The organism is Niabella pedocola, assembly GCF_021044425.1.
In the GTDB taxonomy this organism is placed as follows: Bacteria; Bacteroidota; Bacteroidia; order Chitinophagales; family Chitinophagaceae; genus Niabella; species Niabella pedocola.
Map to the genome: position 1 here is coordinate 346,028 of NZ_JAJNEC010000005.1, position 57,671 is coordinate 403,698.

The 57,671-nt window shown below is 48.4% G+C and carries 51 protein-coding genes and 1 riboswitch (2 of these 52 running past the window's edge); of the genes, 29 read left to right on the plus strand and 22 right to left on the minus strand.

Features of this window, described 5'->3' with window-relative positions; translation table 11 throughout:
* A protein-coding gene (rpsT, locus tag LQ567_RS09170; protein ID WP_231004201.1) for a 30S ribosomal protein S20 crosses the window boundary here: on the plus strand, positions 1 to 4 show its 3' portion. It extends 257 nt beyond the left edge of the window; 4 of the gene's 261 nt are visible here — the last part of the coding sequence; its start codon lies off the left edge, out of view; the stop codon is at positions 2 to 4.
* A 233-nt stretch (positions 5 to 237) separates the two neighbouring features.
* Here the strand turns inward: rpsT and murQ are convergent, their stop codons facing one another.
* Together murQ and LQ567_RS09180 are read right to left on the minus strand one after the other, a co-directional pair.
* Complete coding sequence (gene murQ, locus LQ567_RS09175; protein ID WP_231004202.1) at positions 238 to 1,065, minus strand: N-acetylmuramic acid 6-phosphate etherase; 828 nt, start codon at positions 1,063 to 1,065, stop codon at positions 238 to 240.
* A 27-nt stretch (positions 1,066 to 1,092) separates the two neighbouring features.
* A complete protein-coding gene (locus LQ567_RS09180) occupies positions 1,093 to 1,935 on the minus strand; it encodes an N-acetylglucosamine kinase (RefSeq protein WP_231004203.1) in 843 nt (280 codons plus the stop codon).
* A 155-nt stretch (positions 1,936 to 2,090) separates the two neighbouring features.
* Here LQ567_RS09180 and LQ567_RS09185 point away from each other — a divergent pair, with 155 nt between their 5' ends.
* The 4 genes from LQ567_RS09185 (at position 2,091) to LQ567_RS09200 (ending at position 6,033) form a co-directional block, all read left to right on the plus strand.
* The gene (locus tag LQ567_RS09185; RefSeq protein ID WP_231004204.1) at positions 2,091 to 3,680 is read left to right on the plus strand and encodes a S41 family peptidase; all 1,590 of its coding nucleotides are present in this window, start codon (positions 2,091 to 2,093) and stop codon (positions 3,678 to 3,680) included.
* A 1-nt stretch (position 3,681) separates the two neighbouring features.
* Positions 3,682 to 5,040 (plus strand): pyridoxal-phosphate dependent enzyme, encoded by a 1,359-nt coding sequence (locus LQ567_RS09190; RefSeq protein WP_231004205.1) that lies wholly within the window; start codon positions 3,682 to 3,684, stop codon positions 5,038 to 5,040.
* Between the two features lie 18 nt (positions 5,041 to 5,058).
* Positions 5,059 to 5,598 (plus strand): Uma2 family endonuclease, encoded by a 540-nt coding sequence (locus tag LQ567_RS09195; RefSeq protein WP_231004206.1) that lies wholly within the window; start codon positions 5,059 to 5,061, stop codon positions 5,596 to 5,598.
* A 237-nt stretch (positions 5,599 to 5,835) separates the two neighbouring features.
* Positions 5,836 to 6,033, plus strand: a complete 198-nt coding sequence (locus LQ567_RS09200) for a hypothetical protein (RefSeq protein WP_231004207.1) — start codon at positions 5,836 to 5,838, stop codon at positions 6,031 to 6,033.
* A gap of 83 nt (positions 6,034 to 6,116) precedes the next feature.
* Here LQ567_RS09200 and LQ567_RS09205 read toward each other — a convergent pair whose 3' ends face one another.
* Both LQ567_RS09205 and LQ567_RS09210 read right to left on the minus strand, forming a co-directional pair.
* Positions 6,117 to 6,722: a DUF922 domain-containing protein gene (locus tag LQ567_RS09205; protein WP_231004208.1), complete on the minus strand. Its 606-nt coding sequence runs from the start codon at positions 6,720 to 6,722 to the stop codon at positions 6,117 to 6,119.
* Between the two features lie 3 nt (positions 6,723 to 6,725).
* Positions 6,726 to 8,438: a hypothetical protein gene (locus tag LQ567_RS09210; protein WP_231004209.1), complete on the minus strand. Its 1,713-nt coding sequence runs from the start codon at positions 8,436 to 8,438 to the stop codon at positions 6,726 to 6,728.
* A gap of 153 nt (positions 8,439 to 8,591) precedes the next feature.
* Between LQ567_RS09210 and LQ567_RS09215 the strand changes: the two genes are divergently transcribed.
* Entirely contained in the window at positions 8,592 to 9,953 is a 1,362-nt protein-coding gene (locus tag LQ567_RS09215) for a dihydroorotase (RefSeq protein ID WP_231004210.1), read from the plus strand.
* 112 nt (positions 9,954 to 10,065) lie between these two features.
* Positions 10,066 to 11,382: a MutS-related protein gene (locus LQ567_RS09220; RefSeq protein WP_231004211.1), complete on the plus strand. Its 1,317-nt coding sequence runs from the start codon at positions 10,066 to 10,068 to the stop codon at positions 11,380 to 11,382.
* A gap of 78 nt (positions 11,383 to 11,460) precedes the next feature.
* On the opposite strand, the gene LQ567_RS09225 is transcribed toward LQ567_RS09220, so the two are convergent.
* The 5 genes from LQ567_RS09225 to LQ567_RS09245 form a co-directional block, all read right to left on the minus strand.
* Complete coding sequence (locus tag LQ567_RS09225) at positions 11,461 to 12,093, minus strand: outer membrane beta-barrel protein (RefSeq protein ID WP_231004212.1); 633 nt, start codon at positions 12,091 to 12,093, stop codon at positions 11,461 to 11,463.
* Between the two features lie 152 nt (positions 12,094 to 12,245).
* Complete coding sequence (locus LQ567_RS09230) at positions 12,246 to 12,872, minus strand: hypothetical protein (protein WP_231004213.1); 627 nt, start codon at positions 12,870 to 12,872, stop codon at positions 12,246 to 12,248.
* A 24-nt stretch (positions 12,873 to 12,896) separates the two neighbouring features.
* Positions 12,897 to 15,023 carry a TonB-dependent receptor gene (locus tag LQ567_RS09235; protein ID WP_231004214.1) on the minus strand — a complete coding sequence of 709 codons (2,127 nt, stop codon included), beginning with the start codon at positions 15,021 to 15,023 and terminating at the stop codon, positions 12,897 to 12,899.
* Between the two features lie 271 nt (positions 15,024 to 15,294).
* A complete protein-coding gene (gene yihA, locus LQ567_RS09240) occupies positions 15,295 to 15,933 on the minus strand; it encodes a ribosome biogenesis GTP-binding protein YihA/YsxC (RefSeq protein ID WP_231004215.1) in 639 nt (212 codons plus the stop codon).
* A gap of 10 nt (positions 15,934 to 15,943) precedes the next feature.
* Complete coding sequence (locus tag LQ567_RS09245) at positions 15,944 to 16,966, minus strand: GntR family transcriptional regulator (protein WP_231004216.1); 1,023 nt, start codon at positions 16,964 to 16,966, stop codon at positions 15,944 to 15,946.
* A gap of 204 nt (positions 16,967 to 17,170) precedes the next feature.
* Between LQ567_RS09245 and ubiE the strand changes: the two genes are divergently transcribed.
* The 3 genes from ubiE to LQ567_RS09260 all read left to right on the plus strand — a co-directional run bounded on the left by ubiE (position 17,171) and on the right by LQ567_RS09260 (position 19,181).
* On the plus strand, positions 17,171 to 17,917 hold the full coding sequence (gene ubiE / locus LQ567_RS09250; RefSeq protein WP_231004217.1) for a bifunctional demethylmenaquinone methyltransferase/2-methoxy-6-polyprenyl-1,4-benzoquinol methylase UbiE: 747 nt from the start codon (positions 17,171 to 17,173) through the stop codon (positions 17,915 to 17,917).
* 144 nt (positions 17,918 to 18,061) lie between these two features.
* Positions 18,062 to 18,781: an ABC transporter substrate-binding protein gene (locus LQ567_RS09255; RefSeq protein ID WP_231004218.1), complete on the plus strand. Its 720-nt coding sequence runs from the start codon at positions 18,062 to 18,064 to the stop codon at positions 18,779 to 18,781.
* 91 nt (positions 18,782 to 18,872) lie between these two features.
* The gene (locus tag LQ567_RS09260; RefSeq protein WP_231004219.1) at positions 18,873 to 19,181 is read left to right on the plus strand and encodes a DMT family transporter; all 309 of its coding nucleotides are present in this window, start codon (positions 18,873 to 18,875) and stop codon (positions 19,179 to 19,181) included.
* Here LQ567_RS09260 and LQ567_RS09265 read toward each other — a convergent pair whose 3' ends face one another.
* Together LQ567_RS09265 and LQ567_RS09270 are read right to left on the minus strand one after the other, a co-directional pair.
* Positions 19,182 to 20,945: a RagB/SusD family nutrient uptake outer membrane protein gene (locus tag LQ567_RS09265; protein ID WP_231004220.1), complete on the minus strand. Its 1,764-nt coding sequence runs from the start codon at positions 20,943 to 20,945 to the stop codon at positions 19,182 to 19,184.
* 22 nt (positions 20,946 to 20,967) lie between these two features.
* Entirely contained in the window at positions 20,968 to 24,237 is a 3,270-nt protein-coding gene (locus LQ567_RS09270) for a SusC/RagA family TonB-linked outer membrane protein (protein WP_231004221.1), read from the minus strand.
* Positions 24,238 to 24,826: 589 nt separating this feature from the next.
* Positions 24,827 to 24,930, plus strand: a riboswitch (SAM riboswitch).
* Between the two features lie 146 nt (positions 24,931 to 25,076).
* On the opposite strand from LQ567_RS09270, the gene LQ567_RS09275 reads away from it, so the two are divergent.
* Positions 25,077 to 26,246, plus strand: a complete 1,170-nt coding sequence (locus tag LQ567_RS09275; RefSeq protein WP_231004222.1) for a trans-sulfuration enzyme family protein — start codon at positions 25,077 to 25,079, stop codon at positions 26,244 to 26,246.
* Positions 26,247 to 26,592: 346 nt separating this feature from the next.
* On the opposite strand, the gene LQ567_RS09280 is transcribed toward LQ567_RS09275, so the two are convergent.
* Positions 26,593 to 27,546 carry an aldo/keto reductase gene (locus tag LQ567_RS09280; RefSeq protein ID WP_231004223.1) on the minus strand — a complete coding sequence of 318 codons (954 nt, stop codon included), beginning with the start codon at positions 27,544 to 27,546 and terminating at the stop codon, positions 26,593 to 26,595.
* A gap of 172 nt (positions 27,547 to 27,718) precedes the next feature.
* On the opposite strand from LQ567_RS09280, the gene LQ567_RS09285 reads away from it, so the two are divergent.
* The 5 genes from LQ567_RS09285 to LQ567_RS09305 all read left to right on the plus strand — a co-directional run bounded on the left by LQ567_RS09285 (position 27,719) and on the right by LQ567_RS09305 (position 31,722).
* Positions 27,719 to 28,249, plus strand: a complete 531-nt coding sequence (locus LQ567_RS09285) for a DinB family protein (RefSeq protein WP_231004224.1) — start codon at positions 27,719 to 27,721, stop codon at positions 28,247 to 28,249.
* Positions 28,250 to 29,167, plus strand: coding sequence for a hypothetical protein (locus LQ567_RS09290; RefSeq protein ID WP_231004225.1), 918 nt, complete (start codon positions 28,250 to 28,252; stop codon positions 29,165 to 29,167).
* Positions 29,164 to 29,844 (plus strand): ABC transporter ATP-binding protein, encoded by a 681-nt coding sequence (locus LQ567_RS09295; protein ID WP_231004226.1) that lies wholly within the window; start codon positions 29,164 to 29,166, stop codon positions 29,842 to 29,844. The genes LQ567_RS09290 and LQ567_RS09295 overlap by 4 nt, the downstream gene beginning before the upstream one ends.
* 384 nt (positions 29,845 to 30,228) lie before the next feature.
* Complete coding sequence (locus LQ567_RS09300; protein ID WP_231004227.1) at positions 30,229 to 31,071, plus strand: methylated-DNA--[protein]-cysteine S-methyltransferase; 843 nt, start codon at positions 30,229 to 30,231, stop codon at positions 31,069 to 31,071.
* Between the two features lie 69 nt (positions 31,072 to 31,140).
* Positions 31,141 to 31,722, plus strand: a complete 582-nt coding sequence (locus LQ567_RS09305; RefSeq protein WP_231004228.1) for an alpha-ketoglutarate-dependent dioxygenase AlkB family protein — start codon at positions 31,141 to 31,143, stop codon at positions 31,720 to 31,722.
* Between the two features lie 258 nt (positions 31,723 to 31,980).
* On the opposite strand, the gene LQ567_RS09310 is transcribed toward LQ567_RS09305, so the two are convergent.
* Positions 31,981 to 34,038, minus strand: coding sequence for a M13 family metallopeptidase (locus tag LQ567_RS09310; protein WP_231004229.1), 2,058 nt, complete (start codon positions 34,036 to 34,038; stop codon positions 31,981 to 31,983).
* Between the two features lie 354 nt (positions 34,039 to 34,392).
* Between LQ567_RS09310 and LQ567_RS09315 the strand changes: the two genes are divergently transcribed.
* From LQ567_RS09315 to LQ567_RS09340, 6 genes are all read left to right on the plus strand, one after another.
* Entirely contained in the window at positions 34,393 to 36,237 is a 1,845-nt protein-coding gene (locus LQ567_RS09315) for a type VI secretion system Vgr family protein (RefSeq protein ID WP_231004230.1), read from the plus strand.
* Between the two features lie 10 nt (positions 36,238 to 36,247).
* Positions 36,248 to 37,132, plus strand: a complete 885-nt coding sequence (locus LQ567_RS09320; RefSeq protein WP_231004231.1) for a hypothetical protein — start codon at positions 36,248 to 36,250, stop codon at positions 37,130 to 37,132.
* Between the two features lie 23 nt (positions 37,133 to 37,155).
* Complete coding sequence (locus LQ567_RS09325) at positions 37,156 to 37,392, plus strand: hypothetical protein (protein WP_231004232.1); 237 nt, start codon at positions 37,156 to 37,158, stop codon at positions 37,390 to 37,392.
* Positions 37,382 to 38,923, plus strand: coding sequence for a hypothetical protein (locus tag LQ567_RS09330; RefSeq protein ID WP_231004233.1), 1,542 nt, complete (start codon positions 37,382 to 37,384; stop codon positions 38,921 to 38,923). Before LQ567_RS09325 ends, LQ567_RS09330 begins: the two co-directional genes overlap by 11 nt.
* Positions 38,924 to 38,925: 2 nt before the next feature.
* Entirely contained in the window at positions 38,926 to 40,023 is a 1,098-nt protein-coding gene (locus tag LQ567_RS09335; protein WP_231004234.1) for an Imm5 family immunity protein, read from the plus strand.
* Positions 40,024 to 40,245: 222 nt separating this feature from the next.
* Positions 40,246 to 40,905 carry an MgtC/SapB family protein gene (locus tag LQ567_RS09340; protein ID WP_231004235.1) on the plus strand — a complete coding sequence of 220 codons (660 nt, stop codon included), beginning with the start codon at positions 40,246 to 40,248 and terminating at the stop codon, positions 40,903 to 40,905.
* Positions 40,906 to 41,092: 187 nt separating this feature from the next.
* Here LQ567_RS09340 and LQ567_RS09345 read toward each other — a convergent pair whose 3' ends face one another.
* From LQ567_RS09345 to LQ567_RS09355, 3 genes are all read right to left on the minus strand, one after another.
* Entirely contained in the window at positions 41,093 to 41,563 is a 471-nt protein-coding gene (locus LQ567_RS09345; RefSeq protein ID WP_231004236.1) for an SRPBCC family protein, read from the minus strand.
* A 24-nt stretch (positions 41,564 to 41,587) separates the two neighbouring features.
* Positions 41,588 to 42,658 (minus strand): NAD(P)H-dependent flavin oxidoreductase, encoded by a 1,071-nt coding sequence (locus LQ567_RS09350; protein WP_231004237.1) that lies wholly within the window; start codon positions 42,656 to 42,658, stop codon positions 41,588 to 41,590.
* A gap of 151 nt (positions 42,659 to 42,809) precedes the next feature.
* The gene (locus LQ567_RS09355; RefSeq protein WP_231004238.1) at positions 42,810 to 44,921 is read right to left on the minus strand and encodes an endonuclease MutS2; all 2,112 of its coding nucleotides are present in this window, start codon (positions 44,919 to 44,921) and stop codon (positions 42,810 to 42,812) included.
* Between the two features lie 313 nt (positions 44,922 to 45,234).
* Between LQ567_RS09355 and msrA the strand changes: the two genes are divergently transcribed.
* The 4 genes from msrA to LQ567_RS09375 all read left to right on the plus strand — a co-directional run bounded on the left by msrA (position 45,235) and on the right by LQ567_RS09375 (position 49,064).
* Positions 45,235 to 45,777 carry a peptide-methionine (S)-S-oxide reductase MsrA gene (gene msrA / locus LQ567_RS09360; protein ID WP_231004239.1) on the plus strand — a complete coding sequence of 181 codons (543 nt, stop codon included), beginning with the start codon at positions 45,235 to 45,237 and terminating at the stop codon, positions 45,775 to 45,777.
* A gap of 166 nt (positions 45,778 to 45,943) precedes the next feature.
* Positions 45,944 to 46,987: an agmatinase family protein gene (locus tag LQ567_RS09365; protein ID WP_231004240.1), complete on the plus strand. Its 1,044-nt coding sequence runs from the start codon at positions 45,944 to 45,946 to the stop codon at positions 46,985 to 46,987.
* Positions 46,988 to 47,014: 27 nt separating this feature from the next.
* A complete protein-coding gene (locus LQ567_RS09370; protein WP_231004241.1) occupies positions 47,015 to 47,620 on the plus strand; it encodes a hypothetical protein in 606 nt (201 codons plus the stop codon).
* A gap of 142 nt (positions 47,621 to 47,762) precedes the next feature.
* Positions 47,763 to 49,064, plus strand: a complete 1,302-nt coding sequence (locus tag LQ567_RS09375; protein WP_231004242.1) for a radical SAM protein — start codon at positions 47,763 to 47,765, stop codon at positions 49,062 to 49,064.
* A gap of 513 nt (positions 49,065 to 49,577) precedes the next feature.
* On the opposite strand, the gene LQ567_RS09380 is transcribed toward LQ567_RS09375, so the two are convergent.
* Complete coding sequence (locus LQ567_RS09380) at positions 49,578 to 50,003, minus strand: hypothetical protein (RefSeq protein ID WP_231004243.1); 426 nt, start codon at positions 50,001 to 50,003, stop codon at positions 49,578 to 49,580.
* Positions 50,004 to 50,149: 146 nt separating this feature from the next.
* Positions 50,150 to 50,839, minus strand: a complete 690-nt coding sequence (locus LQ567_RS09385; RefSeq protein WP_231004244.1) for a Crp/Fnr family transcriptional regulator — start codon at positions 50,837 to 50,839, stop codon at positions 50,150 to 50,152.
* Between the two features lie 145 nt (positions 50,840 to 50,984).
* Between LQ567_RS09385 and LQ567_RS09390 the strand changes: the two genes are divergently transcribed.
* Positions 50,985 to 52,868 carry a chloride channel protein gene (locus LQ567_RS09390; RefSeq protein WP_231004245.1) on the plus strand — a complete coding sequence of 628 codons (1,884 nt, stop codon included), beginning with the start codon at positions 50,985 to 50,987 and terminating at the stop codon, positions 52,866 to 52,868.
* Between the two features lie 161 nt (positions 52,869 to 53,029).
* Positions 53,030 to 53,536, plus strand: coding sequence for a CAP domain-containing protein (locus tag LQ567_RS09395; RefSeq protein ID WP_231004246.1), 507 nt, complete (start codon positions 53,030 to 53,032; stop codon positions 53,534 to 53,536).
* A gap of 557 nt (positions 53,537 to 54,093) precedes the next feature.
* On the opposite strand, the gene LQ567_RS09400 is transcribed toward LQ567_RS09395, so the two are convergent.
* The 4 genes from LQ567_RS09400 to prmA all read right to left on the minus strand — a co-directional run bounded on the left by LQ567_RS09400 (position 54,094) and on the right by prmA (position 57,317).
* The gene (locus tag LQ567_RS09400; RefSeq protein WP_231004247.1) at positions 54,094 to 54,537 is read right to left on the minus strand and encodes a hypothetical protein; all 444 of its coding nucleotides are present in this window, start codon (positions 54,535 to 54,537) and stop codon (positions 54,094 to 54,096) included.
* Between the two features lie 171 nt (positions 54,538 to 54,708).
* Positions 54,709 to 55,521, minus strand: a complete 813-nt coding sequence (locus tag LQ567_RS09405; protein ID WP_231004248.1) for a M48 family metallopeptidase — start codon at positions 55,519 to 55,521, stop codon at positions 54,709 to 54,711.
* 244 nt (positions 55,522 to 55,765) lie between these two features.
* Positions 55,766 to 56,413 (minus strand): glycerol-3-phosphate 1-O-acyltransferase PlsY, encoded by a 648-nt coding sequence (gene plsY / locus LQ567_RS09410; RefSeq protein WP_231004249.1) that lies wholly within the window; start codon positions 56,411 to 56,413, stop codon positions 55,766 to 55,768.
* 82 nt (positions 56,414 to 56,495) lie between these two features.
* Positions 56,496 to 57,317, minus strand: coding sequence for a 50S ribosomal protein L11 methyltransferase (gene prmA / locus LQ567_RS09415; RefSeq protein ID WP_231004250.1), 822 nt, complete (start codon positions 57,315 to 57,317; stop codon positions 56,496 to 56,498).
* A 206-nt stretch (positions 57,318 to 57,523) separates the two neighbouring features.
* On the opposite strand from prmA, the gene eat reads away from it, so the two are divergent.
* Positions 57,524 to 57,671 carry the beginning of an ethanolamine permease gene (gene eat / locus LQ567_RS09420; RefSeq protein WP_231004251.1) on the plus strand. Its footprint extends 1,166 nt past the window's final position, so 148 of the gene's 1,314 nt are visible here — the first part of the coding sequence; the start codon lies at positions 57,524 to 57,526; the stop codon falls past the right edge of the window.

The following is a 57,671-nucleotide window of genomic DNA, read 5'->3' on the forward strand; positions in this document are numbered from 1 at the left end:
CTAGTACCGGTACTTCATCTTTTTAAGAAATAAAAAAGGAAGAGCTTCACTCTTCCTTTTGTTGTTATAATTATCTTTCAACCTATTTGTAAAGCCGTCCTTCTGCTAACACCTCTGCCTGCTTCCTTAGCCTCTGTACAGGCGGTTTTATCCTTCTTCATAGCCGGCTACCCAAGCCTTTTTGCGGCCGCATCACGAAGACAACGGCCAGGCCCGGTAAGATCTTTTCTTTGTTTTTTAGTGCGCCTGTGTTTCGCTATAGGCGATCACCGCATTTTTTACACTTTTATTTTCCAGCAACAGCCGTTTGGCCTGTTCATAGTCCTTTAGCCCTGTTTTTTCCATTACCATTTTGGTACCCCGGTCAACCAGCTTATCGTTGGTCAGCTGCATATTCACCATCCGGTTTCCTTCTACCCGGCCCAGCTGGATCATTACGGTGGTGGAAATCATATTCAGCACCAGCTTTTGGGCCGTGCCGCTTTTCATACGGGTGCTCCCGGTAACAAATTCCGGTCCTACAATCACTTCCACCGGAAAGTCGGCAACAGCGCTTACGGGAGCGTTGGGGTTGGAGCTGATACTTCCGGTAGCAATGCCTCTTTTCTGACATTCGCGCAAGGCGCCGATCACATAGGGAGTAGAACCGCTGGCTGCCACGCCTACCACCACGTCTTTTTCATTTACGCCGTGCGCTTCCAGGTCTTTCCAGCCCTGTATCTCATCATCTTCCGCATTTTCTACCGGGGTAGTGATGGCCTTCCATCCGCCAGCAATGATCCCGATTACCACACCTGTTGGCAAGCCATAAGTGGGGGGAATTTCGCTGGCATCCAGGATACCCAAACGCCCGCTGGTACCGGCTCCGATATAAAACAACCGTCCGCCTCCGATCATATTTTCAACAATCGCCTCGATCAGTTTTTCAATTTCAGGAATCACCCGCTGAACCGCCAGCGGCACTTCCTGGTCTTCCTTGTTCATGGATGTAAGCAACTCATGTACCGACATCTTTTCTAGGTGATCATATCTGCTAGACTGCTCCGTGATCTTTTCTCCTGCCATATAACCAATTAATTTCTTTTTAATAATTCAGGAATGATATTCCACCAGCCCTTTCATGGGCTTTTGAAGCACCTTTCCCAGCTCAAAACTGTAACTGCTGCAAAGTTCCTTTAATACATCTTTAAAACCAAAAGCGATACTTCCAACAAAGCTGATCGGGTACTTCCAGGCTTCCTGGAATTTGCAAAGGTGCGTAAAAAAGAAATCATTTAGTCCATCCTCAATAATATTCTCTACCATATAATGTCCCCGGTTATCTGCCAGGAACTTTGCAAACCCCGCAAGATAACGGTTTGGCAGCGGCTGCTTGTATACCCGCTCCAGGATTTCCGTAGCATTGGTTACATAGGCCGCATCAAAACGGGCGCGCAGGTCTTCATCGAAGGTATTGTATAAAAAATACTGGATCACTTTCCTGCCCAGGTAGGCCCCACTCCCCTCATCGCCCAGCACATACCCCAGCCCGGGACTGTTTTTCTGAATTTTCCGCCCGTCATAATAACAGGCGCTGGCCCCGGTACCCAGGATACACGCGACACCTTTGCTCTTGCCACAGAGGCCGCGGGCCGCCCCTTCCACATCATGCCAAACCTGCACCTTGGCCTCCCTGAACAAACCACGCAGGCTTTTTTGCACCATTTTGCGGTTGTCCGGGTTCAAACAGCCGGTACCATAATAAAACACCTCATCAACCACCACATTTTTCAGCTTTGGAAGCAACTCCTTTGTTAATAAGGCCGCGATCTGGTCCCCATTTAAAAAATAAGGGCTTACCCCGCTGGTAAGTACTGTTTTTGTTTTTCCATTATTCAGAAGACACCATTCTACTTTCGTAGATCCCGCATCTGCGATGAGTTGCACGTTTGACATTAAGACAGGAGTTTAGACCGATAGTTATCCGGGTGAATTTACACCGCAATATAAGTATCAAAAATAGCTTATTTATAAAATAAACAGAAAATGATTTGATTTCTAAAATAAACAGCAAAGTTTGTCTATTTTGCAGCCTCGCATAAATCATACGAATGAAAAAGAAATTTGAGGTCTGGCTGCCGCTGCTGTTCTCACTGGTGATGATCATCGGAATGTTCATCGGTTACAAGCTGCGCGGAGCACAACCCAACGGAGGATTTGCAAAATCCGGGCGTAGCACCGCACTGGAGGAAGCACTTGAAATCATCCGGCAGAAATATGTAGATTCTGTAAAACTGGATACCCTGGAAGCCAATGCGATCCGGGAAATGATGGATGAACTGGATCCACACTCCGTATACCTTCCTCCTGTAGACCTTAAAGAAACCAATGAGTCGCTTTCGGGTAAATTTGAAGGCATCGGTGTTGAGTACAACCAGATCCGGGATACCGTTAATATTACGTACGTATTAAAAGGAGGGCCCAGCGAAAAGGCCGGGCTAAAAATAGGCGACCAGATCATTAAAGTAAATGATTCGCTCCTCGCAGGCAAAAAAACAAGCGGCACCACCGTCCGCAACCTGATCCGGGGAGAAAAAGGAACCACGGTAAACCTCCAGATCCTGCGGAACAAAACCCTGCTGACCATCCCGGTAACCCGCAACAATATTCCAACACCTACCCTGGTGGCCGCGTATATGATCAACAAAAACGCGGGCTACATTAAACTGGATAAGTTTGGGTCAAACACCTACCGTGAGTTTATGGAAACCATGGAGCGCCTCAAAAAAGAGGGCCTTACAGAACTGGTACTGGACTTACGGGGAAACCCCGGAGGCTATATGGAACAAGCCATTGATATTGCCGACGAATTCCTGAGCGGCGATAAGCTGGTTGTATATACGCAGGGCACCAACAGTCCGAAAAAGGAATACCGGTGTAAACGGCCGGGTGTTTTTGAAACCGGAAAACTAACGGTGCTTGTGGATGAATTATCAGCGAGCGCCAGCGAGATCCTGAGCGGAGCCTTACAGGACTGGGACAGGGCTACCATTATCGGCCGCAGAACCTTTGGAAAAGGACTGGTACAGGAAATCTTTCCCCTAAGCGATGGCTCGGCCCTGAAGCTGACAGTTTCCCGCTATTATACCCCGCTGGGCAGAAGCATCCAACGTCCGTATAACAAAGGAAGGAAAGTATACATGGACGATATCTGGGAGCGGTATGCCAATGGCCAGGCTTATTTTGCGGACAGCAATAAAGTAAATAATGGTAAGGAATATAAAACGCCGGGGGGGCGCATCCTTTACGGAGGTGGAGGTATTATGCCCGATGTGTTTGTAGGCCTTGACACCTCCAAAACCTCGAAAGAGATCAACCGGCTGTTCTTCAACGGCGCGTTTACCGACTTTGTGTTCCATTATTATCTCGACAACCAGAAAGTGATGGAGCCCTATGCCTCACCGATTTCGTTTTCCCAGGCCTTTGATCCGGGAAAAGCGATGTGGCAGCAGTTTGTAAACCGGGCTCAAAAAGATACCGTAAATTTAACGCGTATTCCGGAAGCCGAAAAGCTGCGCGTATCCAACCGGATGGAAGCTTACCTGGCGCGGTTTAAATGGAGAGACAGCGGTTACTACCAGATCCTGAACCTTACGGATTCTGTAGTGTTAAAAGCGGTAGACCTTTTAAAAACAAAATAAGATGGATATTAAAAATAATATACTGGAAACCATCGGCAATACCCCGCTCATCCGTTTAAACCGGATCACCCGGGAGTTGCCCTGTACCGTGGCGGCCAAAGTAGATTATTTCAACCCCGGCAACAGCATCAAGGACCGTATGGCTATTAAGATGATTGAAGTAGCGGAAGCGGAAGGGCACCTGAAGGCGGGCGGCACCATCATCGAAGGTACCAGTGGCAATACAGGAATGGGGCTTGCCCTGGGTGCTATTGTAAAGGGTTACAAATGCATTTTTGTTACCACCGATAAGCAATCCAAAGAGAAGGCCGATGTACTGAAGGCCATGGGCGCCGAAGTGATCGTTTGTCCCACCAATGTAGAACCCGAAGACCCGCAGAGCTATTACAGTGTGGCGGCACGGCTGGCTAAGGAAACCCCCAATGCCTATCATATGAATCAATATGATAACCTCGCCAACCGCCTCGCCCATTATGAAACCACGGGCCCGGAAATCTGGAAACAAACGGAAGGCAGGATCACCCACCTGGTGTGCACTGCAGGTACCGGCGGCACCATTACCGGTACAGCCAAATACCTGAAAGAACAAAATCCCAACATCAAAGTATGGGCAGTAGATGCATACGGGTCACTGCTTACGAAGTATTTTAATACCGGCGAAGCGGATATGAATGAAGTATATCCTTATTTCAGCGAAGGTTTTGGGGAAGATTTTGTACCGAAGAACTACGACATGAGCGTGATCGATGCGTTTACGCAGGTTACCGATAAAGACGGTGCGATCATGGCCCGTAAACTGGCCAAGGAAGAAGGATTGTTTTGCGGGTACAGTGCGGGAAGCTGTATCAAAGGACTGCTGCAGCTTAAAGACAGCCTGACAAAGGACGACCTTGTTGTTTGCATTTTTCATGACCATGGCAGCCGTTATGTGGCAAAGATCTATAACGACCAGTGGATGATGGAGCGCGGATTCCTGGAAGTAAAAACATTTAAGGACATTATTAACAGCCGCAGCAACCGCCCACTGGTAACCATACAGCAAACGGCACCGGTATCGGAAGCGGTTGAATTGATGCGCAAATACGATATCGAGCACATACCGGTGATGGAAAACGGCACCGTGATCGGCGCTGTGAGTGAAGGCGGTCTGTTTCAAAAAATATTTTCCGACCCGAACATCAAGCACGAAAGCCTGCAGAACATCCTGGAACCTGCCTATCCTGTTGTGGCGTTTGATACACCGGTAGAACGCATCGGATCGCTGATCAGCAAGGCCAACGGAGCGGTGCTGGCGCAGGATGAGGCGGGGAATTATCATATTGTTACCAAGTACGATATCGTACAGAGCGTAGCCAAATAAAATTTGTACCTTTACAGTATGGCATATGCTCAAAAAATATTGCCCCATTACACATACGACGACTGGGTGCACTGGGAAGGCCGGTGGGAGCTGATCGACGGCATTCCCATTGCTATGAGTCCCATGCCGCAGCCGAGACATCAGCGGGTAGCTGCTGAAATCCGGTACGCCTTTATGAATACGTTGAAAGCTACTTCCTGTCAACGGTGCCATTCATATGACCCGCTCGATTATAAAATCGCGGAGGATACCATCCTGGTTCCGGATGTACTGATTGTATGCGGTGAGATTTTCAAACCCTACCTGGATTTTGCGCCGGCACTGGTGGTTGAAGTATTGTCGCCGGCTACTGCATTGCGCGATCGCCATACCAAATACGAATTGTATGAGCAGCAAAAAGTTCCGTTTTACCTGATCGCTGATCCCGAAAAAGAAACCCTCGAAATTTATCAGCTGATCAACGAGCTGTATGAGCTGCAACCGGCTACGGGAGCCTTTACTTTTAACCTGGAAAAAGATTGTAACATTGATGTTGACTTTACAAAAATCTGGAGCTAAAAGATCCCGTTTTATCAGCTCCATAAGACTTCAATAACTCCCCGGTCTGTTTAACCGGAACCTGTATTTTTAGCGCTCAAATCAGAAACCATTTTTGCATGAAATTTACCAATCCAATAGAGAAGAACATTAACAGAGATACAAAACAATTTATCCTTTCACTATCCGGATATTAAAATAAGAAAAGCGTTTTTTAATGCCTTTGGGCCCCAGCACCTTCTGGTACCTTCCGGAGCCATGAAGCATGTGATCCGCCCGGCCAAAAACAACACCGTTCTTGTTACTGATTTTATTCCACCCATATTGATCACCATTGTGGCCTTGCTGGCAAGCATCGTTGTGGTTTCAGTAAGTACCGGTATTTGGAGGCGCCGGTGGTTTGGGATTTGTGCTGTTATTCCTTTTGATAAAGGCCATTTACAAATCGGCGAATAAAGAAAAATTTGATAAGTTTCATACCGACCTAGAGCTGGCATTAACCCGTTCGAACCAGCCGGGTTCTATTTTCTAAGACCCTGTCAGCGCGGTAGCGACAATATATAATCCTTGGCGGCATAAGGCAATAATGCTTTTAACCGCTGGGCAATACGCAGATTCCACAGTTCCTGTTTTTGTTTGTTGCGCCCGTTTGCTGTTTCTGCGTCATATTTCTTCTGATACGCATCCAGTTCCTTAAACAACCGGTTCATTTCATTGGTCATACGCTCCATGGGCGCTTTACCCAGTGACTGCGTACGTAAAAAGCGCGACAATTCCCGGGCATAGATCTCCGAAATATCAAAATGTTTTTGCTCGTGATTCAGCAGGTACGCGCGGTCTTCCGGACTTCCTTTTGCAACTTCCGCAACGATATAGGAATGTGAAGGAGTCATTTGGGCATAAACCCGGATCATCGATTTTCCCTTATTGGTACCCGAGGTGATGCGGGCCATTGTATACACAAATCCGGTACGGGTTACGGCCATATTCCGCCCCAGCGCAGCAGGAGACTCCTGACCTGGTTTTATGATGATATAGTCTGACAGGCGTAACATGCGCGAAGCCGACCACCGGATCACCGGTGTTTGCGCTATGATCAGCTGCGCCCAAAACAAACCGGCTGCCGCCAACAGGAATCTTTTCATACGTTAAAACACAAAATCCCGCCGCGCCATATTCCAGCGCAATCCAACAGACAACCACTTGGTGGTTTGATCCGGAACACTTTCGATGCGGTATTTGCGGTACATACCGGTTACATCAAAGAACAGGTTCTGCAGGATCTCGTAAGAAACCGTCATTGACCCGATCATGCCCTTATTGCTGATACCGCTGCCGATATAATACCCTTCCTCCCGCTCGCGTCCGTCGTTGTAATTCCGGAACAGATCGCCTCCGTAGCTGGGCGAATACCAGGCGGTGTTATAATTTACAGTATCAAGCCCTTTGTTATACATCACCAGCATGGCCTTTAAATACAAACGCGGCAGGGGCTGGTAATGTGCAATACCTACAAATTCCTTGAAATTGGCGCCCAGCGGGTGCGCCAGCGGTTGATTATAATGCAGGAAATTATTCTGTGCCCATTTATCCGTATAGGTAAACGGTCGAACGAAATTGCCTTCCACCTGCAGGTCCAGGTTTTTAATGGTAAAGGCATCGGCATATTTAGCGCCCACCTGGTAACCAAATTTATTTACCCAGGGACCACCGGATTTAAATGCCTTGCTCACCACAAATTCGTTGATCAGCCATTGGCCGTAAGCCTGAAAATGCTTTGCAAAATTCGCTTTTACATCCAGCCCGATGCTGGATTTGGCGCTATTGCCGGTATACGATGAATAGGCCCGGTTAAACATAGAAGGATTTAGGTATCCCACCTGTAACCCGCCGTTCTTCTTGCTGTTATACATGGTGCTTTCAAAGAAGCCCAGCTTCAGCCAGTTAGTGGCCTGCCAGGTGAGGTAATGAAACATCATGTAGTTGCGCGGACGGGTTGAATCCATTCCAAAGTAAAAGTTTTCAAAAGGCGCGATGGTTTGCGCAGCCACCGATGTCAGCTGAAACTTACCCGCCTGTACACCCAGCTTTAAAAAGGGATACGGGGCACTGAAATCACTGATGAATAAGGTGCGGTAACCATCACCGATAAAGAATTTATCATGCGCGATCTGGAAATCGATATACTTCCCGGCATGAAAGGTTACTCCTCCGCGCACATCCCAGTAATCAAATCCATCCCCCTTAAACGCTTTATAATATCCCAGGCCCGGCACGCTCACATGCGCTTTATTATAATCCTGCACATACAGCGGATCCCGCTCCTGGTTCTCGGAGAAATAGAGGTAATAACCTACCCGCTGATCGATCTGTCCGCGTACCCGGATCCCCCGGGTATTTACAAAGGTTTTGGTACCGGTTGCCTTTCCCAGCTCAAAATTGATGACCGGATCAATGATCAGACTATACTGATCCCGTTTATCCACCGCATATAAATGCGCCGGGTTTTTAAAAAAAGCACCCAGGATCGGCTTCCGGTGAAAAGAATCCGCATAGTTGGTGGTCCAGTCGGAGTTATTCATCATCATGCTCCGGATATTATACCGGTCGATGCGGGTAAGTATGCCTTCCAGCGCCCCGGCCTTATCCAGCGAGTCGATCCGTTCTACCCGCTCCGTGGCTCGTTTACGCCCATACGGTTTTACGGTGGTAAACTGCAGTACAGAATCCCCCCTTAGCTTTATATCCAGGCGGTTGATCAGCCGGTTCTGTTTATCACTCAGCTCAATATTATCGGTTTGAGCCTGGCTGTAAAAAGGCAACAGGATCAGTGCAAGCTTCAGGAGTTGTTTGATTTGCATATACGTTAAGATAAGGTTTTCATTATTTTCGTCCACCGCCTTCTGATGGCAAAGATAAGATCATCAGGGTATTAGAACAGGATTCCCCTCAATTGATTAATTTCGGAGTTTTTTTGTACTTTACCGATATTGTTGCACTCAATAACAAAAATCATGCAAACATTTCTGATCAAGAACATAAACATTGTAAATGAAGGGCAAACAAGCACAGGCGATGTGCTGATCCGGAACGGAAAAATTGAAAAGATCGCCGGCAGCATCGATATACCATCCGAGTCAACCGAAATAAACGGGGAAGGTAAATACCTGTTACCGGGTGTGATCGATGACCAGGTACATTTCCGCGAACCGGGGCTTACGCATAAGGCTACCATTTATACCGAAAGCAAGGCGGCCGTAGCCGGGGGTGTTACCAGTTTTATGGAAATGCCCAATACGGTTCCCCCGGCCTTTACGTTGGAATTGCTCGAAAACAAATATGAGATCGGGCGCCAGACCTCACTGGCCAATTATTCCTTTTTTATCGGTACCAATAATCAGAACGCCGCCGACGCATTAACGGCCAATCAATATAAAGACCGCATCTGCGGCATCAAGGCCTTCATGGGTTCCAGCACCGGAAACCTGCTGGTAGATAACCCGCTCGTGCTGGAAAAATTGTTTGCCGAAAGCGAAATGCTGATCGCTACCCACTGTGAAGACGAACGGATCATTAAGGCCAATATGCAAAAAGCGCTGGAGTCCGGAAAGGAACTTATGGCCGCCGACCATCCCGTGATCCGTAATGCGGAAGCCTGCTTCGAATCGTCCTTTTATGCCATCCAGCTGGCCAAAAAACATGGCTCACGGCTGCATATCCTGCATATCAGCACGGAAAAAGAATTGCAGCTGTTTAGCAATATGCTGCCGCTTAAAGAAAAACGGATCACCGCCGAGGTATGCGTGCATCATCTCCATTTTACGGCAGATGATTATGCCATCCAGGGAAATCTTATCAAATGCAACCCTGCTATTAAGGCACCGCACAACCGGGAAGCCCTGTGGAATGCGCTGCTGGACGACCGGCTGGATGTTATTGCCACCGACCATGCCCCCCATACCTGGGAAGAAAAACAAGAACCCTATCCCAAAGCACATGCCGGGGTACCGCTGGTACAGCATTCACTGCCGCTGATGCTTTATTATGTACAGCAGGGAAAGATCGCTATTGAAAAGGTGGTGGAAAAAATGAGCCACGCCGTTGCCGATTGTTTCCAGATCAAAGACCGCGGGTATATCCGTGAGGGTTACCAGGCGGACCTGGTCATTGCAGACATGCATGCACCTGTTGCTGTGAAAAAGGAAAACATTTTATACAAATGCGGCTGGAGTCCCTTTGAAAACGTAGACGGTAATGGCACGCCTTTCGAATTTCCGGCAAGCATTACGCATACTTTTGTAAATGGAAATTTAGTTTATGGAAATGGACAGTGGAATGAGTCTGTAAAGGGAGAACGGCTACTATTTAACCGGTAATGCCTGGAGGTTTGATGCAGATTGGAAAATGTGGAAATGGGAAATTGAACACCAGGGCGCTATAGCGGATAGTACGGTCTCTAACGTTACGCCTGAACCTTAAACAAGAACCATGCAGATCGACGGTATCTCTTTTAATGACATTGCTATCTTTCATCCCGAAGAGGACTATTCCATCTTCCACAAACTGAATTTTACCCGCACGTTTGGAGGGCGGGAATGGTTGCGCCATTTTTTTTCCAATCCGTTTAACGATATTGAAAAGATCCGGGGCACACAACGCATCCTCAGCAAACTGATCCTGCATGTAGAGGAGTGGCCAGAAGATATCACCAATGGAACCATCCTGGTGATGGACCGGTTTCTGGATTACGCGCTGGACCGCGTCAGCAATAGCCCGAATGCACTGGATGCTGCTATTTACCGGGTGCTGCATCATGCCGACTATGCCATGGTGCGTTTTTCGATCAACCATTTTGCCGATTTCTTCCGGAGCATCCGGAAGATTTCTGCCCTGTTGAATGAAGTAGCCCTTCCCCCAAGTTTCAGTATTTATATTGAGCGCATCGATCAGTTGCTGAAGATAGAAGCCTTTGACCAGCTGTCGGTATCGGCAAAGGACCAGCCTTTTGCGATGAGCAAGAACCTGTACTATGCAGGCCAGCTCCGGGAAGTACATAAACACGCCATACAGGAGCTTATGGATATTTACAGCCGCCTGGATGCCTGGTACTCCATGGCAATGGCCGTAAAGCGGTATAACCTGGCCTTCCCTGAATTTACCGACCAGGTAACCCCCGTAATCGAGGCAACGGGACTTTACCATATCCTGCTGCAAAGCCCCGTTCCTTATGACCTGGACATTACGCAGAAAAACAATTTCCTGTTCCTGACTGGCGCTAATATGGCTGGTAAAAGCACCCTCATCAAATCCGTAGGTGCCGCTGTATTCCTGGCGCATATCGGCATGGGCGTACCGGCCCGCTCCATGCGGCTTACCCTGTTCGATGGTTTGATCAGTAACATTAATGTGGTGGATAATATTGTAAAAGGCGAAAGTTTTTTCTTTAATGAAGTGCAGCGGATCCGCAATACCGTAGAAAAAGTAAGTAACGGTCAAAAGTGGCTGGTGCTGATCGACGAGCTGTTCAAAGGCACCAACGTACAGGACGCCATGCGCTGTTCTCTTGCGGTGATCCGCGGGTTGCTGAAAGTAAAAAGCTCGCTGTTTATACTTTCCACGCATTTATATGAAATAGGAGAAGAACTGGAAACAACGCCATCCATCTCGTTTAAACATTTTGAAACCACGATACATGATGACACTCTTTCCTTCAGCTACCAGCTAAAAGAAGGTATCAGCAAAGACCGTCTCGGATATTTTATCCTGAAAAAAGAAAAGGTAGTGGAAATGCTCGACCGGCTGTAGCGTTAAGTCCGTTTACCCTTCCGCAACAACACCACTTATTACTGCTTCATAACAGGCCCTCTATAAGCGCCACGGCGGTTACAGCTTCCTGGCAAGCCCGATTCCAATGGCAATATTCCTGTTGGTAACATAGGGCGATTGACCACCTATTAAATGTGTTTTTTGCGAGAGCCCGTGGTAATAATTGCCAAACCCCGAAATAGTGAACCGGTCGTTCAGCCGGTGCACCACGCCCAGCCTTGTAAACAGTCCCAGGTCAATTTCATTATCAACTACGGTATTGTCCTTGAAGCTTTTTTTATCGCTTTGTATATACCGGCTTTGCCCGCCCGTAAAAAATCCGCCTTCCATACCGGCATCCGCGAATGGCTGTATTTTTCGCGTCCGGTTCAATAATAACCGGGCAAAAAGCGGAACTTTTATATAATACGCGTTTTCAATATGACGCGTACCAAGATTTAGGTATTTTTTGGAAACGCCTTCTCCGCTGAAAGCAATCCCGGCGCCGAAACCGGCAAGATGGCCGCCCATTCGTACCAGGTTGACCCCCGCTTTGTAATGCGGATGCCATTGCGTATTACCGCGGTAGTTGCTATACCAGCTATGGCCGCCTGAAGCCTGTGCCTCTGCATACCAGCTTTTTAAAACCTGGGTATTCCCTTTTACAAAGAGGCAGGCTAACACTAGCAGCAGCAGGTATGTTTTTCTCATAAAAAGTCTTTATATCCATAACGGATCCCGCAATAAAAAGGCAACAGCCCCTGCCACATTTAATACTGCGATGCATGGTGCAGCAAAAAGCCGGGGAGCTCCTGCCCACCCGGCCGTAAGACCCGCATTACGGGAACTTAACACTTTATACGTTAATCATGATCATGCTCTCCGGCCGCCACTGTTTTCAGCTGCAGCACGGTTTTAAAGTCCTCGCTGCCATATGTGTTATATTTCACATCATTCCATTCCCGCTGAACAGTTTTATTGATGCCATGCCGCAGGGAGGCCGTCAGCGACAGCTCTTTGCCGGTTTGCAATACACTGAAATCACCGGTAAAACCCACACGATCATCTTTATATACGTAGTTCAGTACACCACTTACAGAAGGCAGGAAGAAAAACTGGTGAATCGCTGCTTCTTCCAGGAACTCCCCATTCAGCAAATCGCCGTCCGATGCATAGAATTTTACCTGCAATTGATAGATATCACTACCCTGCTCCAGCGTAATTACCGGGGCTTTATCCAGCAAGGCATTTGTGTTGGGATCGATAAAGCGCCCGTCCATCCGCACGGCCACCGTGGCCGTATCGTGCGCATGCAGTTGAGTGCCATGATAATGCCCTTTAATAAAAAGCAGTGCCACTTTTGCAGGGTCATCATGATTGTGCTCTTCGTTGGGTGCTACCGGGTCTTTACTACAAGAAGTAACCAGCGCCGATAATAACATAAAAACAGCTAGGGCAGACAGGATACGTTTGGGAGTTCTTTTTTTCATTGTGTTTGTTTTTTATTGAATTGATTAAAATTGATAACTGATCCTTACCTGCAGGTTGCGCCCAACGCCATGACTGAAATAGCGGAAGCGGTCCAGGTAATCTTTATAGGAAGTATTCAGCAGATTGCTGACCGTGGTAAACAACCGGATGGAATGTTGTTTATAGCAGATGCAGGTACCTGCCTCCAGGTGTAGTAAATGGTACGCCGGCGGCGGATCCGCAAAATCGCTGCCCGGATCATAACGCCGCTGGCGAGCGGTGAAGGCGGAAACCAGCTGTATATAGCTGTTATTGATTCGTTGTCCTTCTTTAAACCGGTATTGCAATACATGGCTGATTCGGTCTGCCGGAATCAGGGGCAGGTAGTGTTGATGTTTGATATCGCGGGCTCTTATAAATGCCGTGCGCAATTCATACTGTAAGGCCGGCCATAACCGATATCGTGCCGTGAGATCCAGTCCGCTCAGCAATGCATCGGTTTGCCGGTAACGGAATACCGGGAAAGCACCGCGGATTGTTTGTTCATAAACACGCTGCGGTTGTAAAAAAATATACCCCCCTATATATTGTGTGTACAGGGATGCATCCAGCTGCAGCCGGCCGGATTGTTTCTGCAATGTGGTGATCCATTTATATCCCTGCTCCCCCTTGAGTGCTGAGTCACCGTATTCAATGCTGGCGGCTCCATGGTGCAATCCATAACTATACAGCTCGCTTACCTGCGGCGGACGCCAGGCCATACCAAAGTGGGTACTTAAATTCCAGGACGCTCTTGGTTTCCAACGCAGGCCCAACATCCCGGAAAGGTTGTGAAAGTGCCGCGGGCCTCCGTAATAGTACAGCTCCTTTACATAAACACCGGCCTCATTTAGTGGCACTTCTGCACCTGCATCATTTACATACCGGTAAAACGGGCGCGTGCCCCGGGCGTTCAGGAAATGATGATCATAACGCAGTCCGGCTTCCAGTTCATAGCGCCATCTTATCATCCGCTGTATCCCATATACGCCGGCTTCCATATATTTATAATTCGGAATCAGTGGTACCACCCCGGTTCCGGGCTGGTTATTGTTTGCCTTATAGCTGGCAGCTGCTCCCGTGGCTGTTTGCCATCCGGAGCGCCGCCTTTGTTCCCAGTGGAGGGCGGCGGACCGGGTTTGCAGCGTAAGGTTTAATGAAGGAATGGCTGAGCGGCCCGCCCTCCGGAGATCAAACTCCCGCCGCTGGTCTTCCTGGTAGGCATACCATAATTCCAGTTGACTGCTGTCGTTGAATTGATACCGGACGGTTGTTTTGTACAGCATGTGCACCACCTCTTGTCTTGGAGCATCGATATCATATGAAAAACTTCCCTTTTCAAAAGGCATTTCATGTTGAATACGGGCCTTCAGTTCTGCTGTATCCCCGATATGTGCACCGGAAAAAATACCCAGCTCGGTACTGAAATAACTGCCGTAGGCTGTCACCAGCCACCGCCCTTTCCGGAATCCCGCTTCGCCGGAAAAATTCATCTCCCTTACGCCGGTGTTATTCAGAAAATAATCAGCAGTTTTAAAATTGCCACTTTTTTTACCACTCCCCTGTATACGCCATGCCCATTCCGGATGGTTTGTCCATCCACTCCGCAGTACAAATCCACCTCCGAATGATTTTCCGTTTGTGGCAAATACGGTACCGGCTTCTCCGCCGATCCGTTTTCCGAAGGGAAGTTCCGGCACATCCAGCACAATCACACCACCCAGGGCTTCCGCGCCGTAACGCACACCGGCAGCACCTTTTATAACGCTGATCGTTCCCGCAATGGCCGGATCTATCTCCGGAGCATGTTCAACACCCCATTGCTGCCCTTCCTGCTTTACACCATTATTGAGCACCAGGATCCGGTTGCCATGCAAACCGTTGATCACCGGTTTGGAAATGGTGGTGCCTGTTTGTATCATGGATACACCCGGCACGTCCTGTAATACCTGCGCCAGGTTTTGTCCGCTCCGGCTCCTTAATGCATTTCCGGACAGTATATTCACCGGAACCAGGCCGCCCGGCGCGGGCTCTTTACGTCCCGATATCCTGATCTCCTTTAACAGCACCGTATCCTGAATGGAAGATGATGATTGCACCGCCTCATTTTGCGCCGCTATCGTTAGTGGCATCAGCAACAAGCTTATGAAACAAGAAGAATAAGTTTTAAAACAATGCAACATAGTTGCAAATATATACAAATGCATCATTGTTGCAAAAAAAACAAATCGCTTTTTTATAATGGCCATTCAAGCAGATGGTTATTGCTGCATGCCTCGCGCATTTAAAAGGTTATACCAACATGCATAAGTATGGGAAAATGGATGTAGCAGGAAGCAATACCAGCAGGCAATGCCGCAGTTCATACCATTAAAAAAAAGGTTTTAAAAAGAAAAGGGGTTGTTATACCGCTGCACCCGTATTCAGGGTAGCAATGTAATCCAGCAGTTCATCCCTGCCCAGTTTATCTACCGCCGACGTAACAAAATGAGGCGGCAATGTTTCCCAGCTTTCTTTCAGCATATTTAAAAATGCGGTCACCGTGCGGGTGGTGGCGCCCGGCTTATTTTTATCGGCCTTGGTAAATACCAACGCAAAGGGAATACCCCATTCACCCAGCTGGTTAATGAATTCCAGATCCATCTTTTGCGGCTCGTGCCGGCTGTCGATCAATACAAATAAACTCACCAGGTTTTCCCGCTTGAGGATATATTTCTCAATCATCATCGACCAGCTCTTACGTTGCTTTTGCGAAACTTTTGCATAGCCGTAACCGGGAAGATCCACCAGGTACCAGGGCAACCGCTGCATTTTTCCACTCCTATCCCGGTAGCCGGAAATGATATCAAAATGATTGATCAGCTGTGTTTTGCCTGGTGCTGCAGATGTTTTGGCCAGCGCCTTTTTATTACACAGCATATTGATAAGGGACGATTTGCCCACATTGCTTCTTCCGATAAAGGCATATTCCGGCCGGTCGGCCTTCGGGCATTGCGTATATTCCGCGCTGCTTTTGTTATAATCAGCAGATACAATTTCCATAGTTGCAAATTTACAGGGATGGACGCAATCGCAAATGAAAAGGCACGGCCACCTGCTGTTTCTCGCCACTGAGTATTAACCGGGCTGCTTCCTCCCCCATGGCCGCAAAATCGGTGGAAAAAGTGGTGATCCCCTGCAGGATCAGTCGTTTTAAGGGCGTTTCATTGTAGCTGATCACGCCTACATCCCGGCCGATCACCAGCTGCGCCGCCATGATTTTGTCCACGAGGGTCACCAGGTCATCTTCCATTAAACAAATGTATACTTCCTTGGGGGCGATGACTTCTTTCTGAATATAGTGCACCACTTCTCCATTAAATGCATATTGCTGGCAAAAACGCCGGAATCCTTTTGTAATCTCCTCGGGGAAATAAGAGTATTCCGGTACAATAATTTTCAGGGTTTCATATTGCCCGAGGCGACTCAACGCCTGTTCCAGCGACCGGTAAATATCTTCTTCAAAATTTTCATACACCGCACTCACCTCACCGCTTACCCCGGGCACCAGCTTATCCAGCAGGATCAGCTTGTCCTTCGGCAAGGCATTGATGATTTCTGAAACTCCGGATCCGCCTTCCAGGAAATGCGGGATGATTACAAAATGCGTATACGGCTTCTCTATTCCGGACAATAGCTTTTTAAATAAATTGAAATCGTTATTATAAATGTAAAAATCAATAAGTGCCGTGGGGCCCAGTGTTTTTACAAACGCATCATAGATGATCTTTTTATGGGTGCTGAGTTTATTAAACAGCAGGAAAATTTTGAGGGGGCTTTGAAGTTCTACAGTTTTTACAAAATACCCTTTCCCTGGTACGGATCCCAGCACACCCATCCGCTTCAGATGTTTGTATGCCTTTTCTGCTGTATCGCGGGAGATCTCAAACTCATAACTCAATTCATTGATCGATGGTAAAAGATCGTTTTGCTTAATGCTGCCATCCGCAATGGCATTCATAATGGATTGTGCCAATTGCTGGTACTTGGGCGTGGCAGATAATACATCCAGGTCAATATATTTAAAAATACTCATTTCTGTAATGGCATGCTGAACAAATAAAAATAGGAAAAATAATGAAGATGCCGGGAAGAAATACATAGCTGCTTCCGGAGCATGCCCCCGGGAACCATTACCGGAAAAATAAAAATCGTGACGCCTGCAAAAAAAACAGGCGTTCGCCATCTCCCTGGCGAAATCTCCTGCATCACTGTATAAATCTTGTTACCTTTGCGGTTTATGACAGAATTTTCGCACGATCATATCATCCCCTATAAAGGATCTGAAAAAACAAAGAAAGAACAGGTTGCTGAAATGTTTGACCGCATTGCACCCCGGTATGACCTTACCAACCGCGTGCTTTCCGGCCGCACAGATGTAGCCTGGCGTAAGAAAGCGATCGGCATGCTGAAGAAATACCGGCCGCAGCAGGTACTGGACATTGCCACCGGAACCGGCGACATGGCATTGCGGGCCTATAAGATGCTGGAGCCGCAACAGGTAACCGGTGTTGATATCTCTGCCCAGATGCTGGAGGTTGGCCGGCAAAAAATTGCCAAAGAAGGACTGAGCGACCGGATCACCCTTGAACTGGGTGACTCCGAAAACCTGCAATTTCCCAACAATCGCTTTGATGCAGCAATGGCAGCGTTCGGGGTCCGCAATTTTGAAAACCTGGAAAAAGGTTTATCGGAAATGTACCGGGTATTAAAACCCGGCGGGCAATTGCTCATCATCGAATTTTCGAGGCCCAAACCCGGGTTGTTCAAAGGGTTGTACCAGCTTTATATGAATGTGGTGGCACCGCAGATCGCCGGCCTTCTGAAACAGAATAAAGAAGCCTACCAGTACCTGAATAAATCGGCGCGGGCATTTCCGGAACGGAAGGACTTTACCGATATCCTGCAAAAAGTAGGCTTTTCCAATGCACGGTATAAAGCGCTTACGCTGGGCATCTGCTGCATTTATACGGCAGAGAAGCGATAATGGACGCCTGAGTTAGCAGCGATTAGGCTTGGGATAACAGATATCAGATTTGAGATTTGAGATTTGAGATTTCAGAATCGGGTATCCAGCTTCAATAATCCGGCACCGGGCATACCTTCCAATCTTAAACCCTGAACTTTAAAAGTGAAAATCGTATCCCTCGTTCCATCCATAACAGAACTTTTATACAGCCTGGGGCTGGAACGGGAAGTAACCGGCATCACTAAATTCTGTGTTCATCCGCAAACCTGGTTCCAAACCAAAACACGTGTGGGCGGTACCAAAACCCTGAACCTGGAAAAGATCAGCGCGCTTGAACCTGATCTGATCATCGCCAATAAGGAAGAAAATGTAAAGGAGCAGGTAGCCGCACTGGCCGGCCGGTTTCCTGTGCTTCTTACCGATGTAAACGATTACGCAGGTGCGTTGGAAATGATCCGCGAAGTGGGCGATTATACCAACCGGAAGGATAAGGCGCAGCAATTGATTGCGGCCATTGACGACGCTTTTGCCCATCTTGATACCGGGCCTGCGGTAACCGCTGTATATTTTATCTGGAAAGATCCCTGGATGACGGTTGGGGGTGATACGTTTATCAATGACATGATGCAACGGGCCGGTTTTCTAAATCTATATGCTGCATTAAAACGGTATCCTGCAGTAGACCTGAATGTCCTGCAGGCACCTGAATATATCCTTCTTGCTTCGGAGCCCTATCCCTTCAAAGAGCAGCATAAAGCAGCCTTGCGGGAACGTTATCCGGGCGTAAAAATACTGCTGACAGACGGAGAGCTCTTTAGTTGGTATGGCAGCCGGATGCTTAAAGCGCCGGCTTATTTCCGGCAATTGCGGATGCACCGGTAGGCACCGGTCACTGAAGCATCAAAAATTACAGCGGCCGCTCCATACCCGTTTTACCCTGTACACAAGCATAAAGGTTTTAAAGTGCCGGGTATTGTTATCCGCGACAACAGCCGACGGGCAGGTGCCTTTTTATGTGTACCTACCTGCGGTAACGATCATTGGCGGACAAGAAGCCAGCCTCCTGGCCTCCGCCGAGCCGCTCTCGGCAACGGTTATTGCCGTTCTATGGCTGCAGGTACCGTTTGGACTCACAGATTGGATCGGCAGTGGTTTAATTATTGCTACGGTATTTTTGCTGAGCCGCAAAGCACGCAGTGCCGGACCGGCGCCGGTTGCCGCTGATAAAAATGCTGCAGACAAAGGCGAGGTTCACACACCTGCGCCCTCGTCTGCAGCATGATTAATGCAGTGTAGGATCAAAAGAACCGCCCCAGTCTTTGTTCTGTTCCAGTTTAGTGGTTTTATTAATGATGCTTTGCGCGATCGGATAAAAGTAATACTTATCAGGCACGATGTTCTTTTGTACCCCAGTCTGCGGTACCTGTACTACCGAATATTTGAAATGCTCCTCCGACAGGCTGAAGGTACCAGCCTGTTGCTGCGCCTGCAGAATGGGCATTTCGGTACCATTGGCATTGATAGCAATGGCTTCCACCCCACTCTTTGTTTTCTGATCCAGCAAACTGAACAAACGCCAGCGACGCAGGTCGTTAAAGCGATGCCCCTCAAAGCACAGTTCAATGTTCCGTTCGTTCATAATGGCTTGCCGCACATCTGTCCTTGATACCGCCGTAATACCATACATGCTCCCCGCTCCTGGCTCAATACCGGCCCGCTTCCGTATTTCGCGCAGCAGTACCAGCGCATCGGCAGTATGGCCCGCCTCATTTGCTGTTTCCGCATAATTTAGCATTACTTCTGCAAAACGCATCAGCACAAAATCGATATCATATTGCTGCACATTCGGCTGTGTCAGGCTCAGGTTACAGTTCTTCAATATAAAGAAACCGGTATAAGTATTGTTATTAGTGGATTTGTCTGCAACATTGGGATTGATCCCGAAGTTATCATTAGCCGAAGCAATGCCCACGCTGGTATATTGCTTATAGCCCTTGGGCGTGCCGGCCACCGGGAAGGTTCTTGCATTCCAGAGAATGGATTTTTCAAAGCGGGGATCCCGGTTCTTCCAGTATGACTGAAGGAAAGCCGCATCCGTTTTATAATAGGTGCCCGTGGGATCATCGTACAGCTTGCCATCCTTCATCGGAAACGTTTTTACAAACTCCCAGGTAGGACATGCCGATGCATTTCCCCTGCTTAAAGAACCCGGCCGCGCACCAAAATCCCAACCGGCGGTTTTACCCGGAAACTTATTGATCACCGGAAACACGATCTCCGAGTTCTTTTCCGACAATGCAATTTTAGCGTAATCTTCAATCAGTCCGTAACCCTGGCTCCTCAGGCTTTCATATGCTTTCTTGTTCTCCGTATACGCATCTGCCCAGTACGCATTGCTCCAGGGATTACCGGGATTGAATAACGGGGAAGCTTTATACAGCAATACTTTTGCTTTGAAGGCCTGCGCAAAATTCCCGTCGATATGCCCCCAGTCTGTAGATGTTACATCGATCCTTGCCGGTAATAAGGCTATGGCTTTATCCAGGTCTTCCATGATAAAATCAAAGCATTCCCTGGTGGAATTGCGCGGCAGGTCCAGCTCATCATTGTAGCGGTCCAGCGGCGTTTTCACAATGGGCACTCCACCGTATTCTTTCACCATTGAAAAGTAGGTGTACGCCCGCATAAAATAAGCCTGTGCAAGGATACTTTCTTTTTCTGACTGACTCAGTTTCCCGGCCTGCACATCGCGGATCGCAAGGTTGGCCAGTCGCACGTTGGCATAATCCCAACTGGCGGTGGAAGCTCCGGTTACGGTGATGGCATTTTCGCCAAAGGCGATACCGGAAAGCTGTTCACTGTTGCGGTCGGCCGCCACATTCCAGTTCCCGAATTTATTATAGAGATTGGCCACAAAGGCATTGGCCTGCTGCAGATCGTTCCATACCTGCTCCGGCTGATAGTTGCTTACATCTTCTATATCCAGCTCTTTGGAACAACGTGTGCCGAAAATGATGATGCATAAAAACAAGCATATTTTTTTCATTTGAATATCTGTTTAAGGTCATTTAAAAAGTAAGGTTCAGTCCGGCCGTAAGTGTTTTCATTACCGGGTAAGAATCATAGTTTTTCTGTTCGGGATCCTGGAACTCTTTCAGTTTGGAAATAGCAAAAAGATTGGTTCCGTTTACAAATACCTGTGCATTCACCAGCTTCAGCCGGTTGATCCAGCGGGCGGGAAGGGTATACCCGATGTTCAGATTTTTTAAACGCGTATAGGCACCGTTCCGCATCCAGAACGTAGAGCCATCGCTGCCAGATTCCAGCCAGTTTTGCCCCACCACACGCGGGTACTTGGCATCGGGGGTTTCCGGGGTCCAAACATCACTGGCCCAGATGGGATAATACACCCTGAAATTACCGCCCCACTGGCGGATACCGGGCCCATCCTGGTTGCTTACCATTACGTCGTAAGAGGTTACCCCCTGAAAATGCGCATCCAGTGAAATGCCATTCCAGGATACATTAAAACCAAATCCATAATTAACCCTTGGCTTCCCGTTCTTGCTCAGCAGCTGTACATCATTGCCGTCGATCCTTCCGTCGGCGCCCGGCGTGTATCCGTCGCCGCGCACGTCTTCATAGATAATGGCACCCAGGTAGGGCTTGCGGCCATAATAGTTATAGCCCTTTGCCGTAAGCTCGTCCAGCTGCTGCTGGGTACGGATAATGCCCAGCGCCTTAAAACCATAGATCCGGTCTTCGGGCTGGCCGATACGGGTACGGAAATACTCTACGCCACCCGGCCCATAGGCCACCGGCTCATCCAGTACATCCCAGCGATCCCGGGCATAGCCCAGATTGCCATACACGGAATAAGAAAATTCCTTGCCGGCCCGGTCGCTCCACTGGATATCAAATTCAGCCCCCTTGAAGGAACGCACCGCATAGTTCTCCGGTGCCGGCGTGGTACCGTAAACATCCGGGATGGCTACCACACGCGACGCCAGAATGTCCTTCATCTTATTAGTGAACACATCCAGCCGCCCGGAAAGCCGGCTATTTAATGTAGCAAAATCCAAACCGATGTTCTTATTCTCTACAGTTGCCCATGTGAGGCCGGGTACCGGAACGGGACTGGGCTGGATGGTCTTATACAACCGGTCGCCGAATACATAGGGCGTGCTGTTTTGATACGTTTCCTTGTACAGGAACCCGGGAATGGTTTGCGGATCTGCGATATTGGTATAATTCAGATCATTTCCGGTGGTACCATAAGAAGCTCTCAGTTTCAGTTCATTCAAAAATGCTACATGATCCTTAAAGAAGGATCCCTGTGAAAGCCGCCATGCCAGCGACACAGAGGGATACGCGCCCCATTTGCGGCCACTGGCAAAGGCGCTGTTGCCATCATAGCGAAGCGATGCATCCACAATATACCGGTTGGCATAATTATAATTCAGCCGGCCGATCCAGGATTGTGCAGCCCCCAATCCTTCGAGTCCATCTGCAAAGCGGTCTGCGGGATCTGCCGAATAAGGAAAGAACTGATCGATATTTGCGATGGGATTGTACGCTGTAGCGATAGAGCGGTAAAAATGATCCTGGCGCTGTTCAAACACCGCAAGGGCATCCACCGTATGTTTACCAAAACTGCGGTTATAAGTCAGGAACGCATTGAACTGGTACTTCCAGCCATTGTCCTGTTGATAGCGCAAAAAAGGTGCCTGCTGGCTGAAGTTGAAGATATTGGTTTTGTTAGGATCCGGCGGACCCGGTACGAAGCGGTTTTGCGGATCCCCTTGTATAAACACATAGTTTTTCTGGAAGGTCATATACCATTTCCGCAAAAAATCATTGGCCTCATAGTTACCCACAATTTTGGCGGCCAACCCCCGGGTGATCTTATGCAGGTTAATGTCCAGTGTTGCGATGGTATTCAATTGCCGTTTCCTGGTTTTGATATAGCGGTCGCCCATCACCTGGTCAATCACACTCCAGGCCTGCCAGCTGCCCATGGGTGTTTGTACCGGGTAATCGGTAATATGATCGGCCGGCGTTCCGTCGGCATTGATATAAAACGGATATAGCTTCGGCCAGTTAAAGGTTACCCTGTAAAAATCCGACACATCGTAATCATCGTCGGGCGAAAAGGGCCAGTAAAATTTATCCGAATTCTGCTGTGCCGCTGCAATATTCATATTGAGCTTGATATCGTTGGTGATCTTTGCCGTAATATTGGAACGCAGGTTAAACTTTTTATACCCCAGGTTTTCATAAGAACCATTTTCCCCGGTATAACTCACCATGTTGTAATAATTCAGTTTATCACTCCCGCCGGAGATATCCAGGAGATACTTTTGTACTGTTGGATTGCGCCATACCCAATCGTTTACATTATAGTTCTTGTCTTTAAAATAATTGAACTCTATTTCACCGTTGGGCAACGGGTCATTTTTTTTGTTATACTCATTGTTGAATTGCACCACCCGGTTCTGATAGATCAGCTCATCGGTGGCTGTAGTAAGATCGCTCAGCAGGGTTCTTGTGGGTGTGGATCTTGAATACGAGGTTTGAAAGTGGAGGGTCGGCTTTTGAGCCGTTCCTTTTTTCGTGGTTACTACAATTACACCGTTCCCCGCTCTGGAACCGTAAATAGAAGCCGTTGCCGCATCTTTCAGTACGTTCAGCTGGTCGATCTCATTCGGATCCAATGCATCAAATTCAGCCTTACCCTTAATGACCCCATCAATCACGTATAAAGGCTCTCCGTTGGCACCGCGGATACGGATGCTGGAACTGGCACCCGAAAGACCAGAGGTATTGGTAACCGTTACGCCCGGGGCGCGGCCTGCAAGGGTATTGGACATATTTGCAGCCGGTATATCGGTTAGTTTTTTTGTGCTGATGCTGGTAACAGCTCCCGTAAGATTGGAGCGTTTCTGGGTGCCATAACCCACCACCACCACTTCATCGAGGGCAGCGGCAAGCGCAGAAAGCCGGATCTGCAAGGTAGCTTCACTCCCTACATTTACTTCCTGCGGCTGAAAGCCGATGGCAGATATTTCCAACACATCACCCACCGTTACACTGATCCGGAACGATCCGTCGGCAGCACTGGCAACAGCCGTTGTTTTATCTTTTATTTTGATGGTGGCACCGGCAACCGGATTGCCGGAAGAGTCGGTGATCTTTCCTTCTACAGGCGGGGCCTGGATCAGGTAAGGAATGGCGTTGCCGCCAGCAGGCTTTGCGGCGTACAGTGCGTGTGCTGTTAACAAAAAACAGCACAGCAACACCGGAAAGCGCATGGCATACTTCTGGAGTCTGATTTGCATAGTCTCGTAATTTTTTAGGTTTAAGAATGAGGCATAAATGAGCAGGCGATTGAAGGCAATAGAAGGGCTACACGTTCTGCTGTATACACAGCAACGCTTTACATGCTCAGGTACTTACTTTTTTTCAGGCGTTCCTTTCTTACATTGGAATGGATGCGGGATCAAGTCTGATTTTTCAGGGTCATAGAGGTTTCGAGGTTTGTTAAAGAATAGTAAATAGCAAGACAAATGTTATCGAAAAAAAATACATCAACAAATTTTTTTCTGCATTTCCGAAATAGCATCGGCAATAAATTATTCTTTAAACAATGCACAAAGATCTTTATTAAAAAAATGCACGAAGCTTTATTGAAAGAAAAACGCTTTAAATCGATACCGGAACAAAACAAGGCACCTGTATAATGGCATAGACGGAAAGCCGTACGGTGACTGCGTTATAGCCGGTTATAAAATAACAACCTAAACGATCCGGAATCGTTATATTGCCAATTTGGGGGCCATCCGTTGATGCACCACCTGTAAAAAAAACGAAAAAAAATTTGGAGGTCTCAAAAAATAGTCTATAAATTTGCCCTAGTTCTTGAAATTATTCTTATCCAGAAAGACCGAGGGACTTGACCCGATGACGTCTTGGCAACCTCCGCATTGCGCGGGAAGGTGCCACCTTCAACCACACTTGTGGAAAGATAAGTTAGAAAAAGCCTTTTCATTTATTTGCAAAATAGTTGAATGCGCTTCTGACTTGTCGGGAGCGTATTTTTTTTGCTCCCGGCATTCCTGTCGTTCGTTTTTCCGGATGGATGTTCATGAGTTATTCTTCACTATTAAAAAACAAAAAAATGAAAGCGCAAACAAAGATCCTGCACAGTATTCCTGCCGATGAGCTTACCGGAGCCATCTCCACTCCCATTTATCAAACCTCCACCTTTGTACAGGACGCACCCGGCGTAAACCGCGGCTATGACTATTCCCGTACCAATAATCCCACACGCGCCACCTTGGAAAAACTGGTTGCCGAACTGGAAGGCGGCAGCCATGGGTTTGCATTTGCCAGCGGCCTGGCCGCCATCGATGCAGTAGTAAAGCTGCTTGCGGCGGGCGATGAGATCCTGGCAGTGGATGATATTTACGGTGGTGCCTTTCGCCTGTTTACTCATGTATACCAGAAGTTGGGGATTGGTGTGCGTTATACAGACACTACAGATGTGGCAAAGGTAGCCGCCGCCATCACTCCTAGAACCAAACTGATCTGGATTGAAACACCCACCAACCCAACGTTAAAGATCTCCGACATCCGTGCGATTGCAGTGCTTGCAAAAGCGCATCATGTGCTGCTTTGTGTAGACAACACCTTTGCTTCTCCGGCCGCACAAACACCGCTGGCGCTGGGCGCCGATATTGTGGTGCACAGTGCCACCAAGTATCTTGCCGGACATAGCGACGTGATCGCCGGGGTTGTGGTAACAAAAACGGCTGCACTCGGCGACCAGATCAAATTTATTCAGAATGCTTCCGGTGCCATACTGGGACCTTTCGACAGCTGGCTCACCATCAGGGGCATTGAAACCCTTCCCCTGCGTATAGCGCAGCATTCGAAGAATGCACAGGCCGTTGCTGAATTCCTGCAGACTCAGGATCTGGTAAGAAACGTTTACTACCCGGGGCTCTCTACGCATCATAATCATGCCATTGCCCAACAGCAGCAACAATACTTTGGAGGCGTTGTCAGCTTCGACCTCCAGATTGATGAAGCGGATGTCGCAACGCAACTGGTAAAATCAACACGCTATTTTCAATTGGCGGAAAGTTTGGGCGGTGTCAAAAGCCTGATCTGTTTACCCAGTGAAATGACTCATAAATCCATCCCTGCGGAGATCCGCCGTCGGGCGGGTGTTACCGACAGCCTGATACGGCTTTCTGTAGGGTTGGAAGATGCGGAGGACCTGATCGATGATCTGAAAAAAGCGATACGTGTAGCAACGGGGCGTTTAGCAACAGCAGCGTTTTAAAGCAGCTCAACAGGAGTTGCATTGTCCCAAAATAATCTTTCTTATTTTGGGGCGAACGCAACGATAACGGGATTGTTTCAAAAGCGCTGCAACAGACATTGGCATGTTAGTTATCCATAGAAGATTGTATTATGCATGGCGGATCATCACAGAATAAACTGACGCCTATACGACCTATCGGGAAAATTTGATAAAAGTATATTGATCTTTAATATACAAAGTTGTCAAACGTACCAACCATTCAACCATTTGGGGTTGAATGGTTGATATCGACTGCAGTCTGCATTGCGACAGGTTTTTCATATTGTACTCTTACACGTACGCCATACCTATTTGATGTCAATGCTCAGTATGCGCTCGCTACATCCAGTGTTTCCAGGGCATCTTCCGAAAGCGACAGCCGGGCTGCGTCGGTCATACTCTGCATTTGTGTTACACTGGTAGCACTTACAATGGGTGCGGTAACAGAAGGACGAGACAACAGCCAGGCAAGCGCCACAGCGGCAGGAGTAGTATGGTAGGCTTCGGACACGCCATCCAAAGCCGCCAGGATCTTCTTTCCCCGTTCATCCAGCATCTTCTTCACACCCGCGCCTCGCGTACTTTTTGTCAGATCCGCTTCACTCCGGTACTTCCCGGTTAAAAATCCGCTGGCCAGTGCGTAGTACGTGATTACCCCCAGGCCGTGTGCTGCAACAATCGGCTCATATTGTGTTTCATATCGTTCCCGGTGATATAAATTATACTCCGGCTGTAAGGTTTGATATACCGGAAGCTGTCGCTCAGCAGATGCCTTTAGCGAAGCTTCCAGCCGCTGGGGCGACATATTGGATGCACCGATCCATCGCACTTTTCCTTCCCTGATCAATTGTGCATAAGCCTCCAGCGTTTCCTCCACAGGGATCCCTTCATCATCAAAATGAGTCTGGTAAAGATCGATAGTATCGGTTTGTAACCGCTTTAACGAAAGCTCCACCTGCTTAAGGATATATGCTTTTGATGTATCCGGCTGCGGCTGACCCGCCATGCTGCCGCCAACTTTTGTAGCGATCAATACGGCATTCCGTTTGCCGGTTTTCTTCAGCCAGTTGCCGATAATGGTTTCAGACTCTCCTCCCTGGTTGCCGGGCGCCCAGTAAGCATATTGATTGGCGGTGTCGATCATATTAAACCCTTCAGCTACAAAATGATCCAGCAATTCAAATGACCTGCGTTCATCAGCAGTCCATCCAAAAACATTTCCACCAAAAACAACGGGTGCAATCTGCAGGTCGGTATGCCCAAGTGTTCGCTTATTCATATTTTAGTTTTATGCATTAAAAACAACCCGGAGCAGATATTGTTCGGAGCGGTTATATCGGTGCCGGCAATCGCCCGTCATACGGCCGCTTTGTATGCCGGAGCTTTGACCATGCCGGGAACCAACTTATGGGTTATCTTTGTAACTACACTCAATTTAAACCAGTAATAATATGAACAAATCAGCCATCCATCCCATGCCGGCATATTTCGACCGCTATATCAACCAGGTACCGGACGAACTGGAAATTGTACCCGCCATTCAAAAAAGCATCCTGGATATTTACCAGCTGGATAAAGAGAAGATCGACAGCCTGGGCGACCAGGTATATGCCCCGGGGAAGTGGACGATCAGGCAGATCCTTTTACATATTGCCGATTCGGAGCGGGTGTTCATTTACCGGGCATTGCGCTTTGCAAGAAAAGACCGCACGCCTTTACAGTCGTTTGATGAGAACCTGTTTGCCGACCATTCAAATGCCGGTGAACGCAGCCTGGAATCCCTGCTGGATGAGCTGGTAGCCGTTCGCCAAAGCTCCCTTGCCTTTTATAAGAATCTTAATGATGAGCAACTGCTGGCCATTGGCCATACTTATAATACCGAAATGTCGGTACTGGCGATGGGCTTCACGATTGTAGGACACCAGGCGCATCACTTTAAGATCATCGAAGACCTTTATTTCCCGTTGCTGAATGCCCAATAAATGAATTTTTATTTCCGTTTGCAATTCCGGTTACTCAACCGGCAGATAAAGGACTTTGGCCTGCACCCCTTATGGGGATGGCTGCTGGGTGCCGCAGGCTTTGTGCTGCTCTCATGGTTGCTGTTTTCAAAAACCGGTATGGCCATCTACCTGTACCTGTTCGCCTGTATCTCCTGGCTGCTGCAACTCAGCAACCGGAGCAGGACCAATTTCCTGCGCATCACTTTTCCGCAGGGATCCCTGCGCCGGATAAGACTGGTTGAAAATGCGGTTGTAGCCGCCCCCTTTGTACTGTTTTTACTTTTTAAACAATCCTTTATTGAGGCGCTGCTGCTCATCCCTGCCGCCTTATTGTTAAGTTTTATCGACCATGCACCGCGCATCGGTACAACCATTCCAACCCCGTTTGGAAAAAGGCCTTTTGAGTTTCTCACGGGTTTCCGCCAGTTGCTGCTGCTGATTACCGCAACCTACCTGCTGGAGGGCATCGGTATTTTTGTAGACAATTTCAATCTCTGTCTGTTTGCGCAGGCGGCCCTGTTCCTGATGATCTGTTCCTTCTATACCAAACCGGAGCCCTTGTTTTATGTATGGAACTTCGCCTATAGTCCCGCCGGTTTTTTAAAAGAAAAAATAAAGACCGCTATATGGCATACCAGCATCTTAACGCTGCTGCCCCTGGCAGCACTGCTGATTGCTTATCCGGAAAAATGGTGGCTCGCCGGCGGTATTCAATTATTGGGCTATGCGTATATCATACAGATCATCTTAGTAAAATATGTGGCCTATCCCGGCGAGATCCAGTTGGTGCAGCTGCTCATCTTTGCCGCCAGTATTTTTTTTCCGCCTCTGCTGCTGGGGCTGATTCCATTTTTTTATTCCCGGTCTGTTAACCGGTTAGCAATTTACCTTTCATGATCCAGATAACATCCCTTTCCAAGAGCTTCGGCAATCAGGTTGTTTTAAAGAATATTTCCGCTACGTTTAATACCGGCGGTGTATATGGCATTGTTGGAGAAAATGGCGCGGGAAAAACCACCTTGTTTAATTGTATTGCAGGCATTGAGGCACACGAGGGACAGATTACGGCCCATCACACGCCGCTAAAGAACCACCTGGGCTTCCTGCAAACAGAACCGTTTTTCTTTTCAAAGATCACAGGGGCCGAATACCTGAAGCTGCTTTGCAGGGCAAGACATAAACCCGTTGTACAACCGGAACAAAAAAACATTTTTGAACTGCCGCTGAATCAATATGCAACCACTTATTCTACCGGCATGAAAAAGAAACTGGCTCTGATGGCAATCCTGATGCAGGAGAATGATTACTTTATTTTAGACGAACCCTTTAACGGAGTAGATATACAAAGCAACCTGCTGATCACCGCCATTATTCAAAAGCTGAAGGCATTGGGCAAAACGATTCTGATTTCTTCGCATATCTTTTCCACCCTTCATGAAACCTGCGACGAAATATACCTGCTCCAAAACGGTTCCTTTACAAAAAGAGTGCTGCGGGCCGATTTTGATTTGCTGGAGCAGGAAATGAAACAGGTATTCATCGGTAATAAGATCGAACAACTGGCGTTGAAATAAGCCGGAAACAGCTGCTTCTTGTTATTTCTTTAACACTTCCGCCGGCTAAATTACCCGCCTTCATTTATTAACCTAAGTCAAGGGTTTTCTGATAAAAAAACAGTTGCTTTGCACTACAATTTCAAACACACAACTGGCTGCTTTATAAAGGATTTAAATATACCATTATCCCTACATAAAAGATTGAGAATCTATCAAAGACAGCCGGGAGTGTTCATCAGAACACTCTTTTTTTATACGCCTTTCCATAAGATCCGGTTTATTTAATAGGCTTACAGCATTTTTTACCGGCTATATGATTGCCGGAGCTCCTGTTGCAATAACGCAAGATTCGGGTTTCCTTTTACATTGCAGGCCCTCAATTTTGTGTTATAAATTCGCATTATGAAAGTACAGGAAGAAATAAATTTCACTAAGGTAGCCACCGCTATTGAATACATCCGCAGCCATTTCAGGGAGCAGCCCGATCTGGAAGCCATCGCAAAGGCGACCCATACCAGTCCTTATCATTTTCAACGCATCTTTACCGACTGGGCCGGGATCAGTCCGAAGAAATTTTTGCAATACATCAGCCTGGAACATGCCAAGCAGGTTTTAAAAAACCACCAGGCATCAGTTGCAGATGCCGCCTTCGACACCGGGCTTTCCGGAACCGGGAGATTACACGACCTGTTTATCAATATTGAAGGGATGACACCCGCCGAGTACAAAAACGGCGGTAGTAACCTCCAGATCCATTACAGTTTTGCGGCAAGCCCTTTTGGCAACCTGCTGGTAGCCTCCACCTCCAGGGGCATTTGTTATATGGCTTTTTATGAAGATGCACAAGCGGCATTACAGGAATTAAAACAGCGGTTTCCGAATGCCGGCTTCCAGGAGCGGCTGGATCAGTTGCAGCAGAACGCGCTGTACATTTTTCAAAACAGTCCTGCGCCGCTGCCGGAGATCAAATTACACCTGAAAGGCACCGACTTTCAGCTAAAGGTTTGGGAAAGCCTGCTGAAGATCCCCATGGGGCAGCTGACCACCTATGGCTCGCTGGCCGCACAGATCGGAAGCCCGAAAGCATCCCGTGCCGTGGGTACCGCTATCGGAAGCAATCCCGTAGCTTATCTTATCCCCTGCCACCGCGTCATCCAGTCTACCGGGCACACCGGAGGTTATATGTGGGGCCCTTCACGCAAGATGGCCATCATTGGCTGGGAGCAGGCCAGGACTAAAGATTAAGTTCTAAAATTCTAAATTCTAAATACTAAAAAGGCTGCGGTTGCAGGCTCTTAAAATGCGATTTCATATATGCAGAATCTACTGCCGTTCGACGGCATTGTAAACTATTATGGCCGGATCTTTACACCGGAAACAGCAGATGCTTATTTTAACCGGTTGATGGAAACCATCCAATGGAGGAATGATGAAGCCGTGATCTTTGGAAAGCGGATCATTACCAAAAGAAAGGTGGCCTGGTATGGCAATAAAGAATTTGCATATACGTATTCCAACGCTACCAAAACAGCATTAGCCTGGACAAAGGAACTGCTGGAGTTAAAACAGCTGAGTGAAGAAAAAACCGGCGAGCAGTATAATTCCTGTTTGCTCAATCTTTACCATACCGGTACGGAAGGCATGGCCTGGCATTGCGATGAAGAACGGGAGCTAAAGAAAAACGGGGCCATTGCCTCACTAAGCTTTGGCGCAGAACGGAAATTTGCCTTCAAGCATAAAACCAGCGGAGAGCGGGTAGATTGTTTTTTAGAACATGGAAGCCTGCTGGTGATGAAGGGTACTACCCAAACCCTCTGGCTGCACCGGCTGCCGCCTACAAAAAAAGTGCTGATACCCCGGATCAATCTTACTTTCCGGACGATCAGGGAGCATTGAGTGTTGAGAATCGAGAATTCAGAATCGAGAATTCAGAATTGAGATACCAGTCTTCACTAGCCGTCAACTTGCAGCCATCCGCCGTCAGCTACCGGCTATCTGTTAATAATCGCATGTGTGAAAAATTTGTTTTTGTTTTTTGGTTCTTAGTGCTTAGGATTTAGTATTTATAACTTTAGCATTTGCCTTCTCCCCAAAAAAAGAAGCCATCCTGACCAGATCAGGACGGCTTTTTCTAACAAAATAAACAAAAACAAATCACCAGATTTTTGCCCGTTCGTTTTCAGGCTTATACATTTTATCACCCGGCTTTACATTAAAAGCTTTATACCAGGGGTCAAAATTTGTTAACGGCCCGTTGCCTCTCCATTCAGCGGGTGCATGCGGATCAATCTTGATCAGCTGTTTTGCACGCTCAGGGGTCGACTTACTTCTCCATATCTGGCCCCAGCTCATAAAGAAGCGCTGATCCGGTGTAAAGCCGTCGATCAGTTCATTTCCCTGCCCTTGTTTGGTTTTCTTAAAGGCATCATAGGCAATGGCGATCCCGCCCAGGTCGGCGATGTTTTCACCCAGGGTAAGTGCCCCGTTCACATGTACAGAATCCAGCACTGTATAACGGTTGAACTGTTCTTCCACCATCTTTGTCTTCTCGCGGAACTTTTTTTCATCCTCAGGTGTCCACCAGTTTTTAAGATTACCGTCTGCCGCATACTGTGCGCCCTGGTCGTCGAAGCCATGCGTCATTTCATGCCCGATCACCGCACCGATACCTCCATAATTCACCGCATCATCCGCGCCAAAATCAAAGAAGGGGAATTGCAGGATGGCCGCCGGAAAAACGATTTCATTAAACGCGGGGTTATAATAGGCATTTACGGTATTGGGCGTCATACCCCATTCGGTACGGTCTACCGGTTTCCCCAGTTTGGCCAGGTTCCGTTTATATTCAAAAGCCGCGGCGTTCAATACATTCTGTGCATAGCGATCCGGAGCGATCTCCAAACCGGAATAATCCTTCCAGCGGTCGGGATAACCGATCTTTTTCATAAAGGCGCCCAGTTTGGCTTCGGCCTTCTGTTTGGTGGCATCACTCATCCAGTCGAGATTCTTGATCCGGTTGCTGAAGGCATCCTGTAGGTTCTGCACCAGTTCCATCATCTTCTGCTTAGCCTCCGGTTTAAAATACCGGTCTACGTACAGCTTTCCCAGTTGTTCCCCAATCGCATTGTTGATCACCTGCATCACCCGTTCCCATCGCGGTTTTTGCTCTTTTTGTCCGCTCAGGGTCTTATCATAAAAATCAAAATGCGCTTCATCAAAACTCCGGCCGAGGTAGGGTGCCATACTGGAAAGCAGGTTGTAGGTGAGGTAGGCTTTCCAGGTATCCAGCGGTGCGGAAGTCAGTAATCCCGAAAGCGCCTTATAGTACTGGGGTACGGTAACCAGCAAGCTGTCCTGCCCGCTAATGTCCATTTTGGCAAAAACATCTTTCCAGGCGATACCCGGTGTTTGCCGGGAAAGCGCATCCAGGCTGAATTTATTATACATTTTTTGCGGATCCCGCATTTCCTTCGGATACAGGGAGGCCGCCGCCAGTTTCTGCTCCAGGTCAAAGATGGACCGGGCACTTTTTTCTGCGTTTACCGAATCGGTTCCGCCCAGCTGCAGGATCTTTTTGATATAGGCCTTATAGGCCTCGCGGTTCTTTTCCGCGCCGGCATCCTTGTCGGTATAATAGTCTTTCGACGGCAATCCCAGTCCGCCCTGTGTAAACTGGATGATGTTTTGGGAAACATTTTTGTCATCCGGCCCGATAAAATTAGGAAACACCGTTTGCAGCCCCGTTTTACCGTTTGCTATGATCACATCCAGCAGCTGCTGGGGGCTGCTGATGGCGTTGATGGCATCCAGTTGCTGCTGAAGTACACTACTGCCGGCCTTATCGATAGTTGCCGTGTCCATACCGCTTTTATAAAATGCCGCAACATTGGACGGAGCCGTTCCTGCTGTTGCCTTTTCTTTTGCAACGTCCTCCAGCAGGGTATGTACGGATTTATTGGTTTTATCCCGCAGCTCATCAAAGCTTCCCCAGCGGGTTTTATCACCGGGTATCGGCGTATTCCGCACCCAGGTACCATTAACATACAGGAAAAAATCATCCCCGGGTTTTACAGTCGTATCCATATTCGCCCTGCTCAGATAGGCAGTGGCCGGTTCCGCAGCCGTTGGCTCCGCAGGCTTGCCGGTATTAACACCGCAGCCCGCTGCTCCGGCCACGAGGGCCCCCGCTACAAATATTTTTTTGTATTGCATATGCTATCAAATTATCCGTCAAAGTTAACTAACAGGTATTGTATCAGGTATATATTTACACAAACGGTAAGCCGGCCGGGGGAAACACCACCAGCGCCTCCGCTCCTCCATCAATGGTTCAACATCAACTTAATCCGGGTTAAGTTATTTTTAAACCATTGTCACCTGTGGGGTTCCGGTTCATATTGGTATAAACTTTGTGCCTTTATCCATGTCTTCCTTTTTTATAAGAAATACCCTTTTTGTGAAACAGGAAACCATCCGCCGGAGGCACCGCAGCCCTTCGCCTTCCGCCGGAAAGTTCTTTCAACATTCCTGCGCCCATGCATTCCATAACCGACAAAAAACTTATTTATGGCTCAGCTTACCCAACCCGTGTTCAGCATCAACGGCAAACCCATTGCTCAATTCACGGCGTTTTCTTTAAACCAATCGATCTTTGACCATCATCGTTTTACGCTTACCTGTCCGGCACAAACCATCGACGGAAAGGCCGGAATTTTCAACACTTCCAAAAATATGATCGGCGCCTCTTTTGGCGCACGGATCGCGGGCCCGGGAACCGCCGGCGCCTTATTATTCAATGGCATTGTAACCGGAGTGGAAACAGCGCGGTTTACCGGCCATCACGGCGACGTAATCATCACCGGGTACAGCCCTACCATTATCCTGGACAGTGGCCCGCATTGCAAAAGCTGGGAAAAAAAAGCGGTTAAAAACATCGCGCAGGATGTGCTTAAATTTTTTCCCCAGAACCTGCTGGAGCCAAAGATCCAGGTAACATATGGAGAAACCCTGGCCTATATGGTGCAATACAAAGAAACCGCCTGGCAGTTCCTGAAACGGCTGAGCAGCACCTTTGGAGAATGGCTATACTGGAATGGGCGGAACCTGGTAATGGGGCAGCCCTCCGGCGACCAGACCGCCGCCCTCGTATACGGCAGCCATCTCAGCAGTTTTAATATATCGCTGCAGGCGCGGCCCACGCACATGCAGATGATGGGTTGGGATTATATGAACAGCCAGGTATATACGAGCGCACCCAATGGCATTGAACAGAAGGCGGGGCTTAACCCCTGGGGAGAACAGGTCTTTAAAGCCGGACAGGCGGTTTATGGCACCCAGCCCAAACTCTGGAACAACCAGTTCCTGACCAATAAGAAACAACAGGATGAACTGCTCAATATCCGCAGCGCCATGGAAAGCAGCCGTTTGGTACGGTTTAACGGACAAAGCGGGCACCCGGGTGTTGCTGTGGGCGGAACCATTGAGGTAAGAGGTAATAATGTTTTCAGCAGCCAATCGGAAGGATATGGTGATTACCTGGTTACAGCGGTGAATCACTATGTGGATGCACAGGGAAATTATGAAAATGATTTTTCTGCCGTTCCGGCCAGCATAAAAATGCCACCGGTTGAAATGCAGCAGGATCCCGTTTGTGAAACGCAGAGCGCTATTGTTACGGATAATAATGACTACAATGGCCTGGGACGGATCCGGGTAAAATTCCATTGGATGAACGGATCGGAGCGCACCCCCTGGATCCGCGTAACCACACCGCATGCAGGAGGAGGTAAAGGTATGTTCCTGCTGCCCGAAATCGGTGAAGAGGTAATTGTAGGATTTGAAGGCGACAGTGCCACCAAGCCCTATGTGATCGGTGCCGTATATCATGGAAAAGCCAATAACAGTTTCGGCAATGCCGGCAATGATGTAAAAGCCCTTCAAAGCCGCAGCGGGAACAAACTGGTGCTGAACGATAATGAAGGCAGTGTGCACCTGACGGATAAAGGCGGTGCCGACATGAAATTTGACGGTGCGGGCAATGCCGTTACCAATACCAACAGCGATTATACCGTAAATGCCGGCGCCAATCATACCAGCAAAGTGGGAACCAATCAAACCAATAAAGTAGGCTCCGTTCAAACCAACAACGTGGGTGAAAAACATACTACAGATGTAGGCAACGGCAGCAGCGTGCTTACCATGGACAATGCCGGCAATGTAACCATCAACGGGAAGACCAGCGTAAAAATTGCCGTGGGCGCCCACCAGCTCATCATCGACAATTCCGGAAAAGTAACGCTCGACGGCGCCAACCTGCATGCCACCATGACCGGCCAGGTAAATATGAGTGCCCCCAACAATCATATAAAAGGAATTACCAAACTGGATGGCGGCGATGTATTTGTAAACTAACAACCAACCTATGAGTGGAATCATTAATATCAATGAACCGTTTTCAGAAAAGTATACACTGATCATTGAAACCGATATGCGGGCGGTAAATATTGCTGCCTATTCCCGTGCCCGGATCCGCTGGGACTTCCGGGTACTGCGGGTGGCCCCGGAGGAGCTGGAAGTGGAGCTGATCCGGCTGGACAACGTACTGCTGGAAGCAACCAACCCGCTTACAAAAGAAGTACAGCAGGTGAGTGATGTATTTGGAAGAATGTACAATGAACTGCACCTCGTCCTCGATCGCCATGGCCAGGTACTGCGGATATTGAACCTGGATATTATTCTCGATAAATGGGCCACAGTTAAGGAGGAAATGCAGCAGCACATCGAACATACGCCGGAGATCAAAGACGTGATTCTTTTAAACGACGAGCTGTTTCAAAGCCAGGAGAAAGTGATTACCGCCATACAGCATAACGAATTTTTTATGCTCTATTTCAACCATCTCTATGGCAATTATTTTCCGTTTCGCGCAAAGCGGGAGCAGCAGTATAATTTCTTCAACACCGCGATGCTGCAAATGCAATTTGGCGGGCACCTGGTTTCCGAAGGCAGCCACACCGTTCAACTGGAGATCAGTGGCACACCGCTTTTTGGTCTTGGAGGATTTACCCGGAAGGCATATGCCCAGTTTGCCGATCAGCTTCCACTGCACAAACTGGCACCGGAAATTGCAGACAACAGTAATTACCTGCTGGATAAAAAAACCGGCAAGGTACTGGAAGCAGCCCGTCAGAAATATGAAATCGCCGATGAAAAGAACCTTTACCTCAAACTGGATTACCATTTTCTTTCAGAAGAAAAATACCGGGAGCGTTTAAAGATGCAACCGGCATTTTATGCGCCTGTTTAACCAACATTCAACATCTAAACACTATGCAGGAAAAAACACAACAATTGAAAACATTGCAGATCGGTCGCTACTGCCTGCAGTGGCATCATTCCGGCCGTTGCTATACCCTTGCCCTGCTTACGCAAAAAGCCACCGGCAGCAACATGTTAAAACGAAAGATCCGGATATACCGGCTTCTGGTGACACCCGGAGGCCGTATCCGGCTGGAACGGCATCAACGCACGCAAACCCTTCAAAAAATAGCTGGTTATGGGCAATAAGATCATCACAGAAAAAGACTTCTGGATCTGCAGCGAGGGAAACATGCCCGCTCCCTTTCAGGGCACAAGAATGGGACTTAAAAAAAAGAGCGGCGACATCTATATTACTACAGAAGATAAATCTACCAGCAGCTGTGTCGATTTCAGTTGCAAAAAATACATGCTCCTGATGGCCATTGCCGCGGCTGTACTGGTGGTTGGCGCCATTTTGCTGGGCGTACTTACGGTAGCTACAGGAGGTGCAGCGCTGATCGCTATTGGTGCACTGGCCGGCCTTGCGGGGGCTGCCATTGGAGCCGTTGTGGGCGCCCTGCTTTGCGGACAAAAAATGGCAGGCAAACGCACCTGGGTCGGCGGGAAGCAAAATTTTGTTTCCCAGGGCACCCGGACGGTTACCGGCGACCACGTAATGACCTGTCCCATCGGAGGCGTAATCACCTTTGCCCCCCAGATCAAGAACTGGAGCCAGGCGCTTTCCATGGGAGCAGCCAATTACATTGGCGGGCTGATGGAAGGTATGATGGCCGGAGCGGCAGTAGGTATGGGTGGTGCGGCGCTCAGCGGCGGTGCAGCAGCCATGGGTGGCGGCGCCGGGTTACGCGGACTGGGTCAGGCAGCGTTGCAGTTTGCCAAAAGTATGCCCAAGAATTTTCTGGTGAATGCTGTTCAAAGCTTTGGTAAATTTGGCCTGGCCCTGCGGGGAATGATGGGAGCGCAAAGCACGGCAGCCGCATATGGCAATACCGGCACGGCAGGTGCAGGCGATTTTACCTCCGGCTTTTTTTCCATGGAAACCGGGGCCGCACAATCGGTAAAAAATGTGTTCACCGGCGGCGGCTCCTGGCAGGATTTTGCAGGCATCGCGCTGATGTTCAGCCCGGTGGGTAAAGGCGTTCAGGAGCTGGAAGGAAAAGGCAAACCCGGGGCTGAAGAGCCGGGCGGTTCCAAACCCGGAGAAGGCGAAACCGCAAAACCCGAGGAGGAAGGCGTTGCCCCAAAAGCGGATGCCCAGGAAACCGCTCCACCAAAAAAGGAAGGTGATGGGGAGGCTTATGAAAGTCCTGCCCCCACCGTGGAAAGCCTGGTACAAAAAGCCAACGAGGCTTATGAACGGGCAAAAGCCGAGTACGAAGCGCTGGGGAAGCAGTATACGAAAAAGACCGTTGCCTCCGATGATATTAAAACATTGAGCGGCTGGGGCGAAAAACCGGAAGGGTACGCAGATATCGCTCCTGAAAGTGTAAAAGACCAGGCGGATGCCATCGGCCATGAGCCCAGGAAAGCCGGGGCCATGGATCAGAAGCATAACGGCGGTTTTGACGGGAAGTATAACTGCTCGCATAGTGAGAAACAGATCTGGACACAAAAGCCGAATGAGCCGATCGGTTCTTCAAGGGAAGTATGTCCGGACTGCCAGGGGTTTGGTTCCAAACAGGCCGTTGCAACGGGAAAGCCCAATGTAGTGGCAGGACCGGAAGGCACCCATATTTATTATCCGGATGGCACATATGAATTTATTCCAAGAGATTAAACATGAACAACAACTTAACAACTTTAAAAGACCAGGCGCTCGCTGCGATCAGTAAGGATCCGAAAGGTGCGTTACCTGTAGATATAAGAAACCGGATATTCGGCGAACTGGATGAACGCAGCGCCGCACTGCTGCTGCTGCGTACCCTGTTGTTCGTACGTCCGCTCTGGAACCGGACATGGCCGCATGACCCCTATTGGGACGACCTGTTTACCCATATAGAAGCCTTTACCGGCGGTGAATATGATGCCACAAAACTGGCGGCCCGTATCCGGCAGGCCCATACATATATGGAGCGACGGATGGAAGAAGAAAAACTGGACGCAGCCTATGCCGGCCTGGCCCTGGTTTATGCCGGGTATGAGATCACTTCACATAATGTACAGGCCACCGCGGCAGAAGATGAGGCCGACTCCGATCCGGAAAACTGGAGCGCTTTATTTGTGGCTTCGCTCGCCTGTAACGGAGGCTGCGCCGATCTTACGCAAATCGATCCCGTCAGGAACCGGGCTTTCTGGAACTATTTTATCACAGGTATCGACGCGGCAGTTCAGCAGCTTCCGCTGCCGCCCATTGCCGCCGCTGAACCTACCGCCACTTCTGAAGAACGGCCTAGGAAACAATTCACGCTTTTTTTAAATGGTGATGAACGCAGCACCGGGGAACTGCTGCAGCTTTATACCCAACTCATGACGGATAACGGCTGGAAAGCGCTTAAATTGGAATCCTATTATGTGAACAATAAACATTCCATGACGGTATTTTATCAGCCCGACCAGTCGGAAGCCGCATGGACCAAAATGGATAACATGAAGCTGTTCAGCTTTAATAATAAAAATGAGATCCGGTTAAAGATCGGGGCACTTCGTGATGCAATGTACCGGTGCCGCCCGGCTGAAGGGGCCTGGTATAAAATGGAACTCCTTATCGAAGCCGGCGACGCGCATGCCTTTTCATTTTTCTACGATACACAATTTCCCTTTTTTAACAGCTGGGCCGATCAGCTCGATTTTATAAAAGATTTTGAAACCTACAGCAGGGATGAAGCGTTTATCCCGGAATGGCTGAAAGAGATCCTGGTGTTTAACCAGCCCCGCTAGCAGACTTATACAGACAGCGTTCAGGTTTGAACAATAACATCGTTTCGCTTAATCCGTCGGGTTCGGGGCAATCCCCCGTGCGCGTCAGATCATTCATTTGGTTTTCACCGATTCGCCGGCAGCCCTTATAAACAGGCGATTCCATGGGCATCTTGAAATATGATCGTATCGCTGTTTAACCGGTTTGCTTTCTGAAAATGATAAAATGTGTAATTTCAGTACATGATTGAAAATGTTATCAGCAGCTTCGACCCAGGCACCATCACCACCCAGCTGGTCATGATCTGCGTTTCCATATTGATCGGAACGGTCATCGGCGCTGAAAGGGAATACAAAAATAAATCCGCAGGTTTAAGAACCTTTATCCTGGTATCCTTTGGCTCCTGTATTTTTACGATCCTGTCCATCCGGATAGGGATTAACAATCCCGACCGGCTTGCTGCAAATATCATTACCGGCATCGGCTTCCTGGGTGCCGGAGTCATCTTTAAGGACAATACCAAAATAGAAGGTATTACCACCGCTACTACGATCTGGGCCACAGCCTCCCTGGGAATGAGTGCAGGTGCCGGCCATATTTACCTGGCCCTCCTGGGCACTGCCGTTGTGATCATCATTCTGAAATTGCTGATGCCCATTCAAAAATTCATTGACAACCGGCACAAGATCAGGGAATATAAAATTGCAACGGCGGCCATCACCGACTTTGAAACCTGTTTGGCCTTATTTCATGAATATCATTTAAAGTTCCTGCTGGTGAGCGAGCAAAAAGACCCCGGGGGCTTCTCCCGCACCTGGCAGGTAAGAGGGGCTCTTAAGAACCACGATCGGCTGGTTTTCCGGCTGGTGCAGGATCCCAGGATCCTCTCCTATCATTTTTAACAGCTAAAACATCGTATAAAAAGGCGTCCGCTTTTCTGTTGCTGAACCTGTGGATGGCCGGCAGCAAACCAACAAGATCCCATAGTCACAAAATGCAGAAGGGAATACGGCCGCCTTAGAAATCTGCGCGTTTCTTAGAGCCCTGGTGTCTTCGTGGCATACACAATGTGGAACAGTTTCATCCGGCTTACCCGTGGCCGGCGATCAGGATATTTTTCCAGTTACGGAATACATACCGGTGGATACTTTTCAGCCCTACCCACATGGGCAGGGAAACCCATAAGCGGGCTCCGGGCTTCAGCGTAAATTCAGTAGTGCGTGTAATGGTTGTTTCTTTTTTGTGCACGGGATTCAATACAAAGGTTTCAACAATAGCATCCACACAGGGGCCAAAATAAATGCTGGTTTCGCGCATTTCAAACCGGAGCTTTTCTTCCGGCACCCATTCCAGGATGGTTTGCCGGATGAGGCCTTTGTCGGAAATACATTCCCGGGTAGCACCCACGCCTCCCTTGCCCTCCGCCAGCCGGCATTCAACCGGCTTGGGAAGCCCTAAAAGAAAATAGCAGGGCTTTTGTTCGTCCATTTTTGAATAAAATAACAACGGCCAGAGCTGAGCCGGGGTCGCTTCAAATTTCCAGGTAGTATGAAGTTTCATCGGTATTTTTATTAAGGCAGTTTTCTAGTTACCAATGGCACTTGCCAGCAACGCCCTTCCAAACCGTTCCACGATTGCTGCCGAAGTAACTGTAGCGGCTGCTAACGGCATTTCCGTTCCGGACCAAAGGCTGGTGAACTCCGCATCATTCTGTGCCTGGGCCCTTTTACGAAGCACCGCTGTTAAGGCATTCTGATAAGGGTATGGAGGCACCGGGATACCCGAGGTTTCAATCGCAGTTATAAAGGCATTGGACAGGCCCCGCGCCCATCGCCCCGAAAAGGCAGTGGTCAGTACGGAGTGCTTTTCCTGTTCCCTGCTCAGCAGTTGTTTATAAGCAGGAATCGCCTGGCTTTCAACCGAAGGAATAAAAAGCGTTCCCAGCTGCACTGCAGCCGCGCCAAGGGCAACCATCTGTTTAGCATCCGCCGTATCCCGTATGCCACCGGCGGCGATCACGGGAATATGGATCGCCGTTCTCAAAGCCTCAAGCAAGGCTTGCAGCGAAGATTGTCCTGCTACGTTTTCATGTAAAAAATGCCCCCGGTGTCCGCCGGCTTCTATGCCCTGCGCCACCACCATATCTATACCTTTCTCCTGCAGATAGACCGCTTCTTCCAAACTGGTAGCCGTACCAATCAGTAATACCTTATGGTTCTTCAGCAACCGGATACTTTCATCATCCGGACATCCGAATGTAAAACTCACCAACCGCACACCTTCCCGGATCAACACCTCCAGCTGGTCTTTATAGGTATACAGGCGCGGTATCTGAAGATCAGCTTCGGTTAATTCATATCCGCGTTCGGCGGCCAAACGGTGTATCAGTTGCCGCATGGGCTCCAGAGAAGCCATGTCCACCTCCGGGATATTGTGTACAAAAAGATTTACCCCAAAAGGCCGGGCGGTTAATGCACGTGTGTTGTGCAGCAATGTTGCAATTGCATCCGGCGAAAGCCCTCCAACCGGAAGCGATCCAAGTCCGCCGGCATTGGAAGCGGCAGCCGTCATTTCCGGAGTAGATACACCCAGCATGGGTGCCTGTATCACCGGGTAAGTGATCTGTAACGCCTCACATAGTGTTTGGGTATGCATGTTTTCCTGTTTATGTTGATTTTTGCCGGTGCCGGTCACCATCGATCGGTTAAGCATCGTAGCGCCCCCTTATAAAAGCGCTGCCCATTGTTGTTTGAATCAGGATCAACCGTATATGAAGCACCTGCTATGGCGTTCACAAACGCCCGGTTTACTGTTTTTCCGCAGCTGCTTTTTCCTTCACCACTACCAGGTCGCTCAGCTCCACCTGCATAGGCAATAAGCCGATCTTTACTACAGCCCGTTTACTTTTAATCTCCAGTACTTCGCCCACCTGGTGATTCCGTTTCATTTTAACCTGGTCGCCTACTTTGATCTCCCCTCCTATTTCCTGGTATTTGGATTCGATCTTTTTCTGGATCTTCCCGGCAGTTTTCTTTTCATTCTTATTGAAAAGAAGGTTATTGATCTGTTTGATCAGCTTTTGTTTATCCTCTTCCTTCTTCCACTCAATGGTGATCTGTTTGAGCTTCCGCTCCATATCTTTAAGATAGGTGATCCGGTCTTCGGATATCTTATTCTGCTCCCGCAGCACATTCATTTGCTGACGGTGTTTTTCCTTATCCATCACCCGCTCCATTTCCTTTTTCAGCCGTTCATTCTCCCTGATCAGCCGCTCCAGCTCCTGGTCTTTTTTTGTAAGGTCGCGCAGGTTTTGTTCTGTTTTGTTCAACAATTTATCCAGCCGGTACTGGTCATCATCCACCATTTGCCGCGCCTGGTTGATCAGCCGCTTTTCCAGTCCGATCCGTTCTGCGATCGAAAAGGTATAGGAACTGCCCGGGCGCCCTACCACCAGCTGAAACATGGGCAGCAGGTTCTTTTCATCAAAGGCCATGGCACCATTTACGATCCCATGTGTTTTTCCCGCCATTACCTTCAGGTTGAGATAATGGGTGGTTACGATGCCATAAGAATGCTTCTTCAGCAACTCCAGCAGGATCACTTCAGCAAAAGCGCCACCCAGGTTCGGATCACTACCGCTCCCCAGTTCATCAATAAAGAACAGGGTTTTACCGTTGGCATGTTCCATAAAATGCTTCATATGGATCAGGTGACTGCTATAGGTACTAAGCTCAAATTCCAGGCTCTGGGTATCTCCGATATGGATCATGAGCTGTTTGAATACCCCAAACTCACTGTTCGGATGCACCGGCACCAGTAACCCGCTTTGCACCATCAGCTGCAGCAGTCCTACCGTTTTCATGGTAACGGTTTTTCCACCCGCGTTCGGACCGCTCACCACCAGTATCCGCTGGCTTTCATCCAGGTTAATCGACACCGGGAAGGTTTGTTTGCCGGAGCGTTTATTATACAAATACAATAAAGGATGATACGCATTTACCAGGCGCACCTGTGCCTTGTCTGCCACCACAGGAAACTCCCCGTTGATATCCCCTGCAAATTTGGCCTTGGCACGTATAAAATCAAATTCTCCAATTACCGTATGCCAGGTATTCAGTAAGGGGGCATGGGTAGACAGATGAGCGGTAAGCTGGCGCAGGATGCGGTCTACCTCTTTGCGTTCTTCATGCTCCAGGTCGGCCACTTCATTATTCAGGTGCATGGTTTCTTCAGGCTCGATAAACGCCGTTTTACGGCTGTCGCTCTCCCCGTGCAGGATCCCTTTGATCGCTTTTTTTTGCTCGGCAAATACCGCAATCACCCGGCGACCGTTCATAAAACTTTCTTCGATCTCCGCCAGGTAGCCCTGCTTATTAAGTTTGGCAACGATCTTATCGAAGATGCGGCGCAGTTCGGTGCGTTTGCGATACAGGCTCAGCCGGATATCCTTCAGGGCCGGCGATGCACTGTCCTTTACCTGTCCGATCTCATCCACCACTTCATCAATCATGCTGATAATGGCCTTTTCATAATAGGTTTCTTTTATGACCCGGTACAGGCTTTCATAAGCCAATTTCCGTTCTGCATCAAACCAGCGGAAGATCTTCTCGATACTCTCGGCCAGTTTCCGGATCTGCAGCAACTGCTCGCCGGTAAGCAAGGCGCCGGGAATCGAAAGCAGCTTTAGCTCCCGCGACAGGTTTAAAATATAATCGTTGGGAAAATAAACTGCATTTTGCAGCAACTGTTTAAATTCATGCGACTGCTTCAGCTCCTCATCAATAAACCGTTTATGGGTATGGATGCGCAGCTGCTCTGCCTTTCGTTGTGCATAGTCCGTTTCACAATGCTTTGCTACAAGTTCCCGGATTTTGTCAAACTCTAATTGTATATATGCCGATTCGGGGTATAATTTCATAAACGCCTTCTGTCATTTTCAAGCCTGCAAAGATACGAAGAGGAACCGCTAAATGTTAAATACTAAATTCCAAACACAAAATCCTCACTGTCTCCCCCCCCGCTGTGTACGACTATTTGAACTTTCCCCCGCCTTTCCGCGTTATTAAATTGTAAATTACGGCACGAATATGTAATTTACAGGCAGTAATCGATCCTGCAAATTGAAAACTATTATTCCCATATTGCTATTGACTGCCCTGGCAGTAACAGCCTGCGCACAGAAAAAAAAGGCGCCCGTGGTTTTTACAGGGCCGGCAGCAAAATCTTCTACAATGAGTCAACAAACAGATACAGCCACCTTTGCCAACGGGTGCTTCTGGTGTACAGAAGCCATTTTCCAGGACGTAAAAGGTGTTTCCTCCGTTACCAGCGGCTATACAGACGGACAAACAAAGAACCCCACCTATAAAGAAGTATGCACCGGCAACACCGGTCATGCCGAAGCCTTACAGATCGTTTACGATCCTTCCGTTATTTCTTTTGACGAATTGCTGGAGATCTTCTGGAAAACCCACGATCCTACCACGCTGAACCGGCAGGGAGGTGATGTGGGCACCCAGTACCGCAGCGGCGTCTATTATCATAACACCGCCCAAAAGGAAAAAGCGGAGTATTACAAGCAGGAACTGGATAAGAGCGGCGCTTTTGATAACCCGATCGTAACAGAAATAAAGCCCTTCACCGTTTTTTATCCGGCAGAAGCGTATCATCAGTCCTACTTTAACAATAATGAAAACCAAAATCCTTATTGCACCATGGTGATCCGCCCAAAAGTGGATAAATTTCGTAAAGTATTCAAAGACAAGCTGAAATAGCTGTTAGGAACGAGATATGAGATTTCAGATATGAGATTTAGAAATTGACGCATGTACAAAAGTCTCACTTCTCGAATCTCAATTCTCACTACAAAACAAACGTTAATTGTTGCCGGATGCGATAAAAAGCGCATAACTTTGCGCCTTCCAAAAAAAGGAGACAATAATGTTGGACATAACAAATTTTGATCAGAACTGTGTAGCCAACCCGAACAACAACATTTTTGGGTTGCCCAGCACCGAAGAAAACGCCGACCTGATCATCATCAACGTTCCCTGGGAAGTAACCGTAAGCTATGGTGCCGGAACGGCCAGGGCACCGGAATCCATCCTGAAGGCCAGCATGCAGGTTGACCTGTATGACCCCGACTATCCCGACGCCTGGAAAAGAGGTTATTACCTCAAACCAACCGACCGGACGGTACTCCTGAAAAGTGATTTTCTGCGCAAAGAAGCCGAACTCTACATCGATTATATATCCAAGGGTGAAGAACTGGGCAAAAACCAGTTCATGTGCCGTACCATCAAAGAAGTAAATGAAGGCGGCGTATACCTCAATAACTGGGTGTATGATCAGGCCAAAGTGCTGCTGGACGACAATAAACTGGTAGGTTTGCTGGGCGGTGATCATAGCACACCCTTGGGATTGTTTAAAGCACTGGCCGAAAAACACGGGGAGTTCGGGATCCTGCAGATCGATGCGCACTGCGACCTCCGGAAAGCCTACGAAGGGTTTGTATACTCTCATGCCAGCATCATGTACAATGCACTGAATGAAGTGCCCCAGATCAAGAATATTGTACAGGTGGGCGTTCGCGACCTGGGACAGGACGAGTGGGAATACATCAAAAACAGTGAATACCGCGTCATCACCTATTTTGACCAGGAAATAAAGGAACGCCAGTTTGATGGCGACACATTCAAGAACATCGCTGAAGAAATCATAGGCAAACTTCCGCAAAAAGTACATATCAGTTTTGATATCGACGGGCTCGACCCCAAACTCTGCCCCGATACCGGTACTCCGGTTCCCGGTGGGTTTGAACTGGACCGTGTGTTCTTCCTGTTTAAAAAGATCATTGAAAGCGGCCGCCAGCTGATCGGCTTCGATCTGGTGGAAGTAGGTACCGGTGAAACAGACTGGAATGCAAACGTAGGCGCAAGAGCCCTTTACAAATTGTGTAACCTGCTCGCGGGTAGCAATCAATAACCCGTTCCGGGACTAAAATCTTCAGTATTGAGTGATCCTACACAAAATAACAGCCCCGCCGCCATCGCTACCGAAGCCGGCCCGGGGTATCGTTTTGTGATCCCGAATGCCCGCGTACTCATCTACCAGGTTTTTGCCTATGGCATTATTTTTTTAAACATGCTGGGGCAGCTGCTGATGGACTATCAGCGCAACAGTCCCAACCTGAAGATCAGCGTGCTGGTATGTGTGCTGCTTTTTGTAATGTTTATCTTCCGGGATGTATACCTGTTACGTAAAAAAAACGCCCTGCAATCGCTGGGCATTGTCATCCTTATACTGGGTTTCCGCTGGTACCAGTATGCACTGGGCTGGGGATTTGCCATCAACGTGCTCTTATGGTTTCTTTACCTGGTAGCGCGCCGGCAGCTGGTGATAAACATAACGGTTGAAGAGATCCGTTACCCTTCCTTTCCGGTTAAAAAGATCGCCTGGAACGAAATCAGTAACCTGGTATTAAAGGCCGATATCCTTACCATCGACCTGAAGAACAATAAAATATACCAGCATTTTATAAAAGATGCGGATCAGATCGTTTCAGAAACAATATTTAACGAATTTTGCAGGAAGCAGCTGGCTGCGCATAGCCGTTAGTTAACAGCATCAGGTATCTTTGGTTAGCAGTCAGCTTTTAGCTTTCAGAAGATCTGTTTGTATTTCGATTTTTGTTTTTTAGACTTTTTGAATATAGCGCTTAGTATTTGATATTTAGGACTTAGAATTTAGCATTTAAACAATGGCATTAACATCCTCCCCATACCTTTTGTACTCCGACGGCAACGGGAATATTTTTGAAGATACCAGCCTTTACGCAGTAGGCCGTAGCGGATGGGACGCCCTGCCCGTGCCCGTGGAAGACTGGATCGAATTGCCGGATGGCGGATCGCTTTATGAGCTGCCCGGACGCGTGGGAATTGGTATTGATGTAAAGACCGGTGATCTGCGGCTTTGCGATAAAGGCTGGGCAGTTGCCGCTTTTATTCCGCCGGCGCATACAGGCTTTTATATTGCCGCGTATGAAACCCAGCCGGAGGCGCCTACCCTGCCATTGTTTTGTTATACCGCGGTGGCCTGGCAAAACGATAAATTTTATGTTCCGGCTATGCGTATTGAACAGGATATCCGGCAGGAATGTGCCGGTTTTGATGCAGACAAAGTAAAACTGGGTGTAGCACACCTTACAAAGGCTTACCCGCATAATCGCCTGGTTAATCACCTCGCCAATAATTGTGCACTCACCTATCACTGCCCGGCTGCAAGAAATTATTTTATCGGCCGCTGGGAATGCCCGGTACCCGCTTCGCCGGCCTGCAATGCCAATTGTGTAGGCTGTATCTCCCTGCAACCCGACGAGGAAACCATCGTATCTACCCAGGATCGCCTGCAGTTTAAACCCACGGTGGAAGAGATCGTGGAGTTTACGGTACCGCATCTCGAAACGGCGCCTTATCCGCTGATCAGTTTTGGACAGGGCTGCGAGGGAGAACCCCTGCTAATGTGGGAAACACTGGAAAAAGCCATCATCGAGATCCGCAAGCATACTTCAAAAGGCAGTATCAATATCAACACCAACGGATCAAGACCCGATGCGGTGAAGCGTCTTTGTGAAGCGGGATTGAACTCCATCCGGGTAAGCACCAACAGTGCCCGCAGCGAAATCTATATGCCGTATTACCGTCCCAACAATTACCAGTTTGAAGATATTGTGGAAAGCCTGAAAATAGTCAATGGCTTCGGCGGCTGGACCTCTATTAACTATTTTGTGTTCCCGGGAATGACCGACAGCGTTGCGGAATACGAGGCCCTGCGGAAGCTGATCCGGGAAACAGGATTGAAGATGATCCAGTGGCGTAATTTTAACATCGACCCCGACTGGTACCTGGGGAAGATCGGGGTTAGTGAAACCGGTGAATTCATGGGTGTAAAGCAACTCATGGACCTCATCCGGGAAGAATTCCCGCATCTGAAATACGGGTATTACAATCCCCCCATGGAGCGGATCAAAGGAACCTACGAAGTAGATTTCGCCCATTATTAATCCATTTCTTTTTCACGCAACAACGCGAAGGAGCTAAGGTTGGCCACAAAGGTACCAAGGCACGAAGAAGCACTAAGCGTCTCCCTTTGTGTTTCTTTGAGTCTTCGTGTCTTCGTGGTTCTATTCCCCACGCAGCATAACGACGTTAACGTTAGCCACCAAAGCCCAAAAGCACGAAGAAGCACTAAGCGTAAACCCTCCTTTGTGTTTCTTTGAGTCTTCGTGTCTTCGTGGTTCTATTCCCCACGCAGCATAACGGCGTTAAGGTTGGCCACAAAGGCACCAAGGCACGAGGATGCACTAAGCTAAACCCTCCTTTGTGTTTCTTTGAGTTTTCGTGTCTTCGTGGCTCCTCTTCACGCAATAAACGCAAAGGAGCAGCGAACGCAACGAATCAAACCTTTGCCGGCATCAAATAGAAAAAGCAGCATTAAGAACTTCGCGTTTCCTTATGCTTTTGTGGGTCTTTGCGGTTCCATTAATGCCCGAAAGCAGATAGCTGATCATCGCCCCCTACATATAAATCTCCTGATGCTTTACCAGCCAGGGTACCGCAACCGTTGCAAATACACCTGAAATAACCACGATGCCCAGCAGGAGGTGCTGGAACTGCACGGTCAATACCGGATCTGGGGAACGGTGCACCTGCAACGTGCCATAAATACAGAGGCCTGTAAACAAGGCCGACAATACGATATAGATCCTGTCGCCTTTCGGAAAAAGCCGGTCGATCAGCGCAAATGCAACCCCGGCCAGCGGCAACGCAAAGAGCGTAGCAAAAATAATGGTGGATACATTTACCAGGTCGTGCAATGGAAAAGTGGTAGACTCCCGGAAAAGCACATCATATACCAGATTTAAAACGGTGGCAATATAACCTGCAAATAAACCGGCCATCAGCGGTTTATAAATATGACTGTTGTAGTTTTTTGTTTCCATACAGCAAAAGTATGATTTATATCACATTTTTAAAACCGCTCATCATTTTTTAACCATCTGTATACACAGCAAATACCTGTTTTGCAGACTGCAACGGAGCTACCCGGACGCCTGCAAGGTTGCTGTTCAAACAGTACTAAAATGGGCTATTTAACGTTTGATTCAGCCAGCTTCGCCAGCTGCTTCTCCTTCAAAAGGGCAAAGCGCTTATCGCTGGTCCGGATCAGCTTTTCGGCTTCCAGTTCGCCGATTGTCCGCGAAATCGTTTCGTAAGTAGTTCCTACAAAAGAGGCCATGTCCTGCCGGGTAAGCCGGATATCAATATATCCCTCGTCATTTACCCCAAAATTGTCTTTCAGCATCAGGATGGCCTCAGCAATCCGCCCCTTCACTTCCATATGTGCCATATTGCGCACCCGCTTTTCCGTGGCTTCCAGCTCGTTGGCATAGAAGTCCATCAACGCGTACGTTAGACGGGGATTTACCTGCAGGGTGGCTTCAAAGAACGGAATATCCAGGTACATCAGCCCCGTGTCTTCAAGTGCGGTGGCCGACACCGGATATACCTTCCCCTTTCCCAGGCCCCGGTACCCGATCATATCCCCGTTTTTTGCAAACCGGATAATGAGTTCTTTTTCATTGCCCCAGCGTTGGTGGATCTTGACCTTTCCCCAACGGATAAAGAACACGCCTTTTACCACGTCTTGTTCCGAAAAAACGGGCTGGCCTTTTTTTACAACGAGCAGTTGCCGGTTGGCATCCACCGTGGCCCGCCATTCGGGCATACAGTGCCGGTATAGAATATTATTATCGGGAGCGTCCTGTTTTTCTTTCATTGCTGTTTTCAAAAATAAAAAAATACCGTTAAGAATCGCTTCCCTGTTCCCCACCCATTACAGGTCACCCGATTTTTTACACTTTTTTCATCAAAATTATGATATAAATCATACTTTTGCAGCTTCTTTTTAGATCCCATACAATATGAGTATTCCGATTTCAACCGCCCTTCAGTCTACATTAGCCTCCGAACACATGGAGCAACGGCCCGCTTCCAAAAAGATCCGGCTGGTATTTATCTCCCTGCTGGCCATTGGCATTGGTGCATTGGTAAGCCTGATAGCAAAGCTCCTGATCAGCCTGATCAACCTGGTAACCAATATAGCTTTCTTTGGTAGCTTTTCTCTGGCTGAAGCCTCTCCCGGCCATCATCATCTGGGCATGTGGGTAATCATCGTGCCCGTGATCGGCGGCATCATTGTGGGCTTTATGGCGTTGTATGGCTCCCGGGCCATCCGGGGTCATGGGATCCCGGAGGCGATGGAGCAGATCCTTACCAACAATAGTAAGATCAAACCTACGATCACCTACTTAAAGCCGCTTTCTTCTGCTATTGCCATTGGTACCGGAGGGCCCTTTGGTGCAGAAGGTCCAATCATCGCTACCGGTGGCGCACTGGGATCCACGCTCGGGCAGCTGCTCAAAATATCGCACCAGGAACGGAAGGTATTGCTGGCAGCCGGCGCCACTGCAGGTATGTCAGCCATCTTCGGAAGCCCCATTGCCGCTATTTTTCTGGCGATCGAGCTCCTGCTGTTTGAATTTTCTGCTGCTTCTATTTTGCCGGTGGCCCTGGCCTGCATTACCGGAGCAGCCGGACATCATTTCCTGTTTAGCAGCGGTCCCGTATTTGCCATTGCGCAAACCATCGCCACGCCTTCAAACCCGGCGCTATTCCTGTATAGTATCGAAGGTATCCTGATTGGCCTGCTTTCTGTAGCGGTAACAAAAGCGGTATACTGGCTCGAAGAACTTTTTGAACACTTGCCGGTTCACTGGATGTGGTGGCCGGCCATCGGCGGATTGGCGGTGGGTATTATCGGTTATTTTCATCCCAATACCCTGGGCGTGGGTTATAACAATATTACGGATGTATTATCCGGCAGCCCCACGCTTAAGGTTATTGCACTTTTGTTCCTTTTCAAATTCCTTTCCTGGGCCATTGCCTTATCCAGTGGAACATCGGGTGGCACCCTGGCCCCCCTGCTCACCATCGGGGGAGCCGCCGGCGCCCTTACAGGCATGGCCTTTCAATATTTTTTTCCACAGCTGGACGTTTCTGTTTCGCTTGCAGCGCTTATCGGCATGTCGGCCATGTTTGCCGGAGCCTCAAGGGCGCTGCTGACCTCGATCCTTTTTGCACTGGAAACCACCGGGCAGGTGCATGCGCTGCTGGCATTGCTGGCAGCCTGCGCGCTGGCCTATTTTATTTCTTTTTACCTGATGGAACATACCATCATGACTGAAAAAATTGCACGCCGCGGTGTGCGCACCCCGGTGAACTATACCCCGGATGTGCTGGAACAATACCAGGTAAAGGATGTAATGAGCAACGACGCCCTGCTCATTAGCAGTGATAGCCGGATCGCCGATGTAAAGCAGTGGCTGGATCAGCACCCGGATACCCGCGCCAGTTACTTTATTATCACCGGCAGCGATAATAAACTCAGCGGTGTGGTAAGCTCTTCCAGTTTGCTAAGTGATCACCAGGATCCTGCCGCCCGTGTAGACTCGCTGATCAAACGCAAATCGGCCTGGGTACAGGAAAATGGCTCCCTCAAAATGGCAGTAGAAACCATGCTTCGCTTTGATGTGGATCTGCTGCCCGTAACGGACAAGAACCAGGTAGTGGTTGGCAGCATCAATTACAAAAATATCATGACCGCGTACCAGCATGTGCGGAATGCCAGCGAGCAGAAGCAGGTGCATATTTCATTGAAGCGGCAAACCCTGAAGCTGCTGATAAAAGGCAACCGGCTGGTGCACCGCAATCCCGGCAAACCGCAACGGAGCGAGGGAAAAGCATAACCTTCCTGCTGCGTGCGAAGGATCTTCACATCCCTGTTCCTCAGCGGCGGAATGAAACAACGGGCATCCGATCTTTCCTGGCGTCTCCCGCGGATACAGGGCTTTCAGCAGGTATGATTCTGTGGCATAAAGTTTGACCCTGGTAAAGAAACCGTATCGTTATGATGGACCGTGTCTTCTCCTTCTTCCTGCCCGCGTTTCTCTTGCTGACGGTTGTGGCCTGTTCTTCTTCAAAGCGGCCGCAGTCGGCCATGAATGACGACGGCTTCAGCAGCCGGAACTTTTTACAGCAGATCAATACCATTCGTGCAAGGGGATGCAATTGCGGCGGGCGAAACTATCCACCGGCACCGGCGGTAGGCTGGAACAATAAACTGGAAAACGCCGCAGCAGCTCACAGTAATTATATGCAGCGCAGCGGCCGGCTAACGCATAGCGGACGCAACGGTATGATGCCCGAAAAAAGGGTTTCCGCCTCCGGCTACCAGTGGAGTGCGGTTGCGGAAAATATTGCCATGGGACAGCGAAGCACTTCAGAAGTCATTCAAAGCTGGCTACAAAGTCCCCAACATTGTCGCAACATTATGAGCCGGAATATAACCGAGATCGGCGCCGCCCGTTCCGGTGCTTACTGGACCCTGGTACTGGCCGCGCCTGCCTATAAATAAAAAGAGGCAGCAAAGAATTACCGCCCCGGCCATAGGTAGCCCTTTAGTATGTTGATACCTTTGACTGCAGCCTACACTTAAGAACATTCAGCTCTTTGCGCAACCTGCATCGCAAGCTTATTGTACATCATTTTATTTAAGAGTATAGGATTTACTTTTGTTTGGATTTACCGGCAGTACAGTATACCTGTTTTCGTTACTCCGAAGCTTCTTATTATAAAAAGCAGCAACGAACGGATACAGGGCTTTTTTATTTCATCCTACGGTCTTCCAAAAACGAACAACGACGATGGAGTTTCCAGGTCTCAAACAATGTGCTTCCGGCCGCAATATACCGTGCATAGCCACCGGAACGCCTGACCGCTATCAGGCCAAAAGCTGTATTTGGTCAGGTGTTCTATATTCAAAAACCGTATGCATAACCGGCCTTTTAAGCCAGCCGGTGCTTTATGTTTTTATCCCCCCGCTCACCGAAGCAGGCGGGCTCCCAAAAAGACAAGACCTCATTCTGTTCTTCCAGAATGAGGTCTTACCCATTTTTTAAGTACCATTAAAACTTAAACCAATTCTGCCCTTCTTTTACCTTTTGCACGGGCACTGCTGTCGCGCTCCGTTTCACAACATTTTTCAAATCGGGTGGCGGTCCACACATGATCCAGTTCCACGCTGTCCATCCCTGCATAACCCTTGTCGGTAAGTTGGCACCAGCTACGATCCCTGTTCAAATCGGTAACGATCTTGGAAGTCGATTTCGGGTGTGCTACCCAAAACTTTGTATTCTCTTTCAGACAAGGCATCACTTCATTCAAAATTCCATTCAGCTGGTTTTCGTTTACCGCAAATACCAGCGCAAAATCAAGTTTTCTTGATTTCAACAAAGGAGTCATGTTCTTGGCAAAGGATAATTTACTGAATTGTTTTTCGATGGATGAGGGGAGTCCTTGAATTAAGAGATTTTTTTCTTCCGCGTACTGTAATTTTTCGAACACTGTTTGAGTCATAAGAACTTGAAGGGGTTTATTAAAAAATCTGACTTAAATACTCAATTAGCAAACAAGATTCATCTAATTAAAGTGCAAAAGTACGAAAAATTAAAGTTTTAGACAAGCTTTTAGAACAAAACCCCTACTTTATTAAAAGCAAGGGTTTTAAATATATAATATATATGGCATCTACTTACCTACCGGCCGGTAGTACTTCATGGCTTCCGGCATAAACTTCTGCAGTTGCTCAATTCTTCTTTCCGGTCCGGGGTGCGTGCTTAAAAATTCCGGTGGGCGGCTGCCTTGTGCCTGAGCCTGCATCCGTTGCCAGAGGCCGATGGCCTCCTGCGGGTTATATCCCGCCATAGCGGCCCAGATCATGCCGTAATGATCGGCTTCCAGCTCCTGCTTGCGGGAAAAAGCCAAGATACCTACCTGCGAGCCCAGGCCCACTGCGGTGCCAAATAACTGGCGCATTCCGCTGGAAGTTTTATTGGCCATAAATGCATCCAGGATATTGGTGCCATATTGGGCGGCAACCGTCTGGCTCATCCGTTCATTGGTATGCCCGAACAATGCGTGGCTTACTTCATGTCCCATTACGTTGGCCAGTGCCGCCTCATTTTGAGTAATGGGCAATAACCCGGTATATACTACAATTTTTCCACCCGGCATACACCAGGCATTGGCCTCATTGCTTTGTACCAGCTTGGTTTCCCATTGATACCCGTTGAGGTCTGCCGTTAAATTGTTTTGCTTGTAAAACGTATTCACCGCATTGATGATCCGCTGCCCCACCCGGTTCACCATTTCGGCGTCCCGGTTGCTGCTAGTGGTTACTACTTTATTAGACGAAAGAAACGTTTGGTATTCGGCTACGGCCATTTGCTGCAACTCCGATTCCGGCAGCAATTTCATCTGGCTACGGCCGGTAATGGCATTCGTGGAACACCCCGCTCCTACGGCTGCCGCAGCGATAAAGATGAACAAGTTCTTGATCATAGTGAAGGATTTTAATTTGCAAATAAACAATCTTTGTACCAAAGTCAGGTGGGAGACTTCAGATATTCGGTTTTTGGCCATTCGTTTTGTGATCAGCTAACTCATTATTCGCCCCTCAGCATCCTTTCGCGCAATCCGGAGCCTTGAAATTAGCCCGGTACTTTAGCATTCTGGTTAAATCAGCGTTAGCTTTTGGTTGTAAACCCAACCGCTGATAATGACAGCCGGGCGGGTATGTGAACGCTTACTGATTCCGTTGTTTACGACGATCCCTGTTTTTAAAGATCGGCACCTTATTCTCAGCACCCTTTAGGATTCTGCCAATGTTTTTCTGATGTGTAAGGATCACCAGCAATGCCACCGCAACCGCAAACACCCTGTAAAAATGATTATCTACATTAAAGATCACCAGTATAAAAACCGGGAAGGCCAGGCTGGCCAATATAGAACTCAGCGATACGAAACGGGTCAGGTACAGTACCAGCAGAAAAATACCCGAGCAGGCCAGCGCTGTCCAGGGACTGATGCCGATCACAAGACCAAACAAAGTAGCTACTCCCTTACCACCCCGGAAATTGGCCCATACGGGGAATATATGACCGAGCACTGCTGCAATTCCAAAGATGAGCTGGATGTTTAAAAAAGCAATATCATTATCGGCAAACTGGGGAAGGAAAAGGGCCAGCTTAACGGCAAGGAAACCTTTCAGGGAATCACAGATCATAACAAAAGAACCCCAGCGAGGCCCCAGTACCCTGAATGTGTTGGTGGCGCCGGCATTACCGCTGCCATAGTCCCGTATATCAATCCCGAAAAAACCTCTGCTAACCCAAACCGCAGTAGGAATACTGCCTAAACAATACGCTAATAAAAAGAGTAGTACATAATTCATGTATATCCAGCTAAGTGAAATACAAAAATAGCGATAAAAAGCTAACCGCCACTTAATAAATCTTTAACATTGATTTAAAATTTCACACATGAAACTTTAAACACAACCAGTTGTTTTTCAAAAACTTATCATCCATCACCAATCCTGTTTCCACCGCCCGCTCCACAATTTCAGGTTCATCTGCTTCCAGTAAACCGCTCAAAAGCAAAGTGCCCCCGGGTGCCAGTTGCAGCTTCAGCTGCGGTATGGTTTCCATGAGCACATTTTTATTGATATTTGCGAGGATCACGTCAAAACGGGCTTCCTGTTCGGCGGATCCGGATTGCAGCAGCCGGATGCCGGCACAATGATTGATCTCAAAATTTTCGCGGGCATTTTCGATACTCCATTCGTCAATATCGGTTGCCAGCACTGCCGCAGCGCCCAGTTTTTGGGCCAGGATCGCCAAGATACCTGTACCGGTGCCGAAATCAAAAACACGTTTGCCGCCAAAGGATATGCCGCGCATTTGCTGCATCATCAGCCAGGTGGTAGCATGATGCCCGGTGCCGAAGCTCATTTTGGGGTTGATCACAATTTCCTGCGCTACATTATCAAAAGGTGAATGGAACGATGCACGTACGGCCACAAAATCGTCTACCACCACAGGGTCAAAATTAGATTCCCAAAGCGCATTCCAGTTCTGCGGTTCCAGCTCGCTCATCTCATACGTAACCTGCAACGGAACGCAAACCGCATCCAGCTCCGCCTCCGTAATCTGCCCCTCGCTAAAGAACGCTTTCAACCGGGTATCCCCCTCTTCAAAACCATCCGCCTTATCGGCCAGCGCCGCGATCAGCAATTCTGATATGTTTGCTGTGATATTCAGAAACACCACTTCCGTATATGTTGCGCCGCCACTCATCTTTATTGTTTTTATACGCTGTTTTAAAACCAGCAGGCCAAGGTATATTAAATCACCAGCATCTGCAAATTCTTTTAACGACTGAGCTCGTGACCATAGTTTCCTGTTGAGCAAAAAAAAATCCTTTACAGGAAATTAGAGCAGTTCATATTATCAATATCTTTATAAGAGAACGATTCATTTAAACCAATTATTTAGTAAGGCATATGACGAATCCTGCACAGCAGTTAAAAAGAACGCTTAATGCTACCATGTTATGGGGCCTGGGCGTAGGGTATGTTATTTCGGGAATGTATTTTGGATGGAACCTGGGTCTTGAAAAAGGCGGCACCCTCGGCATGGGTATTGCCACCC

Bases quoted from the DNA above. Each gene is read 5' to 3' on its own strand.
- LQ567_RS09300 (WP_231004227.1), top strand. From the start codon at position 30,229: ATGAAAGTACAGGAAGAAATAAATTTCACTAAGGTAGCCACCGCTATT.
- LQ567_RS09195 (WP_231004206.1), top strand. From the start codon at position 5,059: ATGGCATATGCTCAAAAAATATTGCCCCATTACACATACGACGACTGG.
- LQ567_RS09385 (WP_231004244.1), bottom strand. From the start codon at position 50,839: ATGAAAGAAAAACAGGACGCTCCCGATAATAATATTCTATACCGGCAC.
- murQ (WP_231004202.1), bottom strand. From the start codon at position 1,065: ATGGCAGGAGAAAAGATCACGGAGCAGTCTAGCAGATATGATCACCTA.
- LQ567_RS09220 (WP_231004211.1), top strand. From the start codon at position 10,066: ATGCAGATCGACGGTATCTCTTTTAATGACATTGCTATCTTTCATCCC.
- LQ567_RS09380 (WP_231004243.1), bottom strand. From the start codon at position 50,003: ATGGAAACAAAAAACTACAACAGTCATATTTATAAACCGCTGATGGCC.
- LQ567_RS09330 (WP_231004233.1), top strand. From the start codon at position 37,382: ATGGGCAATAAGATCATCACAGAAAAAGACTTCTGGATCTGCAGCGAG.
- LQ567_RS09350 (WP_231004237.1), bottom strand. From the start codon at position 42,658: ATGCATACCCAAACACTATGTGAGGCGTTACAGATCACTTACCCGGTG.
- msrA (WP_231004239.1), top strand. From the start codon at position 45,235: ATGAGTCAACAAACAGATACAGCCACCTTTGCCAACGGGTGCTTCTGG.
- LQ567_RS09265 (WP_231004220.1), bottom strand. From the start codon at position 20,945: ATGAAAAAAATATGCTTGTTTTTATGCATCATCATTTTCGGCACACGT.
- LQ567_RS09185 (WP_231004204.1), top strand. From the start codon at position 2,091: ATGAAAAAGAAATTTGAGGTCTGGCTGCCGCTGCTGTTCTCACTGGTG.
- LQ567_RS09375 (WP_231004242.1), top strand. From the start codon at position 47,763: ATGGCATTAACATCCTCCCCATACCTTTTGTACTCCGACGGCAACGGG.
- LQ567_RS09345 (WP_231004236.1), bottom strand. From the start codon at position 41,563: ATGAAACTTCATACTACCTGGAAATTTGAAGCGACCCCGGCTCAGCTC.
- yihA (WP_231004215.1), bottom strand. From the start codon at position 15,933: ATGGAAATTGTATCTGCTGATTATAACAAAAGCAGCGCGGAATATACG.
- plsY (WP_231004249.1), bottom strand. From the start codon at position 56,413: ATGAATTATGTACTACTCTTTTTATTAGCGTATTGTTTAGGCAGTATT.
- LQ567_RS09275 (WP_231004222.1), top strand. From the start codon at position 25,077: ATGAAAGCGCAAACAAAGATCCTGCACAGTATTCCTGCCGATGAGCTT.
- LQ567_RS09395 (WP_231004246.1), top strand. From the start codon at position 53,030: ATGATGGACCGTGTCTTCTCCTTCTTCCTGCCCGCGTTTCTCTTGCTG.
- LQ567_RS09295 (WP_231004226.1), top strand. From the start codon at position 29,164: ATGATCCAGATAACATCCCTTTCCAAGAGCTTCGGCAATCAGGTTGTT.
- LQ567_RS09310 (WP_231004229.1), bottom strand. From the start codon at position 34,038: ATGCAATACAAAAAAATATTTGTAGCGGGGGCCCTCGTGGCCGGAGCA.
- LQ567_RS09200 (WP_231004207.1), top strand. From the start codon at position 5,836: ATGAAGCATGTGATCCGCCCGGCCAAAAACAACACCGTTCTTGTTACT.
- LQ567_RS09180 (WP_231004203.1), bottom strand. From the start codon at position 1,935: ATGTCAAACGTGCAACTCATCGCAGATGCGGGATCTACGAAAGTAGAA.
- LQ567_RS09400 (WP_231004247.1), bottom strand. From the start codon at position 54,537: ATGACTCAAACAGTGTTCGAAAAATTACAGTACGCGGAAGAAAAAAAT.
- LQ567_RS09225 (WP_231004212.1), bottom strand. From the start codon at position 12,093: ATGAGAAAAACATACCTGCTGCTGCTAGTGTTAGCCTGCCTCTTTGTA.
- LQ567_RS09230 (WP_231004213.1), bottom strand. From the start codon at position 12,872: ATGAAAAAAAGAACTCCCAAACGTATCCTGTCTGCCCTAGCTGTTTTT.
- LQ567_RS09405 (WP_231004248.1), bottom strand. From the start codon at position 55,521: ATGATCAAGAACTTGTTCATCTTTATCGCTGCGGCAGCCGTAGGAGCG.
- prmA (WP_231004250.1), bottom strand. From the start codon at position 57,317: ATGAGTGGCGGCGCAACATATACGGAAGTGGTGTTTCTGAATATCACA.
- LQ567_RS09270 (WP_231004221.1), bottom strand. From the start codon at position 24,237: ATGCAAATCAGACTCCAGAAGTATGCCATGCGCTTTCCGGTGTTGCTG.
- LQ567_RS09285 (WP_231004224.1), top strand. From the start codon at position 27,719: ATGAACAAATCAGCCATCCATCCCATGCCGGCATATTTCGACCGCTAT.
- LQ567_RS09215 (WP_231004210.1), top strand. From the start codon at position 8,592: ATGCAAACATTTCTGATCAAGAACATAAACATTGTAAATGAAGGGCAA.
- LQ567_RS09315 (WP_231004230.1), top strand. From the start codon at position 34,393: ATGGCTCAGCTTACCCAACCCGTGTTCAGCATCAACGGCAAACCCATT.
- LQ567_RS09355 (WP_231004238.1), bottom strand. From the start codon at position 44,921: ATGAAATTATACCCCGAATCGGCATATATACAATTAGAGTTTGACAAA.
- LQ567_RS09325 (WP_231004232.1), top strand. From the start codon at position 37,156: ATGCAGGAAAAAACACAACAATTGAAAACATTGCAGATCGGTCGCTAC.
- LQ567_RS09190 (WP_231004205.1), top strand. From the start codon at position 3,682: ATGGATATTAAAAATAATATACTGGAAACCATCGGCAATACCCCGCTC.
- LQ567_RS09320 (WP_231004231.1), top strand. From the start codon at position 36,248: ATGAGTGGAATCATTAATATCAATGAACCGTTTTCAGAAAAGTATACA.
- LQ567_RS09235 (WP_231004214.1), bottom strand. From the start codon at position 15,023: ATGCCACTAACGATAGCGGCGCAAAATGAGGCGGTGCAATCATCATCT.
- LQ567_RS09245 (WP_231004216.1), bottom strand. From the start codon at position 16,966: ATGAGTATTTTTAAATATATTGACCTGGATGTATTATCTGCCACGCCC.
- LQ567_RS09335 (WP_231004234.1), top strand. From the start codon at position 38,926: ATGAACAACAACTTAACAACTTTAAAAGACCAGGCGCTCGCTGCGATC.
- LQ567_RS09280 (WP_231004223.1), bottom strand. From the start codon at position 27,546: ATGAATAAGCGAACACTTGGGCATACCGACCTGCAGATTGCACCCGTT.
- LQ567_RS09290 (WP_231004225.1), top strand. From the start codon at position 28,250: ATGAATTTTTATTTCCGTTTGCAATTCCGGTTACTCAACCGGCAGATA.
- LQ567_RS09210 (WP_231004209.1), bottom strand. From the start codon at position 8,438: ATGCAAATCAAACAACTCCTGAAGCTTGCACTGATCCTGTTGCCTTTT.
- LQ567_RS09390 (WP_231004245.1), top strand. From the start codon at position 50,985: ATGAGTATTCCGATTTCAACCGCCCTTCAGTCTACATTAGCCTCCGAA.
- LQ567_RS09365 (WP_231004240.1), top strand. From the start codon at position 45,944: ATGTTGGACATAACAAATTTTGATCAGAACTGTGTAGCCAACCCGAAC.
- LQ567_RS09340 (WP_231004235.1), top strand. From the start codon at position 40,246: ATGATTGAAAATGTTATCAGCAGCTTCGACCCAGGCACCATCACCACC.
- ubiE (WP_231004217.1), top strand. From the start codon at position 17,171: ATGACAGAATTTTCGCACGATCATATCATCCCCTATAAAGGATCTGAA.
- LQ567_RS09305 (WP_231004228.1), top strand. From the start codon at position 31,141: ATGCAGAATCTACTGCCGTTCGACGGCATTGTAAACTATTATGGCCGG.
- LQ567_RS09205 (WP_231004208.1), bottom strand. From the start codon at position 6,722: ATGAAAAGATTCCTGTTGGCGGCAGCCGGTTTGTTTTGGGCGCAGCTG.